The 45,119-nt window shown below is 70.6% G+C and carries 49 protein-coding genes; 18 read left to right on the top strand and 31 right to left on the bottom strand.

Features of this window, described 5'->3' with window-relative positions; all coding sequences use genetic code 11:
* Nucleotides 1-137: 137 nt before the first annotated feature.
* The 5 genes from ACWGO0_RS10915 to afsQ1 form a co-directional block, all read right to left on the bottom strand.
* The gene (locus ACWGO0_RS10915; protein ID WP_453531301.1) at nt 138-353 is read right to left on the bottom strand and encodes a PspC domain-containing protein; all 216 of its coding nucleotides are present in this window, start codon (nt 351-353) and stop codon (nt 138-140) included.
* A gap of 91 nt (nt 354-444) precedes the next feature.
* The gene (locus ACWGO0_RS10910; protein WP_453531298.1) at nt 445-1,002 is read right to left on the bottom strand and encodes a VanZ family protein; all 558 of its coding nucleotides are present in this window, start codon (nt 1,000-1,002) and stop codon (nt 445-447) included.
* A 72-nt stretch (nt 1,003-1,074) separates the two neighbouring features.
* Nucleotides 1,075-1,653: a hypothetical protein gene (locus ACWGO0_RS10905; protein ID WP_453531604.1), complete on the bottom strand. Its 579-nt coding sequence runs from the start codon at nt 1,651-1,653 to the stop codon at nt 1,075-1,077.
* 77 nt (nt 1,654-1,730) lie between these two features.
* Nucleotides 1,731-3,266: an ATP-binding protein gene (locus ACWGO0_RS10900; protein ID WP_453531295.1), complete on the bottom strand. Its 1,536-nt coding sequence runs from the start codon at nt 3,264-3,266 to the stop codon at nt 1,731-1,733.
* Complete coding sequence (gene afsQ1, locus ACWGO0_RS10895; RefSeq protein ID WP_453531292.1) at nt 3,263-3,940, bottom strand: two-component system response regulator AfsQ1; 678 nt, start codon at nt 3,938-3,940, stop codon at nt 3,263-3,265. Before afsQ1 ends, ACWGO0_RS10900 begins: the two co-directional genes overlap by 4 nt.
* 180 nt (nt 3,941-4,120) lie before the next feature.
* Between afsQ1 and ACWGO0_RS10890 the strand changes: the two genes are divergently transcribed.
* Nucleotides 4,121-4,855, top strand: coding sequence for a SigE family RNA polymerase sigma factor (locus tag ACWGO0_RS10890; protein WP_453531289.1), 735 nt, complete (start codon nt 4,121-4,123; stop codon nt 4,853-4,855).
* A gap of 147 nt (nt 4,856-5,002) precedes the next feature.
* Here ACWGO0_RS10890 and ACWGO0_RS10885 read toward each other — a convergent pair whose 3' ends face one another.
* A complete protein-coding gene (locus ACWGO0_RS10885; protein WP_453531286.1) occupies nt 5,003-5,710 on the bottom strand; it encodes a uridine kinase in 708 nt (235 codons plus the stop codon).
* A 64-nt stretch (nt 5,711-5,774) separates the two neighbouring features.
* Between ACWGO0_RS10885 and ACWGO0_RS10880 the strand changes: the two genes are divergently transcribed.
* A complete protein-coding gene (locus ACWGO0_RS10880; RefSeq protein ID WP_453531283.1) occupies nt 5,775-6,200 on the top strand; it encodes a hypothetical protein in 426 nt (141 codons plus the stop codon).
* 67 nt (nt 6,201-6,267) lie between these two features.
* Here the strand turns inward: ACWGO0_RS10880 and ACWGO0_RS10875 are convergent, their stop codons facing one another.
* From ACWGO0_RS10875 to deoC, 3 genes are read right to left on the bottom strand one after another with little or no spacing between them, the layout of a single operon-like run.
* Nucleotides 6,268-7,179, bottom strand: a complete 912-nt coding sequence (locus tag ACWGO0_RS10875) for an aldehyde dehydrogenase family protein (RefSeq protein ID WP_453531280.1) — start codon at nt 7,177-7,179, stop codon at nt 6,268-6,270.
* Nucleotides 7,172-8,608, bottom strand: a complete 1,437-nt coding sequence (locus tag ACWGO0_RS10870) for an aldehyde dehydrogenase family protein (protein WP_453531277.1) — start codon at nt 8,606-8,608, stop codon at nt 7,172-7,174. Before ACWGO0_RS10870 ends, ACWGO0_RS10875 begins: the two co-directional genes overlap by 8 nt.
* A gap of 5 nt (nt 8,609-8,613) precedes the next feature.
* Nucleotides 8,614-9,561, bottom strand: a complete 948-nt coding sequence (gene deoC, locus ACWGO0_RS10865; RefSeq protein ID WP_453531274.1) for a deoxyribose-phosphate aldolase — start codon at nt 9,559-9,561, stop codon at nt 8,614-8,616.
* A 135-nt stretch (nt 9,562-9,696) separates the two neighbouring features.
* On the opposite strand from deoC, the gene ACWGO0_RS10860 reads away from it, so the two are divergent.
* On the top strand, nt 9,697-10,341 hold the full coding sequence (locus ACWGO0_RS10860; RefSeq protein WP_453531271.1) for a PH domain-containing protein: 645 nt from the start codon (nt 9,697-9,699) through the stop codon (nt 10,339-10,341).
* Between the two features lie 81 nt (nt 10,342-10,422).
* Here the strand turns inward: ACWGO0_RS10860 and ACWGO0_RS10855 are convergent, their stop codons facing one another.
* The 3 genes from ACWGO0_RS10855 to ACWGO0_RS10845 all read right to left on the bottom strand — a co-directional run bounded on the left by ACWGO0_RS10855 (nt 10,423) and on the right by ACWGO0_RS10845 (nt 13,501).
* Complete coding sequence (locus ACWGO0_RS10855; RefSeq protein ID WP_453531268.1) at nt 10,423-12,063, bottom strand: phospho-sugar mutase; 1,641 nt, start codon at nt 12,061-12,063, stop codon at nt 10,423-10,425.
* A 71-nt stretch (nt 12,064-12,134) separates the two neighbouring features.
* On the bottom strand, nt 12,135-12,959 hold the full coding sequence (locus tag ACWGO0_RS10850; RefSeq protein WP_453531266.1) for a purine-nucleoside phosphorylase: 825 nt from the start codon (nt 12,957-12,959) through the stop codon (nt 12,135-12,137).
* Nucleotides 12,960-13,063: 104 nt separating this feature from the next.
* Nucleotides 13,064-13,501, bottom strand: a complete 438-nt coding sequence (locus ACWGO0_RS10845; RefSeq protein WP_328905483.1) for a gamma-glutamylcyclotransferase — start codon at nt 13,499-13,501, stop codon at nt 13,064-13,066.
* 250 nt (nt 13,502-13,751) lie between these two features.
* On the opposite strand from ACWGO0_RS10845, the gene ACWGO0_RS10840 reads away from it, so the two are divergent.
* A complete protein-coding gene (locus ACWGO0_RS10840; RefSeq protein ID WP_453531262.1) occupies nt 13,752-15,191 on the top strand; it encodes an NAD(P)H-quinone dehydrogenase in 1,440 nt (479 codons plus the stop codon).
* Nucleotides 15,192-15,399: 208 nt separating this feature from the next.
* Entirely contained in the window at nt 15,400-16,374 is a 975-nt protein-coding gene (locus ACWGO0_RS10835) for a DeoR/GlpR family DNA-binding transcription regulator (protein WP_453531259.1), read from the top strand.
* 19 nt (nt 16,375-16,393) lie between these two features.
* Here the strand turns inward: ACWGO0_RS10835 and ACWGO0_RS10830 are convergent, their stop codons facing one another.
* Both ACWGO0_RS10830 and ACWGO0_RS10825 read right to left on the bottom strand, forming a co-directional pair.
* On the bottom strand, nt 16,394-16,999 hold the full coding sequence (locus ACWGO0_RS10830) for a TetR/AcrR family transcriptional regulator (RefSeq protein WP_453531256.1): 606 nt from the start codon (nt 16,997-16,999) through the stop codon (nt 16,394-16,396).
* A 136-nt stretch (nt 17,000-17,135) separates the two neighbouring features.
* Nucleotides 17,136-18,890 (bottom strand): acetyl/propionyl/methylcrotonyl-CoA carboxylase subunit alpha, encoded by a 1,755-nt coding sequence (locus tag ACWGO0_RS10825; RefSeq protein ID WP_453531253.1) that lies wholly within the window; start codon nt 18,888-18,890, stop codon nt 17,136-17,138.
* Between the two features lie 369 nt (nt 18,891-19,259).
* Here ACWGO0_RS10825 and ACWGO0_RS10820 point away from each other — a divergent pair, with 369 nt between their 5' ends.
* Nucleotides 19,260-19,697 carry a hypothetical protein gene (locus tag ACWGO0_RS10820; protein ID WP_453531601.1) on the top strand — a complete coding sequence of 146 codons (438 nt, stop codon included), beginning with the start codon at nt 19,260-19,262 and terminating at the stop codon, nt 19,695-19,697.
* A 13-nt stretch (nt 19,698-19,710) separates the two neighbouring features.
* Here ACWGO0_RS10820 and ACWGO0_RS10815 read toward each other — a convergent pair whose 3' ends face one another.
* The 4 genes from ACWGO0_RS10815 to ACWGO0_RS10800 all read right to left on the bottom strand — a co-directional run bounded on the left by ACWGO0_RS10815 (nt 19,711) and on the right by ACWGO0_RS10800 (nt 22,371).
* A complete protein-coding gene (locus ACWGO0_RS10815) occupies nt 19,711-20,322 on the bottom strand; it encodes a Maf family protein (RefSeq protein WP_453531250.1) in 612 nt (203 codons plus the stop codon).
* A 26-nt stretch (nt 20,323-20,348) separates the two neighbouring features.
* Nucleotides 20,349-20,477: a morphogenic membrane protein MmpB gene (gene mmpB, locus ACWGO0_RS10810; protein WP_453531247.1), complete on the bottom strand. Its 129-nt coding sequence runs from the start codon at nt 20,475-20,477 to the stop codon at nt 20,349-20,351.
* Between the two features lie 92 nt (nt 20,478-20,569).
* Entirely contained in the window at nt 20,570-20,776 is a 207-nt protein-coding gene (locus ACWGO0_RS10805) for an acyl-CoA carboxylase epsilon subunit (RefSeq protein WP_453531244.1), read from the bottom strand.
* 14 nt (nt 20,777-20,790) lie between these two features.
* Complete coding sequence (locus ACWGO0_RS10800; RefSeq protein ID WP_453531241.1) at nt 20,791-22,371, bottom strand: acyl-CoA carboxylase subunit beta; 1,581 nt, start codon at nt 22,369-22,371, stop codon at nt 20,791-20,793.
* Between the two features lie 194 nt (nt 22,372-22,565).
* Between ACWGO0_RS10800 and ACWGO0_RS10795 the strand changes: the two genes are divergently transcribed.
* The 5 genes from ACWGO0_RS10795 to hutH all read left to right on the top strand — a co-directional run bounded on the left by ACWGO0_RS10795 (nt 22,566) and on the right by hutH (nt 28,651).
* Nucleotides 22,566-23,426, top strand: a complete 861-nt coding sequence (locus ACWGO0_RS10795; RefSeq protein ID WP_453531238.1) for a biotin--[acetyl-CoA-carboxylase] ligase — start codon at nt 22,566-22,568, stop codon at nt 23,424-23,426.
* Between the two features lie 146 nt (nt 23,427-23,572).
* A complete protein-coding gene (locus tag ACWGO0_RS10790; RefSeq protein WP_453531235.1) occupies nt 23,573-24,775 on the top strand; it encodes an adenylate/guanylate cyclase domain-containing protein in 1,203 nt (400 codons plus the stop codon).
* A gap of 129 nt (nt 24,776-24,904) precedes the next feature.
* Complete coding sequence (locus tag ACWGO0_RS10785) at nt 24,905-25,717, top strand: enoyl-CoA hydratase/isomerase family protein (protein ID WP_453531232.1); 813 nt, start codon at nt 24,905-24,907, stop codon at nt 25,715-25,717.
* 120 nt (nt 25,718-25,837) lie between these two features.
* On the top strand, nt 25,838-26,992 hold the full coding sequence (locus ACWGO0_RS10780; RefSeq protein WP_453531229.1) for a diguanylate cyclase domain-containing protein: 1,155 nt from the start codon (nt 25,838-25,840) through the stop codon (nt 26,990-26,992).
* 99 nt (nt 26,993-27,091) lie between these two features.
* Nucleotides 27,092-28,651, top strand: coding sequence for a histidine ammonia-lyase (gene hutH / locus ACWGO0_RS10775; RefSeq protein WP_453531226.1), 1,560 nt, complete (start codon nt 27,092-27,094; stop codon nt 28,649-28,651).
* On the opposite strand, the gene ACWGO0_RS10770 is transcribed toward hutH, so the two are convergent.
* Nucleotides 28,648-28,968, bottom strand: a complete 321-nt coding sequence (locus ACWGO0_RS10770) for a hypothetical protein (protein ID WP_453531223.1) — start codon at nt 28,966-28,968, stop codon at nt 28,648-28,650. The two genes, hutH and ACWGO0_RS10770, sit on opposite strands and share 4 nt — an antisense overlap.
* A 153-nt stretch (nt 28,969-29,121) precedes the next feature.
* Here ACWGO0_RS10770 and ACWGO0_RS10765 point away from each other — a divergent pair, with 153 nt between their 5' ends.
* From ACWGO0_RS10765 to ACWGO0_RS10750, 4 genes are all read left to right on the top strand, one after another.
* Nucleotides 29,122-29,520 carry a hypothetical protein gene (locus ACWGO0_RS10765; RefSeq protein WP_453531598.1) on the top strand — a complete coding sequence of 133 codons (399 nt, stop codon included), beginning with the start codon at nt 29,122-29,124 and terminating at the stop codon, nt 29,518-29,520.
* Between the two features lie 242 nt (nt 29,521-29,762).
* The gene (locus tag ACWGO0_RS10760; RefSeq protein WP_453531220.1) at nt 29,763-31,034 is read left to right on the top strand and encodes a L,D-transpeptidase; all 1,272 of its coding nucleotides are present in this window, start codon (nt 29,763-29,765) and stop codon (nt 31,032-31,034) included.
* A gap of 135 nt (nt 31,035-31,169) precedes the next feature.
* Nucleotides 31,170-32,621, top strand: coding sequence for an ABC transporter permease (locus ACWGO0_RS10755; protein WP_453531217.1), 1,452 nt, complete (start codon nt 31,170-31,172; stop codon nt 32,619-32,621).
* Between the two features lie 47 nt (nt 32,622-32,668).
* The gene (locus tag ACWGO0_RS10750; RefSeq protein ID WP_453531215.1) at nt 32,669-33,352 is read left to right on the top strand and encodes an ABC transporter ATP-binding protein; all 684 of its coding nucleotides are present in this window, start codon (nt 32,669-32,671) and stop codon (nt 33,350-33,352) included.
* A 36-nt stretch (nt 33,353-33,388) separates the two neighbouring features.
* On the opposite strand, the gene ACWGO0_RS10745 is transcribed toward ACWGO0_RS10750, so the two are convergent.
* The 3 genes from ACWGO0_RS10745 to ACWGO0_RS10735 all read right to left on the bottom strand — a co-directional run bounded on the left by ACWGO0_RS10745 (nt 33,389) and on the right by ACWGO0_RS10735 (nt 34,896).
* Nucleotides 33,389-33,850 carry an RDD family protein gene (locus ACWGO0_RS10745; RefSeq protein WP_453531213.1) on the bottom strand — a complete coding sequence of 154 codons (462 nt, stop codon included), beginning with the start codon at nt 33,848-33,850 and terminating at the stop codon, nt 33,389-33,391.
* Nucleotides 33,851-34,004: 154 nt separating this feature from the next.
* The gene (locus tag ACWGO0_RS10740) at nt 34,005-34,493 is read right to left on the bottom strand and encodes an N-acetyltransferase family protein (RefSeq protein WP_453531210.1); all 489 of its coding nucleotides are present in this window, start codon (nt 34,491-34,493) and stop codon (nt 34,005-34,007) included.
* A 4-nt stretch (nt 34,494-34,497) separates the two neighbouring features.
* Nucleotides 34,498-34,896 carry a YrdB family protein gene (locus ACWGO0_RS10735; protein ID WP_453531595.1) on the bottom strand — a complete coding sequence of 133 codons (399 nt, stop codon included), beginning with the start codon at nt 34,894-34,896 and terminating at the stop codon, nt 34,498-34,500.
* 162 nt (nt 34,897-35,058) lie between these two features.
* Between ACWGO0_RS10735 and ACWGO0_RS10730 the strand changes: the two genes are divergently transcribed.
* Nucleotides 35,059-35,424: a helix-turn-helix domain-containing protein gene (locus ACWGO0_RS10730; RefSeq protein ID WP_453531208.1), complete on the top strand. Its 366-nt coding sequence runs from the start codon at nt 35,059-35,061 to the stop codon at nt 35,422-35,424.
* 4 nt (nt 35,425-35,428) lie between these two features.
* Here ACWGO0_RS10730 and ACWGO0_RS10725 read toward each other — a convergent pair whose 3' ends face one another.
* The 5 genes from ACWGO0_RS10725 to ACWGO0_RS10705 form a co-directional block, all read right to left on the bottom strand.
* The gene (locus tag ACWGO0_RS10725) at nt 35,429-36,091 is read right to left on the bottom strand and encodes a hypothetical protein (protein WP_453531205.1); all 663 of its coding nucleotides are present in this window, start codon (nt 36,089-36,091) and stop codon (nt 35,429-35,431) included.
* Between the two features lie 34 nt (nt 36,092-36,125).
* Complete coding sequence (locus ACWGO0_RS10720; RefSeq protein ID WP_453531202.1) at nt 36,126-38,267, bottom strand: hypothetical protein; 2,142 nt, start codon at nt 38,265-38,267, stop codon at nt 36,126-36,128.
* 8 nt (nt 38,268-38,275) lie between these two features.
* A complete protein-coding gene (locus ACWGO0_RS10715) occupies nt 38,276-38,716 on the bottom strand; it encodes a hypothetical protein (protein ID WP_453531199.1) in 441 nt (146 codons plus the stop codon).
* Nucleotides 38,717-38,849: 133 nt separating this feature from the next.
* On the bottom strand, nt 38,850-39,560 hold the full coding sequence (msrA, locus tag ACWGO0_RS10710; RefSeq protein WP_453531196.1) for a peptide-methionine (S)-S-oxide reductase MsrA: 711 nt from the start codon (nt 39,558-39,560) through the stop codon (nt 38,850-38,852).
* Between the two features lie 76 nt (nt 39,561-39,636).
* Nucleotides 39,637-40,740 carry a hypothetical protein gene (locus tag ACWGO0_RS10705; RefSeq protein WP_453531193.1) on the bottom strand — a complete coding sequence of 368 codons (1,104 nt, stop codon included), beginning with the start codon at nt 40,738-40,740 and terminating at the stop codon, nt 39,637-39,639.
* Between the two features lie 67 nt (nt 40,741-40,807).
* Between ACWGO0_RS10705 and ACWGO0_RS10700 the strand changes: the two genes are divergently transcribed.
* Complete coding sequence (locus ACWGO0_RS10700; RefSeq protein WP_453531190.1) at nt 40,808-41,953, top strand: cystathionine gamma-synthase; 1,146 nt, start codon at nt 40,808-40,810, stop codon at nt 41,951-41,953.
* Nucleotides 41,954-42,021: 68 nt separating this feature from the next.
* On the opposite strand, the gene ACWGO0_RS10695 is transcribed toward ACWGO0_RS10700, so the two are convergent.
* From ACWGO0_RS10695 to ACWGO0_RS10680, 4 genes are all read right to left on the bottom strand, one after another.
* On the bottom strand, nt 42,022-42,213 hold the full coding sequence (locus ACWGO0_RS10695) for a DUF1059 domain-containing protein (protein ID WP_453531188.1): 192 nt from the start codon (nt 42,211-42,213) through the stop codon (nt 42,022-42,024).
* A 73-nt stretch (nt 42,214-42,286) separates the two neighbouring features.
* Nucleotides 42,287-42,532: a hypothetical protein gene (locus ACWGO0_RS10690; protein WP_453531185.1), complete on the bottom strand. Its 246-nt coding sequence runs from the start codon at nt 42,530-42,532 to the stop codon at nt 42,287-42,289.
* Nucleotides 42,529-43,032 carry a sigma factor-like helix-turn-helix DNA-binding protein gene (locus tag ACWGO0_RS10685; RefSeq protein WP_453531182.1) on the bottom strand — a complete coding sequence of 168 codons (504 nt, stop codon included), beginning with the start codon at nt 43,030-43,032 and terminating at the stop codon, nt 42,529-42,531. The genes ACWGO0_RS10690 and ACWGO0_RS10685 overlap by 4 nt, the downstream gene beginning before the upstream one ends.
* 59 nt (nt 43,033-43,091) lie before the next feature.
* On the bottom strand, nt 43,092-43,622 hold the full coding sequence (locus tag ACWGO0_RS10680) for a MarR family winged helix-turn-helix transcriptional regulator (RefSeq protein ID WP_453531180.1): 531 nt from the start codon (nt 43,620-43,622) through the stop codon (nt 43,092-43,094).
* Between the two features lie 156 nt (nt 43,623-43,778).
* Between ACWGO0_RS10680 and ilvA the strand changes: the two genes are divergently transcribed.
* Complete coding sequence (ilvA, locus tag ACWGO0_RS10675; protein WP_453531178.1) at nt 43,779-45,023, top strand: threonine ammonia-lyase; 1,245 nt, start codon at nt 43,779-43,781, stop codon at nt 45,021-45,023.
* Nucleotides 45,024-45,119 lie beyond the last annotated feature (96 nt).

The raw sequence follows: 45,119 nt of genomic DNA, 5'->3' as shown, positions 1-45,119 counted from the left end.
CCCTGGGGGTGGGGGCCCCCGGCCGGCCGGCGGGGGGCCCCACCCCCCCCCCCCCCCCCGGGGGGGCGCCCCCCCGGGCGGGGGCCCCCCCCCCACTCGTGTTCTCTCCGTGGTCCTTCTCCCCGTGGTCCCGCCGGTCACCAGGCCGTCGCGGTCGACGACTTCTCCGCCGACTTCTCCGAAGGCAGCAGCACCCACAGCGCCAGGTAGAGCAGGAACTGGGGGCCGGGAAGCAGACACGAGGCGAGGAAGATCACGCGCATCGTCGTCGCGGAGGTACCGAAGCGCCGTGCCAGCGCTGCGCACACTCCGCCGATCATGCGTCCGTCACGCGGGCGGACAATTGCGGCCATGGTGGGCTCCTTCGCGAACCGGTGGGAAGCAGCTCCTGTTGTGCTCCCGATGCATCCATGGTCCCTCCGCGAAGGGGTGCAAAGCGTCGCTCTACGGGGCGATACCGACCCTGGAAATCGTCGGGGTCGAGCCCTGAGACGCCTCGTCCCGAAGTCGGGCGGCCTCCCGTCCGGCCCCGGCTCGCTGCCCGCGCCGCAGCCGCGCCCGGCAGACCGGCACGACCAGCAGATGCGCGATCGCCACGCCCGTGGTGTTCAGCAGCAGCGAGTCGACGTCGACGACCTGGCCCGGCACCCCGGTCTGCGCCAGCTCGATGGCCAGCGAGATCAGCGCCCCGGCCGCGACGGTACGGGCCAGCGAGGCCCACGGGGAGACGAACAGCCGGCCCCCGGCCATCGGCAGCAGCACCCCGAGCGGCGCCAGCAGCAGTAGCCCCGAACCGAACCGGTGCGCGGCCTCGACCGGGCCGAGAGCCAGGTCTGCCTTGATGCCTGCCAAGGGCTGGAAGTTCGCCGCGGTCACCCACGCCACATCCAGGGGGCGCAGGGTCAGCCACCCGACAATCAGCAGATGCGCGAGGAGGAGGAGTACCCCCGCCGCGCGGAAGCGGATGACGGCCTGGCCGTCCGAACCTTGACGCACGTCCACCAAGACGCCACGACCGGCAGGATCGGTTCCGCGCAGTTCCAGGAAGTGCTGAGGAATACGGCACGGCCGGTTTCAGGGCAGCTGGAGCGCCCTGGGCGTGGTCACATCACCGGGCCGGGTCTTCGTCTGTGACGTACACAGATAGCCCCGTGGCTCGTAGTTCCCGGGGCCGCCGAGGACGACCGTGCCCCCGGTCACGAGCATCTCGCTGTCCGTGTACGAACAGACGAGCTGCGCCAGCGCCTCGGCCGGCAGGTCCTCGGGCTGCTCGTTCAGACGCAGCGCACCCGCCGGATCGCCCTCGCGGCCCTCGGTGACCCGCAGATCCACCGGCACGCCCGTGGAGAACCCGGCCTGCCGCTCGTCGGATACCGGCTCCTGCTGGAGCTCGTCCAGGAGCACCCGCGCGACGCGGATACGGTCGGGCTCCACGGCGTCCAGCCGCACCGAACGGCTCACCGTCACCAGCCGGGAGGCGCAGACCAGATAGATCTGGACCTGGATCTCCTCCAGGGACTGCGCGGTCACGTCCTGGGCGGGGGTGCGGCACGGCACCCGGGACGGCGCGGCGCCCGCGTCCACCGGCACCGAGGTCGACCTGATCCCGCACCCGGCCGCCAGTGCCGCACCCACCAGGACAGCGGCCAGCACCCGGCCGGTGCGAAACGCCCGCCCGGTGCTCCGCGCCCGCCCGGTGCGATGTGCGCCCTGCGCACGGTCGCCGCTCGTCACGTGGCGCCGCCCCCCTCGTTCCCGTCCTCCGCGCCGTGCTCCCCGGCCTCGGAGGTCAGCCGCTCGGCATCGCGGGGCAGCCGCAGTACGAACACGGCCCCGTCGCCGTCAGGCGAGTTGGCGGCCGTGATGTCACCGCCGTGGATGTGCGCGTTCTCCATGGCGATCGAAAGTCCGAGGCCACTGCCCTCGGACCGGGGCCTGGAAGCACTCGCCTTGTAGAAGCGGTCGAACACATGCGGCAGGACGTCCTCGGGGATACCCGGACCGTGATCCCGTACCTCGATGACCAGCTCCTCGCCGACGGTCCGCACCGCCACGCGCACCGGCGAACCGCCGTGTTTGAGCGCGTTGCCGATCAGATTCGCCAGGATCACATCGAGCCGGCGCGGATCGAGCCGCACCATCATGCCGCGCTCGGCGTCCAGATCCACCGCGTCCAGCCAGGCCCGGGCGTCGATGCAGGCGGTGACCTGGTCGGCCACATCGACCGTGTCGAGGACGAGCCGGGCCGTACCCGCGTCGAAGCGGGTCACCTCCATCAGGTTCTCCACCAGGTCGTTGAGCCGACGGGTCTCGCTGACCACGAGATGCACGGCGGGCGCGATCATCGGGTCGAGACTGTCCGCCTCGTCCTCCAGCACCTCCGCGACGGCCGTGATCGCGGTCAGCGGGGTCCGCAGCTCGTGCGACATGTCGGCGACGAACCGGCGGCTGGACTCCTCCCGCGCGCTCATGTCCGCGACCTTCTTCTCCAGCGAGCTGGCGGTCCTGTTGAACGTACGGGAGAGATCGGCCAGTTCATCGGTCCCGGACACCACGAGCCGGGTGTCGAGTTTGCCCTCGCCGAGCTTGCGGGCCGCGTCGCCGAGCCGCTGCACCGGGCGCAGCACGGTCGTCGCCGCACCCTGGGCGAGCAGCGCGGAGCCGACGAGGGCCAGGGCGGTGGCGATGCCCAGCGACCAGGCGAGCGAGTTGAGATCCTGGCGCTCCTGATCGAGCGACTTCAGCATGTACCCGGTGGGCCCGCCGCCGATGATCTTCGTCCCGGCCACCAGATAGGGCCTGCCGCCGATGGTCGTGCGCTGCCAGAACAGGTGGTACTCAAAGGTGTTGCCCGAGGTCATGGGCTGCTTCTTGCCCACCTGCTTCTGCAACGAGGCGGGCACGTCCTGCCGGGTGAAGGAGTCCAGGTCGGAGTAGCCGACGATCGGCTTGCCCTCGGCCCGGTCCACCAGCAGCACGTTGTAACCAGGGCTGCTGCTCGCCATCTGCACGGCGGCGTTCTGCAGATCGTCCCTGGTGGGAGGCGACGGCAGGGTGGCGGCCCGGTTCTGCATCTGGCGACGGAAGTCACCGAGCGCGGAATCCTGCGTACGCGTCAGCACGGCCTCGCGGTTCAGCCAGTACGCGATCCCCGACGCGGACACCGCCGCCGTCAGCGCCACCAGTCCGAACACGACGACGAGCCGCAGTCGCAGACTGGTCCAGCGCAGACCGGTGAGCACGGTCCGCTTCGCGGGTTCACTCACTGAGGCGAGTCCAGCCGGTAGCCCACGCCACGCACGGTACGGATCAGGGTCGGCGAGGACGGCACGTCCTCCACCTTCGCGCGCAGCCGCTGGACACAGGCGTCCACGAGCCGCGAGTCGCCGAGGTAGTCGTGCTCCCACACCAGGCGCAGCAGCTGCTGCCTGGAGAGCGCCTGTCCGGGCCTGCGGCTCAGCTCCAGCAGCAGCCGCAGCTCGGTGGGGGTGAGCTGAAGGTCCTCACCGTCCTTGGTGACGGTCATCGCGGAGCGGTCGATGATCACGTTCCCGAACGTCGCGGAGTCCGTGGACTCGCGCTCGCCCCGGCGCAGCACCGCGCGGATACGGGCATCGAGCACCCGGCCCTGCACGGGCTTCACCACATAGTCGTCCGCGCCGGACTCCAGTCCCACCACGACGTCGATGTCGTCGCTGCGCGCGGTCAGCAGAATGATCGGCAGCTGGTCGGTGCGGCGGATGCGCCGGCACACCTCGAAACCGTCGATCCCGGGCAGCATCACATCCAGCACGACCAGGTCCGGCCGCTGCTCTCGCAGCAGGTTCAGGCCGTCCTCTCCCGTCGCCGCAGTGGCCACTCGGTGGCCCTGGCGTGACAACGAGAGTTCGAGAGCCGTGCGGATGGCGTCGTCGTCCTCGATCAGCAACAGGAAAGGCACGGGGTCATTCTGGCCCATGGTGGTGCCTCAGTTCGACAGTTGGACGGCTCTCACAGTTCCGGCACGCCCGGGAGGGGCCCTGTGACACGGCTGTGACAGTCGGGGGACAGCGTCATGAAACTGCCCGGGCAAGCTCGTTGACACATGGAACCAACCGACTCCACCGACGGGGGGCGCGAGATGAACGCAACGCACAGCACCGGCTCGAGCGCAGTTGTCACGCGTCTCCACGACGTCGGCCGGGGTCCGGAGAAGTCCGGGGCGGTGAACGGACGGGGGTGCGTTCGCAGCGCCGGGCGTCAGCATCCGTCGTACATGACGGTGGTTGACAACGGGGGAACCGCGTACGGGGAGGTCACGGGGGAGCGGAAGCCCGCGACGCAGACCGAGGACGCCGAAGCGGTGTTCACGGCCTACGTCCAGGAGCGCCGCGCCTCCCTGTACGCGACCGCCTATCACCTGACCGGCGACCGGTTCGAGGCGGAGGACCTGCTGCAGAGCGCCCTCTTCTCGACGTACCGGGCGTGGGACAGGATCAGTGACAAGGCGGCGGTCGGCGGATATCTGCGCCGCACCATGACCAATCTGCACATCAGCGCCTGGCGCAGGCGCAAGCTCAACGAATACCCGACCGAGGAGCTGCCGGAGACGGTGGGCGACACGGACGCGATGCGCGGCACGGAGCTGCGTGCGGTGCTCTGGCAGGCGCTCGCGCGGCTGCCCGAACTCCAGCGCACGATGCTGGTCCTGCGGTACTACGAGGGCCGCACCGACCCGGAGATCGCGTCCATCCTCGACATCAGTGTCGGCACGGTGAAGTCGAGCATCTGGCGGTCGCTCCGCCGGCTGCGCGAGGACGAGGTCCTCAGCTTCGGCCGTGACGAGGAGGAGTCCTTCGGCGAGCTGGTGGCCTGAGGCGACGGGGGGAAACGGGGACGGGGGAACGGGCCGCTGCTTCGGGGGAGGCGGCGGTACGGGGGAGACGCAGCGGGGTCGGACGGGCCGGGGGGTCCTGTCCGGCCCCGTTTCGCATGCGTTGCCCACATAGCCGCAACGACCGCGCTACGCGGTCCCGCGCCCCGCGGTCGCCCGGCGGCACCGGCCCGCCGCAGCCGCGGCCAGCCGGCCCAGCGCCTCCTCCTTGCCGCACGGATACGCGCCCAGCGCCGTCTGCCGGGCCACGATCCGCCGCTCGGCCCGCATCAGCCGCCAGCCGCGCCGCAGCAGGAACGGCACCGACTTGCGGCCCTCGCGCAGATCCCGCAGCAGCCGCCGGCGGAACGTCGTCGAGGGGCGCCCGCGCAGGCACAGAGCGTCCGCCAGGAGGTCCAGTTCCTGGCAGCGTTCCACGATGTCCGCCGCGAAGATGCCCTCGGCCACGAACAGGGGAGTGCGTTCGATGTGGAACGCCTCGTGGCCTACGCGCGCGCTCGTGGCGAGGTCGTACACCGGTACATCCGTACGCCCCGTCCGGCAGAGCTCCGAGACGGCCGCGACCGCCGCGTCCGCGTCCCAGGACCGGGCGGAGTCCCAATCGATGTCCGTGCTGCCCGTGACCAGCGGCAGCGTCGGGTCGTCGCCCTCCTTGTAGAAGTCGTCCAGGCGCAGCACCGGCAGACCGGTACGGGCGGCCAGGGAGGACTTGCCTGAGCCGGAGGGCCCCGCGAGCAGTACGACGCGGGTCGGGATCGGTTGGGAATTCACAGAACAGAAGTGTGAGGCATTGACCCGCGCAGGGGACCCCCCGGAGGTCCTGTTGGTATCGAGCATCACACCTCAACTACTCTGCGCGCACAGACGATTACCGAAACAGGCTCGATCAGGTGGGAAAACCATGGCTCGTCATGCACTGTCTGCACCTTCACGCACCCGGCGCCGCATTCTGCTGCGCGCGGGCCTGACCGTCACCGCGGTGGGCGCGGCGCTCGGTGCGGGAGGTGCGGTCGCCCAGGCCGCGCCGCTGCCCGCGGCCCCGGCCACCGAGGCCGACAGCACCCTCGGTGCGGTCACCGACACCGCGGGCCCCGCGCTGACCGGGGCGCTCGGCTACTCCCTCGCGGGCGGCATCGCGCCCATCACCGATCTTCAGCTCGACCCGCTGGCCGGGACGGGCGTCGACCCGCTGGACAACGCGGTGGGCACGCAGATCGCCGACTTCAAGCCGCTGACCACGGCCGTCGTGACCGACCCGGTGACCAACGGTGGCGCGCTGAACGACCTGCCCGTGGTCGGGCAGGCGACGGAGTTCCTGACCGGCTGAGGCGAACGGCAGCGGGCCGCCTCCGTCCCCGAAGGGCGAGGAGGCGGCCCGGTGGGCCCGCAGAGGGTCAGTACGAGGAGCCTGCGGCTCCCAGGGCGCCCGTCGGGTGCCAGACCGTCTTGGTCTCCAGGAAGGCCGTCAGGCGGCGCGTGCCGGGGTCGGCCGACCAGTCGGCCTCATTGCCGTCTCCGTCCACAGGCTGTGGGCGCAGGACGCGCTTCATGTTGTCCGCCGCAGCGATCTCCAGCTCCTTCGCCAGAACGGCGTCGGCGCCCGTCAGGTCGATCGCGTTGACGTCCTGGTGGGAGGCGAGCGGGGCCGCGAGCTCCGCCGTCCTCCCGGACAGGATGTTCACCACGCCGCCCGGGAGGTCGGAGGTGGCCAGCACCTCGCCCAGGGAGAGCGCGGGCAGCGGGGAGTCCGCCGAGGTGATGACCACGGCCGTGTTGCCGGTGGCGATCACCGGGGCGATCACCGAGACCAGGCCCAGGAACGAGGACTTCTGGGGGGCCAGGACCGTGACGACACCGGTCGGCTCGGGGGTGGAGAGGTTGAAGAACGGGCCCGCGACCGGGTTCGCCCCGCCGACGATCTGGCCGATCTTGTCGGTCCAGCCCGCGTACCAGACCCAGCGGTCGATCGCCGCGTCGACGACGGCCGCCGCCTTGGACTTCGAGAGGCCCTCGGCGTCCGCCACCTCCCGTACGAACTGGTCCTTGCGGCCTTCCAGCATCTCCGCGACGCGGTAGAGGATCTGCCCGCGGTTGTACGCGGTCGCGCCCGACCAGCCGCCGAACGCCTTGCGGGCGGCCACGACCGCGTCGCGCGCGTCCTTGCGGGAGGACTGCGGCGCGTTCGCCAGCCACCTGCCCTTGGAGTCCGTCACCTCGTACACCCGGCCGCTCTCGGAGCGGGGGAACTTGCCCCCGACGTACAGCTTGTAGGTCTTGAAGACACTGAGACGCGTCGCATCAGACATCGAGGTATGCCTCCAGGCCGTGACGGCCGCCTTCGCGGCCGAAGCCCGATTCCTTGTAGCCGCCGAAGGGCGACGTCGGGTCGAACTTGTTGAACGTGTTGGCCCAGACGACGCCCGCCCGGAGCTTGCCGGCCACCGCGAGGATGCGGGAGCCCTTCTCCGTCCAGATGCCGGCCGAGAGGCCGTACTGGCTGTTGTTGGCCTTGGCGACCGCCTCGTCCGGCGTACGGAAGGTGAGGACGGACAGCACGGGGCCGAAGATCTCGTCGCGGGCGACGGTGTGCGCCTGGGTGACGTTGGTGAACAGCGTCGGGGCGAACCAGTAGCCGGACGAGGGGAGTTCGCAGGGCGCGGACCAGCGCTCGGCGCCCTCCGCCTCGCCGGTCTCGACGAGGGAGGTGATCCGGGAGAGCTGCTCCTCGGAGTTGATCGCGCCGATGTCGGTGTTCTTGTCCAGCGGGTCGCCGAGGCGCAGCGTGGACAGACGGCGCTTGAGGGCGTCCAGCACCTCGTCCTGGACCGACTCCTGTACGAGCAGCCGGGAGCCCGCGCAGCAGACCTGGCCCTGGTTGAAGAAGATGCCGTTGACGATGCCCTCGACGGCCTGGTCGACGGGCGCGTCGTCGAAGACGATGTTGGCGCCCTTGCCGCCCAGTTCCAGGGTGACCTTCTTGTCCGTACCGGCGATCTGGCGGGCGATGGCCTTGCCGACCGCGGTCGAGCCGGTGAAGGCGACCTTGTTCACGTCGGGGTGGCCGACGAGGGCGGCGCCCGCGTCGCCGTAACCCGTGAGGATGTTGACGACACCCTTGGGCAGGCCCGCCTGGCGGCAGATGTCCGCGAAGAAGAGGGCGGAGAGCGGAGTCGTCTCGGCGGGCTTCAGGACCACCGTGTTGCCGGTGGCGAGCGCCGGGGCGATCTTCCACGCCAGCATCAGGAGCGGGAAGTTCCACGGGATGACCTGGCCGGCCACGCCCAGGGGGCGCGGGTTCGCGCCGTACCCCGCGTGGTCCAGCTTGTCGGCCCAGCCCGCGTAGTAGAAGAAGTGCGCGGCGACGAGGGGGAGGTCCGCGTCGCGGGTCTCCTTGATCGGCTTGCCGTTGTCCAGGGTCTCCAGGACGGCGAGCTCGCGGCTGCGCTCCTGGATGATCCGGGCGATGCGGAAGAGATACTTCGCGCGCTCGGAGCCGGGCAGCGCCGACCACTTCTCGAACGCCCTGCGGGCCGCCTTGACGGCCCGGTCGACGTCGTCGGCGCCTGCCTGCGCGACCTCGGCGAGGACCTCCTCGGAGGACGGGCTGACCGTCTTGAAGACCTTGCCGTCGGCGGCGTCGGTGAACTCGCCGTCGATGAACAGCCCGTACGAAGGGGCGATGTCGACGACGGAGCGGGACTCCGGAGCCGGTGCGTACTCGAATACAGATGCCATGGGGATCAGTCCACCGTCACGTAATCGGGGCCGGAGTAACGGCCGGTGCTGAGCTTCTGGCGCTGCATCAGCAGGTCGTTCAGCAGGCTGGAGGCGCCGAAGCGGAACCAGTGGTTGTCCAGCCAGTCCTCGCCCGCGGTCTCGTTGACCAGCACGAGGAACTTGATCGCGTCCTTGCTGGTGCGGATTCCGCCGGCCGGCTTCACACCGACCTGTACTCCAGTCTGCTCCCGGAAGTCGCGCACGGCCTCCAGCATCAGCAGGGTGTTCGGAGGCGTCGCGTTGACCGCGACCTTCCCGGTCGACGTCTTGATGAAGTCGGCGCCCGCCAGCATCCCGAGCCAGGAGGCGCGGCGGATGTTGTCGTACGTGGACAGCTCGCCGGTCTCGAAGATCACCTTCAGCCGTGCGGAGCCGCACTCGGCCTTCACGGCGACGATCTCCTCGTACACCTTCAGGTAGTGGCCGGAGAGGAAGGCACCGCGGTCGATCACCATGTCGATCTCGTCGGCCCCCGCCGCCACGGCGTCGCGGACGTCCGCGAGCTTGACGGCCAGCGCGGCACGGCCCGCGGGGAAGGCCGTCGCCACGGACGCCACCTTCACTCCGGAGCCGGCCACGGCGGCGACGGCGGTCGCCGCCATGTCGGGGTAGACGCAGACCGCGGCGGTGCGCGGGGTCGTGCGGTCGGTGGGGTCGGGGTTGACGGCCTTGGCGGCGAGAGCCCGGACCTTGCCCGGGGTGTCCGCGCCTTCGAGCGTCGTCAGGTCGATCATCGAGATGGCGAGATCGATGGCGTACGCCTTGGCAGTCGTCTTGATCGATCGGGTACCGAGAGAGGCGGCGCGCGCTTCGAGGCCGACAGGGTCGACGCCGGGCAGCCCGTGCAGGAAGCGGCGCAGTGCACTGTCGGACGCCGTCGCGTCGGCGAATGCGGGTGCAGTGGTGGGCATGGTCACCACATGAGCATATCTACGCGCGTAGCGACCTGTACAGGGCCCCCTCCGCTTCCCGCGCCGCACGGGCGCCGCACCCGCGGGGCACGGCCGCCCGGCCGTCCCGGACGGCCGTCAGGCAGAATCGGGCCCATGACGAGCCCCACGCCCACGCCTGACCCCGAGCCGGTCTACGCCGACCGGACCTTCCGTTCGGTCGCCGGTCTGGTCTGCGGTGTGCTGTTGATCGTGCTGACCGCCTGGATCGGCGGCGACGCCCTGTTCCGCGGCGAGGGACGGACCCCGTGGACGGCCCTCGCGGGCATGCTCGCCGTGATTCCGCTGATCGTGGCGTTCACGGTGCGGCCCGCGGTGTTCGCGAACGAGCAGCGGATCCGTATCCGCAACCCGTTCCGGACGATCGTGCTGCCCTGGTCCGAGGTTGCCGACGTGCGCGCCGGGTATTCGACCGAGCTGTTCACCCAGGCGGGCACCAAGTACCAGCTCTGGGCCGTTCCCGTCTCGCTGCGCGAGCGCAAGCGGGCGGCCAGGAAGGCGTCGCGGCAGTCGCAGGACGACCCGTACGGCAGGTCGTCCGTCAACGCCGACGTCCGAGACACCGCGTCGCGCATCGCCGCCGCCGACCAGACCGTGGTCGATCTGCGCGAGCTGGCGGAGGGGGCAGCGCACCGCAAGGACCAGGGCGATGCGGTGTCCTCGGTCCGGTGGGCGTACGAGGTGATCGCGCCGGCCGTCGCGGGCGTGGTGCTGCTCGTGGTGCTGCTGTCCATGGGCTGAGGGGCGCGCACCGGTGTACAGCCGGTGCCCCACGAGTGGCGCACCGAGGGGGCCGCGGCTTCGGCCCGATTGCGATCGGGCTCAGATCCCCGCAGCCGCCGACAGGTCGCGCTTGATCCCGGCCAGCAGTTCCGCACCCCTGGCGCGCGCCGCGGGCAGTTCGTCCGCCGAAGCGACCGGCACCACGACCTCCAGGTAGCACTTGAGCTTCGGCTCGGTGCCGCTCGGGCGGACGATCACCCGTGCGCCCGTCAGGTGGTAGCGCAGTCCGTCGGTCGGCGGCAGCAGTTCCGTGCCCTCCGACAGATCCTCGGCCGAGGTCACGGCGAGGCCCGCCAGCGTGGTCGGCGGCTGCTCCCGCAGGCGGCGCATGGCGTTCGCGATGACCGTCAGGTCCTCCACGCGGACCGACAGCTGGTCGGTGGCGTGCAGACCGTGCTCGACCGCGAGGTCGTCCAGGAGGTCGAGGAGGGTACGGCCGCGCTCCTTGAGTACGGAGGCCAGCTCGGCGACGAGCAGGGCGGCCGTGATGCCGTCCTTGTCGCGTACGCCCTCGGGGTCGACGCAGTAGCCGAGCGCCTCCTCGTAGCCGTACCGAAGCCCCTCGACACGGGCGATCCACTTGAAGCCGGTCAGCGTCTCCTCGTATCCGAGGCCCGCCTTCCCGGCGATCCGGCCGAGCAGCGACGACGACACGATCGACTCGGCGAAGGTGCCGGTGACGCCGCGGTCGACGAGATGGGCGGCGAGGAGCGTGCCGACCTCGTCGCCGCGCAGCATCCGCCAGCCGCCGTCGGCCGCCGGGTCGGGGACGGCGACGGCGCAGCGGTCGGCGTCGGGGTCGTTGGCGATGACGATGTCGGGCCCGGCGCGGCGCGCGGTCGCGAAGGCGAGATCCATGGCGCCGGGCTCTTCCGGGTTGGGGAAGGCGACGGTGGGGAACGCGGGGTCGGGCTCGGCCTGCTCGGCGACGAGGACGGGCTCCGGGAACCCGGCCCGTGCGAACGCTGCGGTGAGCACGGACGTGCCGACGCCGTGCATTGCTGTGTACACGACGCGGGCGGTACGCGGCGAGCCGGTGCTGAGCACCGCGTCCGTACGGGCGAGATAGGCGTCCAGGACCTCGTCGCCGAGGACCTGCCAGCCCTCGATGGGGCGTGGCACCGTGTCGAGCGGGCCGACCGCCTCGATCGCGGAGGCGATCTCGCCGTCGGCCGGGGGCACGATCTGCGAGCCGTCGCCGAGGTAGACCTTGTATCCGTTGTCGCGCGGCGGGTTGTGGCTCGCGGTGACCTCGATGCCCGCGACGGCACCCAGATGCCTTATGGCGTACGCCAGTACGGGGGTGGGGAGCGGGCGGGGGAGCACCGCCGCCCGCAGCCCGGCGCCGGTCATCACGGCCGCGGTGTCGCGCGCGAACTCGGTGGACTTGTACCGGGCGTCGTACCCGATCACGACGAGACCACCGCCAAGTCCCCGCGCGGTCAGATACGCGGCGAGCCCGGCGGCGGCCCGGATGACCACGGACCTGTTCATCCGCATGGGCCCCGCCCCGATCTCCCCGCGCAGCCCGGCCGTGCCGAACTGCAGCGTGCCGGCGAAGCGCACGGCGAGCTCGTCGAGATCCTCGGAGTCGATGAGCTTGCCGAGCTCGTCACGGGTCTCGGGGTCCGGGTCCTCGGCCAGCCACGTCCTGGCCTGCGCGATGAGGTCCTGCTGCACGGGGTCCGCCTCTCTGCGGGTAACGGGGGCTCGGTATGGGGACTGCGCAGGGGCTCCGCCCCGGGGGAACGTCAGATCCGGTCCAGCACCCGCGCCAGCAGTGCGCCCATCCGGGTGGCCGAGTCGCGGCCGGCCTGGAGTACCTCTTCGTGGTTGAGCGGTTCGCCGGACAGCCCTGCGGCCAGGTTCGTCACGAGTGAGATGCCCAGTACCTCAGCCCCCGCCTCACGCGCGGCGATGGCCTCCAGGACCGTGGACATGCCGACCAGGTCGCCGCCCATGACGCGGACCATGTTGATCTCGGCCGGGGTCTCGTAGTGCGGGCCGGGGAACTGCACGTACACGCCCTCTTCGAGCGTCTCGTCGATCTCCTTGCACAGTGCGCGCAGCCGCGGCGAGTACAGGTCGGTCAGGTCGACGAAGTTGGCGCCGATGATCGGGGACGCCGCCGTCAGGTTGATGTGGTCACTGATCAGCACCGGCTGCCCGGGGCGCATGCCCTCGCGCAGACCGCCGCAGCCGTTCGTCAGCACGACGGTCTTGCAGCCCGCGGCGACCGCCGTACGGACTCCGTGCGAGACGGCGGCGACGCCGCGGCCCTCGTAGAAGTGCGTGCGGCCGAGGAAGACCAGGACGCGCTTGCCGCCGATCAGGTACGAGCGGATCGTGCCGCCGTGCCCCTCCACCGCGGGCGCCGGGAACCCGGGCAGTTCGGTCACAGGGAACTCGGCTTCCGGAGCGCCGAGCGCATCGCCCGCGGGGGCCCACCCGGAGCCCATCACGAGAGCGACGTCGTGGGTCTCGGCGCCGGTCAGCTCGCGGAGGCGGGCGGCGGCGTCGGCGGCGGCGGCGTGCGGGTCGCCCTGGATGTTGTCCGGAATAACAGATGCGTTCACGCGGATGAGGGTAGCCGGTGAATCCCTACGCGCGTAGATGACCATGCGCAGAAGCCGGCGGGACCTGTTCGTACGTTCGTACAGGAGTGAGGCGCGGGAGGCGCTCAGCAGGGGCGCTTGCGCAGTTCCATCACGTAGTCGTGCGGGGCTCCCGCGGACTCCGCGGCGTCCGCCACCTCGCCCAGGTAGCGGGCGGACGGCAGCCCGCCCTCGTACCCGTTCAGCACATACATCCAGGCCGGCTCCTCGCCGTCCAGGGTGTGCACGCGCACGCGCATCCGCCGGTAGATGTCGAGACCGACGCCTTCCCAGCGGTCCATGGAGTCCTCGTCCATCGGCGCGATGTCGTACAGCGCGACGAAGACCTGGGAGCGGGGCGCCTCGACCACCGTGGCCAGCGCGCCCTCCCAGCCCATCTGCTCCCCGCCGAACGTCAGCCGCCAGCCGTTCAGCCAGCCGGTGCCGCGCAGCGGGGAATGCGGAGCGCGGCGCGTCATCAGCCGCGCGTCGAGGTTGCCGGCGTACGCGGCGTAGAGCGACATGTGGTCGAGGGTACGGGAGGTGGCCGCGGGAGTGCCGGTTCCCGTGTGCGGGGCCCCGCCGGAAAGCCCCGTCCGTGCCGGACGCGGGCCTGCCCCGGCGGGCCCCGCCCACGTATGGAGGGCCCCGGGGCGAAGCACTTTGGCGCGTGCGGGACAATGGCGTACGTACTGCATTCCCCGGGCTCATCCCCCGGACCCCGGCCGCGGCGGCATACGGCCGCGGGATGACACCACGCGAGGCGGACTTTTCGTGACCCGGATCGTGATCATCGGCGGCGGCCCCGGCGGCTACGAGGCAGCACTGGTGGGCGCCCAGCTCGGCGCGGAGGTGACCGTCGTCGACTGCGACGGCCTCGGCGGCGCGTCGGTACTCACCGACTGCGTGCCCTCCAAGACCCTGATCGCGACGGCAGAGGTGATGACCACCTTCGACTCTTCGTACGAGGAGTTGGGCATCATCGTCGCGGACGACACGCCCCATATGGAGCAGGCGGCGCGTGTGGTCGGCGTCGACCTCGGCAAGGTCAACCGACGAGTCAAGCGCCTCGCACTGGCCCAGTCCCACGACATCACCGCGTCCGTCACCCGCGCGGGAGCCCGCGTGATGCGCGGACGCGGCCGGCTGGAGGGCCTCCAGGCCGCTGACGGCTCCCGCCAGGTCGTCGTCACCGCCGCCGACGGTACGGAGGAGTCGCTGACCGCCGACGCCGTGCTGGTCGCGACCGGCGGACACCCCCGGGAGATCCCGGACGCGCTCCCCGACGGCGAGCGCATCCTGAACTGGACCCAGGTCTACGACCTCGACGAGCTCCCCGACGAGCTCATCGTCGTCGGCTCCGGTGTCACAGGCGCGGAGTTCGCCGGCGCCTACCAGGCGCTCGGCTCGCGCGTCACGCTCGTCTCCTCGCGCGACCGCGTGCTGCCCGGCGAGGACCCGGACGCCGCCGCGGTCCTGGAGGACGTCTTCCGCCGCCGCGGCATGAACGTCATGGCGCGCTCCCGCGCCCAGTCCGCCAAGCGCGTGGGCGACCGGGTCGAGGTCACCCTCGCCGACGGCCGTGTCATCTCCGGCTCGCACTGCCTGATGGCGGTCGGCGCGATCCCGAACACCGCGGGCATGGGCCTGGAGGAGGCCGGGGTCAGGCTCAAGGAGTCGGGCCACATCCTGACCGACCGGGTCTCCCGCACCAGCGCCCCCGGCGTGTACGCGGCCGGTGACGTCACCGGGATCTTCGCGCTGGCCTCGGTCGCCGCGATGCAGGGCCGGATCGCGATGTACCACTTCCTCGGTGACGCGGTGGCCCCGCTGAACCTCAAGACGGTCTCGTCGAACGTGTTCACCGACCCCGAGATCGCGACGGTCGGCTACAGCCAGGCCGATGTCGACGCGGGCAAGATCGACGCCCGGGTCGTGAAGCTGCCGCTGCTGCGCAACCCGCGCGCCAAGATGCAGGGCATCCGGGACGGCTTCGTCAAGATCTTCTGCCGGCCCGGCACCGGCATCGTGGTGGGCGGCTGTGTCGTCGCCCCGCGCGCCAGCGAGCTGATCCACCCGATCTCGATCGCGGTCGACAACAACCTGACGGTGGAACAGATCGCAAACGCTTTCACCGTGTACCCGTCGCTGTCCGGATCGATCGCGGAAGTGGCCCGGCAGTTGCACACCCGGAAGCTCACGGGCGAGTCGTAGGACCCGCCGGAAGCCCGGCATTCCCCGGCAACCCCCGGCAACCCGGACGGGGCGGCGGAGCGTTTGTGACCGCTCCCGCCCGGGTCCTTCCGACTCCGTCACAACAACGGGGCCGCCTATACCACTTGGCGGCCCCATTCATGTGCAACTTCTGTTATTCGGCGCAAACTGCTGAAAACCAACAGACGGCCAGGTTACTGTCAGTTTCGTGTTCGCTGCAGAACGTCGTCAGTTGATCCTCGAAATGGTGCGCGCCAACGGGGCGGTATCGCTCCGTGAGCTCGCCCGCGTCGTCCAGACCTCCGAAGTGACCGTACGGCGGGACGTGCGGGCACTGGAGGCAGAAGGACTCCTCGACCGCCGGCACGGCGGTGCGGTTTTGCCGGGCGGCTTCACGCGGGAGTCCGGCTTTCCGCAAAAATCCCATCTCTCCACCGCGGAGAAGACGGCCATCGCCGACCTGGCCGCCGGACTGGTCGGTGAGGGCGAGGCCATCGTGGTCGGCGCCGGAACGACCACGCAGGAGCTGGCCCGCCGGCTCGCGCGGGTTCCCGGTCTGACCGTCGTCACCAACTCACTGCTGGTAGCCCAGGCGTTGGCGCATGCCAACCGGGTCGAAGTGGTGATGACCGGCGGCACGCTGCGCGGGAGCAACTACGCGCTCGTGGGCAGCGGGGCCGAACAGTCCCTCCAGGGGCTGCGGGTCTCGCGGGCGTTCCTCTCCGGGAGCGGCCTCACCGCGGAACGCGGTCTTTCCACGTCCAACATGCTCTCGGCGAGCGTGGACCGGGCGCTGGTGCAGGCGGCCGCCGAGGTGGTGGTCCTCGCGGACCACACCAAGCTCGGCTCCGACACCATGTTCCAGACGGTGCCCACCGACCTCATCACCCGGCTCGTCACGGACGAACCGCCGGTCCACGACGAGCGGGCCGCGACCGAGCTCCAGGCCCTGGCCGACCAGGGCGTGGAGATCACGATCGCCGGTCCCGACGCGGAGTCGTCCGGCCCCGGGGACGGGGTCCCGCCCGGCCGCCAGGCCAGACGCGACATGCCGCTGCCGGGACAGCGCCGTACACAGGCGGGCGGTTCCGGGGCCCTGGGCCAGCAGTTGCGGAGCGCAGCGGCGCTCGCCGACCAGGGGTCGGGGGACCGGGCCCGGGTGGCCGATCTGCGACGCCGCTAGGGCCTGAACCCGACGGGCCCTAGGGCCTGTCCGGGCCCTTCAGCCCCCGGAGTGTCAGCGTCAGCAGACGGTCCGCGAGGCCGGGGTCGTCGGGGGACTGCTCGGCGGCCAGCGCGATGGCATTCGTCAGCTGCATCAGGTCGTCGATCGACACGTCCGCCCGCACGGCGCCGCTCTCCTGCGCCCGGGCGAGCAGGCGTGCGCCCGCCTGACGCAACGGCACATTGCACTGCGCCAGGGCCGAAGTCTCGTCCCGCGAAGCCGACATGAGCGCCTGGGCCACCCCCCGGTACTCACCCGCGTGCGTGACGATCGCGCCCAGCCACTCCACGAGAGCCCGGCACGGGTGCTCCGCCTCCGCCAGCTCGCGGGAGCGGGTGAGCAGCGCGGTCAGGGCCTCCTGGAAGACCGCGTTCATCAGGGCCTGGCGGTTCGGGAAGTGCCGGTACAGCGTGCCGATGCCCACCCCCGCGTGGCGCGCGATGTCCTCCAGCGAGGCATCGGTGCCGTGCTCCGCGAAGGAGGTGCGGGCCTCGCCCAGCAGCCGGTCGTAGTTGCGGCGCGCGTCGGCGCGCATCGGCCGTCCCGGGCTCTGTGCCGGCGTCTGTGCCGTGCTCGTCGCCATCGCGCAGTCCTCCGCATCTCCCGGCCGTACACCCCTGTGTGCGTACGCCCACGGGTCCAGGATGCCACCCACTCCGTGAACGCCGGAGGGCCCCGCAGGAGTCGCACGACTCCTGCGGGGCCCTCGGAAGGAGGGTTCAGTCCTTGATCTCGCAGATCATGGCGCCGGAGGAGACCGAGCCGCCGACCTCGGCGGCCAGGCCCTTGACGGTGCCGGAGCGGTGGGCGTTGAGAGGCTGCTCCATCTTCATGGCCTCCAGGACGACGACGAGGTCGCCCTCCTTGACCTCCTGGCCCTCCTCGACCGCGACCTTGACGATCGTGCCCTGCATCGGCGAGGCGAGCGTGTCGCCGGAGGCCGCGGAGCCGGCCTTCTTCGCCGCGCGGCGCTTGGGCTTCGCACCGGCCGCCAGGCCCGTACGGGCCAGGCTCATACCGAGCGAGACGGGCAGCGAGACTTCAAGGCGCTTGCCGCCGACCTCGACGACGATCGTCTCGCGGCTGCCGTCCTCGTCCTCCGCGTCCGCGCCTGCGGGAGCGAAGGGCTTGATCTCGTTGACGAACTCCGTCTCGATCCACCGCGTGTGGACCCGGAACGGGTCGGCGGTGAAGGCGGGGTCGACCACGACGGCCTGGTGGAAGGGGATGGCCGTGGCCATGCCCTCGACCTTGAACTCCGCCAGCGCGCGAGCGGCCCGCTGGAGCGCCTGCGCACGCGTCGCACCGGTCACGATCAGCTTCGCCAGCAGCGAGTCCCAGGCGGGGCCGATGACGCTGCCGGACTCCACGCCCGCGTCCAGGCGCACGCCCGGACCCGAGGGCGCGTTGAAGGTGGTCACGGTGCCCGGGGCGGGCAGGAAGCCGCGGCCCGGGTCCTCGCCGTTGATCCGGAACTCGAAGGAGTGCCCGCGCACGGCGGGGTCGCCGTAACCGAGCTCCTCGCCGTCGGCGATACGGAACATCTCGCGTACGAGGTCGATGCCGGTGACCTCCTCGGTGACCGGGTGCTCGACCTGGAGTCGGGTGTTGACCTCCAGGAAGGAGATCGTGCCGTCGGTGCCGACGAGGAACTCGACGGTGCCCGCGCCGACGTAACCGGCCTCCTTGAGGATGGCCTTCGACGCGGCGTACAGCTCGGCGTTCTGCGCCTCGCTCAGGAACGGCGCGGGGGCCTCCTCCACCAGCTTCTGGTGGCGGCGCTGGAGCGAGCAGTCACGGGTGGAGACGACGACCACGTTGCCGTGGGTGTCGGCCAGGCACTGGGTCTCGACGTGGCGCGGCTTGTCGAGGTAGCGCTCGACGAAGCACTCGCCGCGCCCGAAGGCGGCGACGGCCTCGCGGACCGCGGAGTCGTACAGCTCCGGGACCTCTTCGAGGGTGCGGGCGACCTTCAGGCCACGCCCGCCACCGCCGAAGGCGGCCTTGATCGCGATCGGCAGGCCGTTCTCGCGGGCGAAGGCGACGACCTCGTCCGAGCCGGTGACCGGGTCGGGCGTGCCGGCCACCAGCGGCGCACCGGCGCGCTGGGCGATGTGGCGAGCGGCGACCTTGTCGCCGAGGTCACGGATGGCCTGCGGCGGCGGGCCGATCCAGGTCAGACCGGCGTCGAGCACGGCCTGGGCGAACTCGGCGTTCTCCGACAGGAAGCCGTAACCCGGGTGGATCGCGTCCGCCCCGGAGTCCTTGGCAGCCTGGAGCACCTTGGCCATGTCCAGATAGCTGGCGGCCGGGGTGTCACCGCCCAGAGCGAACGCCTCGTCGGCCGCGCGGACATGCAGAGCGTCCCGGTCCGGATCGGCGTAGACGGCTACGCTCGCGATTCCGGCATCCCGGCAAGCCCGAGCAACGCGGACAGCGATTTCGCCACGGTTGGCGATGAGCACCTTGCGCACGATGACTCCCTCCTTGAAAAACAAGCTGAGTTTAGGGACTACCGACACGGCCGTACGACCCGTCCCCACTGGTGAGCTTGCCCACACGGAGTGTGATTCGAGGGTTGCTGGAGTCGTGAAATCCCTTGTCGCACCACGTTACGCCGGGTTCCTTAACCGCACAGTAGCCACGAGGTGTGGTCCAGGTCTCTGTTCGTTAGGTCAACGACCCCAGGTGTTTCTTTGTGGGGTCCCTACCAACGGCCGGGCGTTTCTTTGCGGTCGCGCGAGGGCCGCCAAACCTCCGCCAGACCTCTTGTCCCAACCATTACCCGTTAGTAGGGTCCGCGATATCGCAGGTACTGCAGGTAACAGGGGGTGGGCGCGGTGATACGCAGACCGGTGGCCGTGGTGACCGGGGTCGTGCTGTTCGGGGAAGCCGTGGGGATCGTGCTCATCAACGCCGTACTCGCGACGGTCGTCGACAACCAGCAGATGTCCCTCGCCGGAATGGACCCCGGGGCCATGTCCACGGGCACGTGGGTGCTGGGCTGGGGCTCCGGCCTCCTGCTGGTGCTCTGCGGTCTCGTCGCGCTGGTGGCCGGAGTCCGCGACCGGGCGCCGGGCCGCGCCGGGCGGATCGCCCTGATCGGCTGCGCCGTCGTGCACGGGGTGCTGGGCGCCCTCACGGTGGGCCTGGTCGGCTGGTCCGCGTTCGCCGTGATGATGGCCGTGCTCGCCCTGCTCGTGCTGACACTGCTGGGGTACGGCCGGGAGGACGCCATGGAGGGTGACGGCGCCGAAGCGGGAGCTCCGGCGCCCGTCTGAGCCAGGCGGCGTCTCAGACCCACAAGTCGGTGACGGAGAAGCCCAGTTCGCCGAGCAGGCGGCGCAGCGTCGGCAGCGAGAGCCCGATGACGTTGCCGTGGTCGCCCTCGATGGAGTCGACGAACGGCGCCGAGCGGCCGTCCAGTGTGAACGCGCCCGCCACATGGAGCGGTTCGCCGGAGGCGACGTAGGCGGCGATCTCGGCGTCGGTCGGCTCGCCGAACCGTACGACGGTGGACGCCGTCACGGAGGCCGTACGGCCGGTCGCGGTGTCGATCACGCTGTGCCCGGTCTGCAGCACACCGGCCCGGCCGCGCATGGACTTCCAGCGGGCGGTGGCCTCCTCGCTGTCGGCGGGCTTGCCCAGCGCCTCACCGTCCAGTTCGAGCACCGAGTCGCAGCCGATCACCAGTGCGCCGGCCGCCTCCGGGCGGGCCGCGACCGCCGCGGCCTTGGCCTCGGCCAGGACGAGCGCCAGCTCGCCGGGCGTGGGCGCGGACAGCGCGTCCTCGTCCACACCGCTGACGATCACCTCGGGGGCGAAACCGGCCTGGCGCAGGAGGCCGAGGCGGGCGGGAGACGCGGAGGCGAGGACGAGGCGGCGCTGATCAGTCATAGCGGCCATCGTAGAAGGGCGCGGGGCCCGCGTGCTCAGCGGATACCGAGGACGAACATGGCGATCACCATGGCGAGCGCCAGCAGCAGACCCGCGCGGCGCAGCATCGCCTGGGCTTCGCGGAGCTCTTTCGGCGGTTTGTTCTCGGGATCGGACCACAGCATGGAAACGATCCTGCTGCGGTGACTGCTGTGACGCCTGAGTACGGGTACTCAGCCGTCACAGCAGTACGCGAGGGCCCTCGGTGCGCGCGTGCTCAGACGGGCCAGTACGTCCGCGCCCAGGAGCGCGGGCCCGGCCGGAGAGCGCCGCGGCGCGCGATGCGGCCCGGGTCGGACCACTGCTCGGGCGGTACCGGCGCGCCGGACGGCAGTGCGGCGGTGGCCGCGGCGCGCGCCTGGACCACCGCGAGTGCGGCGGCCAGCTCCTCCGGGGTCGGATTGCCCCGTACGACCTTGATCATGGCCTGGGTCCTCTCTAGAGGGGGATGTTGCCGTGCTTCTTCGGGGGAAGGGATTCCCGCTTGGTACGGAGCTGGCGCAGGCCCTTGACGATGTGGGCGCGGGTGTCGGAGGGCATGATCACCGCGTCGACGTAGCCGCGCTCGGCCGCGACGTACGGGTTGAGGAGCGCGTCCTCGTAGTCGGCGATCAGTTCCGCGCGGGTCGCTTCCTGGTCCTCGGCAGCCGCGATGGTGCGGCGGTGCAGGATGTTCACCGCTCCCTGGGCGCCCATGACCGCGATCTGAGCGGTCGGCCAGGCCAGGTTGAGGTCGGCGCCCAGGTGCTTGGAGCCCATGACGTCGTACGCGCCGCCGAACGCCTTGCGGGTGATGACCGTGATCAGCGGAACGGTCGCCTCGGCGTAGGCGTAGATCAGCTTGGCGCCGCGGCGGATGATCCCGCCGTACTCCTGGTCGACACCCGGCAGGAAGCCGGGGACGTCGACGAAGGTCAGCACGGGGACGTTGAACGCGTCGCAGGTCCGCACGAAGCGCGCGGCCTTCTCGCTCGCGTTGATGTCCAGGCAACCGGCGAACTGCATCGGCTGGTTGGCGACGATTCCGACCGGGTGACCCTCGACGCGGCCGAAGCCGGTGATGATGTTCGGCGCGAACAGGGCCTGGGTCTCCAGGAACTCGCCCTCGTCCAGCACGTGCTCGATCGCGGTGTGCATGTCGTAGGGCTGGTTCGCGGAGTCCGGGATGAGCGTGTCGAGCTCGCGGTCCTCGTCCGTCGCCTCCAGGTCCGCCTCCTCCGGGAACGCGGGCGCCTCGGAGAGGTTGTTGGAAGGGAGGTAGGACAGCAGGGACTTGACGTACTCGATGGCGTCCTTCTCGTCACCCGCCATGTGGTGCGCCACACCGGAGGTGGTGTTGTGCGTGCGGGCGCCGCCCAGTTCCTCGAAGCCGACGTCCTCGCCCGTGACGGTCTTGATGACGTCGGGACCGGTGATGAACATGTGCGAGGTCTGGTCGACCATGACCGTGAAGTCGGTGATGGCGGGGGAGTACACCGCACCGCCCGCGCACGGTCCGACGATCAGCGAGATCTGCGGGATCACACCGGAGGCGTGCACGTTGCGGCGGAAGATCTCCGCGAACAGACCGAGAGCGGCCACGCCCTCCTGAATGCGGGCGCCACCACCGTCGTTGATGCCGATGACCGGGCAGCCGGTCTTCATCGCGAAGTCCATCACCTTGACGATTTTCTCGCCGTAGACCTCGCCGAGCGAGCCGCCGAAGATCGTGAAATCCTGTGAGTACAGGCATACGGGCCGGCCGTCGACCGTGCCGTAGCCGGTGACGACCCCGTCTCCGTACGGGCGGTTCTTCTCGATGCCGAAGTTGGTGGACCGGTGGCGGGCGAACTCGTCGAGCTCGACGAAGGAGCCCTCGTCGAGGAGGAGGTCGATCCGCTCACGGGCGGTCAGCTTGCCCTTGGCGTGCTGCTTCTCAACGGCGCGTGCGGAGCCCGCGTGCGTGGCTTCGTCGATACGGCGCTGCAGGTCCGCGATCTTGCCCGCGGTGGTGTGGATGTCGCTCTGCGGCTCGGACATCGGGTGGCGGCTCCCTGCCTGGTCACGGGGACGGCTAGAACGTTCAGCAGCGGTGCTCGGCCGGGACGTGCGACTGCGTGGGGGACGCGAGGTCGACAGGCCACGGCTCGACGGCCGGGCAGCTACTGACTCGTAGCGTATCGGCGCGGCTACCGTTCGGCAGTGCGTCGTTCCCCACACCTAGGGTGGCTTGCATGACTCCCTCCGATGCGTCACACAACCGCTGGTCGGACCTGGACCGGCCGCCCCTGAACGTCGCCGCGCTGCGCCGCGGACTGCTCCGGCCGGACTCGCTGTGGAGCTCGGTCGACGTGGTGGAGACGACCGGCTCGACCAACTCCGATCTCGCCGCGCGCGCGGACGGACTGGCCGAGGGGACCGTGCTGGTCGCCGAGGAGCAGACCGCGGGGCGCGGCAGGCTCGACCGGACCTGGACGGCGCCGCCGCGATCGGGACTGTTCTTCTCCGTCTATCTGACCCCCGGCGACGTGCCCGTGCACCGCTGGGGATGGCTGCCCCTGCTCGCCGGAGTCGCGACGGCGACCGCCCTCGCGCAGTCGGCGGGCGTGGACACGGCACTGAAATGGCCCAACGACCTGCTGGTCCCGGTCGAAGGCGCGGAACGCAAGGCCGGCGGCATCCTCGCCGAGCGCGCGGGGGAGGGCGTCGTCATCGGTATCGGGCTCAACGTCTCGCTGCGCGCGGACGAGCTGCCCGTCCCCGCGGCCGGTTCGCTCGCCCTGGCCGGGGCGGTCTCCACCGACCGGGAGACGCTGCTGCGGGCGGTCCTGCGAAGCCTGGAGGACTGGTACGTGAAGTGGCGCGCGGCGAACGGCGACGCCGCGGCGAGCGGGCTCCAGACGGCGTACGCGGCGGGCTGCGCGACGCTGGACCGGACCGTACGGGCGGAGCTGCCCGGCGACCGTTCCGTCGTCGGGGAGGCCGTCGCGATCGACGGGGACGGACGTCTCGTCCTGTCCACCGGCGACGGGCTCCAGGAGCCGGTGTCGGCGGGCGACATCGTGCACCTCTTTTCGAGCCCGTCGGGCGAGTGAGGACAAACGGCCACCGGACGGACCTCGGTGAACATTTCGTGGTCACGGCCCTACCGACGTGAGGTAGGGCACACCTGCCGTATCGTTGAGGCGATCCAGCGACAGATCGGCAGGGCAGTGCGCAGGGAACGGGCAGGAGGCGGCTGGTGACCGTCGACGACACGACGTCCGGCGCGGGCGAGGAGCCCCCGTCGGACTCCTCGGTCCACGCGACACCGCATCACGAAGTCGATCACACGGCGGAGCCGACCGACGACCCGCTCGCGATCCGGCTGGAACAGCTGATCCTGGGGGCCGACCGCCGCTACACGCCGTTCCAGGCGGCCCGTACCGCGGGCGTATCCATGGACCTGGCGTCCCGGTTCTGGCGCGCCATGGGATTCGCCGACATCGGACAGGCCAAGGCGCTCACCGAGGCCGACGTGCTGGCCCTGCGCCGCCTCGCGGGACTCGTCGAGGCGGGGCTGCTCAGCGAGCCGATGGCGATCCAGGTGGCGCGCTCCACCGGGCAGACCACCGCCCGGCTGGCGGAATGGCAGATCGATTCCTTCCTGGAGGGTCTCACCGAGCCCCCCGAGCCCGGCATGACCCGTACCGAAGTCACGTATCCGCTGGTCGAGCTGCTCCTGCCCGAGCTGGAGGAGTTCCTCGTGTACGTGTGGCGGCGGCAGCTCGCCGCCGCGACGGGCCGGGTCGTGCAGGCCGCCGACGACGAGGAGATGGTCGACCGCCGGCTGGCCGTCGGCTTCGCGGACCTGGTCGGCTTCACCCGGCTGACCCGGCGGCTGGAGGAGGAGGCGCTCGGCGAGCTGGTCGAGTCGTTCGAGACGACCGCCGCCGACCTGGTCGCCGCCCACGGCGGGCGGCTCATCAAGACACTCGGCGACGAAGTGCTCTTCGCCGCCGACGACGCGGGCACGGCTGCCGAGATAGCGCTTCGGCTGGTCGAGGCGATGGCCCAGAACGAGACCATGCCCTCGCTGCGCGTCGGCATCGCCTTCGGCACGGTCACCACCCGGATGGGCGATGTCTTCGGGACCACGGTGAATCTCGCCAGCCGGCTCACCTCGATAGCGCCGAAGGACGCCGTTCTGGTCGACGGGGCGCTCGCCAAGGAGCTCACGCGGACCGGTGACGCCCCGGAATCCGAGGCGCAGGCGGCCGAGGAGGCGGCGGCTGCCGCCGAGCGGGTGCGGCTGGCCGAGAAGGAGGGCCGCGAGTCCGAGGAGCCGGCCCCGCCGCGCTACCGCTTCGGTCTCCAGCCGATGTGGCAGCGGCCGGTGCGTGGGCTCGGGGTCGTGGAGCCCTGGCTGCTGGCGCGGCGCGGCACGGCGGGTTCCTCGTCCTGACGTTCGCCGTTCTGACGTTCCCCGTTCTGACGGATGCGCCTGCTCCCCTTCGCCCTTGCCCGGACGCGCTCTAGGATCCCCCGGTAACGCTCGTTAACTGTCGAGCTCGTTTACCGGAGGGGTGCAGCCATGACCGTCACGTCCGAGCAGCGGTTCGGGGAATTCGTCGTCGTGCGGCGCCATGCGGGCCAGGAACACGTGGCCGAGCTGGTGCTCGACCGGCCCAAGGCGATGAACGCCGTGTCCACGGACATGGCCCGTTCGATCGGGGACGCCTGCGCGGCGCTCGGCGCGGACAGCGGGGTACGGGTTACCGTGCTGACCTCCAGTCACGAGCGGGCCTTCTGCGTGGGCGCGGACCTCAAGGAGCGCAACTCCTTCACCGACGCCGAGCTGGTGCGGCAGCGGCCCACCGCCCGCGCCGCCTACACCGGCGTACTCGAACTGCCGATGCCGACGATCGCCGCGGTGCACGGCTTCGCGCTCGGCGGCGGCTTCGAGCTGGCGCTCGCCTGCGATCTGATCGTGGCCGACCGCACGGCCGTCGTCGGCCTGCCCGAGGTGTCCGTCGGTGTCATTCCGGGCGGCGGCGGTACGCAGCTGCTGCCCCGCCGCGTCGGCGCTGCCCGCGCCGCCGAGCTGGTCTTCACCGCACGGCGGGTGGAGGCGGCCGAGGCGCGCGAGCTGGGGCTCGTCGACGAGCTGGTCGAGGCGGGGCGGGACCGGGACGAGGCGCTGGCGCTCGGCGGGCGGATCGCCGCCAACTCCCCGGTGGGGCTGCGCGCGGCCAAGCGTGCGCTGCGACTGGGGCACGGGCTGGATCTGCGGGCGGGCCTGGAGGTGGAGGACTCGGCCTGGCGGTCGGTGGCCTTCTCCGGGGACCGCGCGGAGGGTGTGGCCGCGTTCAACGAGAAGCGGAAGCCGAACTGGCCCGGCGAGTGAGCGGCGGTCGCCGGGCTGTCGGTGACTTTGAGTGACGGTGGGCCGCTTCCTGGGGGCGCACCGAAGATCATTCAAGGCTCAAGCTGATCAAATCACCACAAATCTACATAAGCTGTAGCGATGGGTGGTGATGATGCACGGCTACGGGCCGTGGTTTCGCTTGCGCAGTCGATGGCCGCGGCGTACACGCCGCGGGAGTCGTGGCGTGCGGCGGCACTGAGGGCGTGCGAGGCACTGGACGGCAGTTTCGCCGCGCTCTCCGTGTGGGAGCGCGATCAGGGGCGGCTGCGGGTGCTGGTGAACGCGGGCGAACGGGCCGACGGGGAGGAGGAGTTCCCCGAGGAGGAGGCGTATCCCGTACACCAGTTCCCGGAGATCACCGAGTTCCTCCATGAGCGCTGGGCGGGGGGCGGTGAGCCGGACGCCTGGGTGGAGACCACCGAAGGCACCACGGCCGAAGGCGCTCCGGCGCGGGGTGCGCGGCCGTTCTGCCACCAGCGGGTGGCCGCGCTTCGCCGGCGCGGGCGCGGCTGCTGCGTGGTGGCGCCGATCGTGCTGCACGGGCGGGCCTGGGGCGAGCTGTACGTGGCGCGGTCGGCGGGGCGGCCGGTTTTCGGCCGGGACGACGCCGACTTCGCGACCGTGCTGGCCGCCGTCGTCGCGGCCGGGATCGCCCAGACCGAACGGCTGGAGGAGGTCCGCAAGCTGGCCTTCAGTGACCCGCTGACCGGCCTCGCCAACCGTCGTGCCGTCGATATCCGGCTCGACGAGGCGGTGGAGCGGCACCGGGCCGACGGCACCGTGGTCAGCCTGGTCGTCTGCGATCTGAACGGTCTGAAGGCGGTCAACGACACGCACGGGCACGCCGTCGGCGACCGTCTGCTGGAACGTTTCGGCTCAGTGCTGTCCCTGTGCGGGGCGATGCTGCCCGGCGCTCTGGCCGCACGCCTGGGCGGTGACGAGTTCTGCCTGCTGACGCTCGGGCCCGAGGCGGACGACGTCGTCCGGGTGGCCACGGAGCTCTGCGAGCGGGCGTCCGTGCTCGAACTCGGCGACGGGGTCGCCTGCGGGGTCGCTTCGACCGGTGACCCCATCGGACCGGTGCGCTCGGCGCGCAGGCTCTTCCGGCTGGCGGACGCGGCCCAGTACCGGGCGAAGGCGGCACGCTCCGCGAGGCCGGTGGTGGCCGGGCGCGACGGCGAGGTGATCCGGCTCGCCGACTCCCCGCCGAAGTCGGCGCACGACCGGCGCAGGCTGCGCGGCAACCGTCCCTGAGCATGGGGGCGGTAAGGGGTGAACCGAATAACCGCTCGTGACTGTCACTGGGGGCCTTCCCTAGTGACATGAAGGGATTCAGTCCGTAGGCTTCTGAATATGGATATGCATACAGTCGTGGTGGGGACGTCCGGTACCACCGCCGAGGACGTCATCGCCGTGGCCCGCGCGGGCGCACGCGTCGAACTCTCCGCAGATGCCGTGGAGGCCCTGGCCGCCGCCCGCCGGATCGTGGACGCGCTCGCCGCGAAGCCCGAACCGGTCTACGGGGTCTCCACCGGCTTCGGAGCCCTCGCCAGCCGCCACATCAGCCCCGACCTCCGGGCCCAGCTCCAGCGCAACATCGTGCGCTCGCACGCCGCGGGCATGGGCCCCCGCGTCGAGCGCGAGGTCGTCCGCGCCCTGATGTTCCTGCGGCTCAAGACGGTGGCCTCCGGCCACACCGGCGTACGCCCCGAGGTCGCGCAGACCATGGCCGACGTCCTGAACGCGGGCATCACCCCCGTCGTCCACGAGTACGGCTCGCTCGGCTGCTCCGGCGACCTCGCCCCGCTCTCCCACTGCGCCCTTACCCTGATGGGCGAGGGCGACGCGGAGGGCCCCGACGGCGCCGTGCGCCCCGCGGGCGAGCTCCTCGCCGCCCACGGCATCACCCCCGTCGAACTGCGCGAGAAGGAGGGCCTGGCCCTTCTGAACGGCACCGACGGCATGCTCGGCATGCTCGTGATGGCCCTGGCCGACCTGAAGAACCTCTACACCTCGGCCGACATCACCGCCGCCCTCTCCCTGGAGGCGCTGCTCGGCACGGACAAGGTCCTCGCCCCGGAACTGCACGCCATCCGCCCGCACCCCGGCCAGGGCGCCAGCGCCGACAACATGCTGCGGGTCCTCGCGGGCTCGGGCCTCACGGGGCGGCACGCCGAGAACACAGGCGACGCGCCCCGCGTGCAGGACGCCTACTCCGTGCGCTGCGCGCCCCAGGTCAACGGCGCGGGACGCGACACCCTCGCGTACGCCGCCGTGGTCGCCGAGCGCGAGCTGGCCGCCGCCGTCGACAACCCCGTCGTACTTCCGGACGGCCGGGTCGAGTCAAACGGGAACTTCCACGGTGCCCCCGTCGCGTACGTACTCGACTTCCTGGCGATCGTCGCCGCCGACCTCGGCTCGATCTCCGAGCGCCGCACCGACCGGCTCCTGGACAAGAACCGTTCGCACGGACTGCCGGCGTTCCTGGCCGACGACGCCGGGGTCGACTCCGGCCTGATGATCGCCCAGTACACGCAGGCCGCCCTCGTCAGCGAGATGAAGCGGCTCGCGGTCCCCGCGTCCGCCGACTCGATCCCGTCCTCCGCGATGCAGGAGGACCACGTCTCCATGGGCTGGTCGGCGGCGCGCAAGCTCCGTACCGCGGTCGCCAACCTGGCCAGGATCGTCGCCGTCGAGATGTACGCGGCGACCCGCGCCGTCGAGCTGCGCGCCGCCCAGGGGCTGACCCCCGCGCCCGCCTCGCTGGCCGCGATCGAGGCGCTGCGCGCGGCCGGAGTCGAGGGCCCGGGGCCGGACCGGTTCCTCGCCCCCGACCTGGCCGGCGCCGACCTCTTCGTACGCGAAGGGAAGCTGGTCGCGGCCGTGGAGCCGGTGACCGGCCCGCTCGCCTAGGAACCCAGCGGCCCGGACGGACCCCTGACCGGGCCCGTCCGGGCCGAGTAGGTGACGAAACCCGCGCCGATCAGCAGGAACGCCGTACCGCCGATCAGATACGGGGTGGTGTCGACCCCCACCCCGGTCTCGGCGAGTGAGGTGTCCGCGCCGGTCTCCCTGGCAGGGGCGGCCGGCCGGCTTCGTTCGGAGGCGGCGGAGGCGGCGTCGGGGGCGTGGCCCCCGCCGGTCGCGTTGGCGGAGGGGACGAACCACAGAGCGCAGAGCAGGGTGCCCGCGGCGGTGGTGGTCAGCAGCGTGCGACGAGCGATGGACACAGAATCGATCCCCTTGCGACAACCATCAGTTAGCCCCGTGCGCCGATGCTAAGCAAAGCAGCGGGTCGTGGGAAAGCCGCGGACTCCAGGAGCCTTACGCTCCCGCGTATGACCACTTCAGAGACATCCAGGTATGTTCGGCTTCGCGTGGAGATGGTGTTGGAGATCACCGACGCCGAAGCCCTGACCGGCAGCGCCCTGGCGGGCATCGCCGCCGAGTACGCGGCAGCGGGCATCGACCCCGCCGCGGTCGGATCCGCCGAGGAGCGCACGCATGCCGAGGCCACTGTCCGGGAAGACGGTGCGGAGGCCCTCGCTTCACTTGTCGACCCTTTCGACCTGGTCAGCGAGGTGCCGGGCATCGAGCTCGCCCAGGCGTCCTGGAGCAGTGAGACGGTCGAGTACGACCCCGACGCCGAGGACTGGTCCGAGGACTGGGACGGCGGCGAGGACGACGACGGGAGCGACTACGGATTCGAGGGCGCCGAGGAGGGCGTCGAGGTCGAGGACAATGGGAAGGGCTATGGCGAGCGCGCCGGTGCGGAACGGTAGGTCAGAGGTGTGAGCACCCCGGCCCCGGCCCGCATCCGACGGCGGACCGGGGCCGGTCGCATGCCGATCGCCTATTGATGGTCCGGCGGCGGGAACCGGCGCCGACGTCACCGCGTCGGTGAGTGGTGTTCCCCACATCTTCGGCGGATGAGGAACCGACCACCCGTAAAGGGTGTTCTGGAACATTGACGGGGTAATGCCGTCCGGCAGCCCTGTTCGGGGATTTTGGGGAATCGGCAACGATGGAGAAGCGTGTGATGACGGACAGCAAGCGGCGCAGGGGCCTCATGGCCGCGTCCGCACTGCTCGGCGGCGTACTGGTCCTCTCTGCCTGTAGCGACGATGGCGGCAAGAGCGCCTCGCCGACTGCGGAGAGCTCGAAGAAGTCGCAGGCACAGGTGGACGAGGCCGCGGCGAAGGAAGCCTCGGAGGCGCAGATAACGATCGCGCCGAAGAACGGCGCCACCAACGCGAGCATCAACAAGGACGCCAAGGTCACCGTCACCAAGGGCAAGCTGACCGAGGTCACCATGACCACGACGGCCGGCCAGAGCGTCGAGGGCACCCTCGCCGCCGACGGCATGAGCTGGGTACCCAACGGCCAGCTCGAGCGCTCCACCACGTACAAGATCAATGCGACGGCGACCGACGCCAAGGGCCGCGAGGCCCACGAGAACAGCTCCTTCACCACCGTCTCGCCCGACAACAGCTTCATCGGGAACTTCACCCCCGAGGACGGCTCCACCGTCGGCGTCGGCATGCCGGTCTCGATCAACTTCAACAAGGCGATCACGAACCAGAAGGCGGTCCAGGACGGCATCACCGTCACGACCAGCAGCGGCCAGCCGGTCGTCGGCCACTGGTTCAACTCGCAGCGGCTCGACCTGCGCCCCGAGGACTACTGGCAGGGCGGTTCCACCGTCACGCTGAAGCTGGAGCTCGACGGCGTCGAGGGCGCGGACGGCGTCTTCGGTGTGCAGCAGAAGTCGGTCACCTTCAAGGTCGGCCGCAACCAGGTCTCGACGGTCGACGTGCAGACGAAGACGATGACCGTCACCCAGGACGGCAAGACCATCAAGACCATCCCGATCTCCGCCGGTTCCTCGGACAACCCGACGTACAACGGCGAGATGGTGATCTCCGAGAAGTTCAAGGAGACCCGGATGGACGGTGCGACCGTCGGCTTCACCGACGACGACGGCAAGGGCGAGTACGACATCAAGGACGTGCCGCACGCCATGCGGCTGTCCACCTCGGGCACCTTCATCCACGGCAACTACTGGGGCGCCAAGTCGATGTTCGGCAGCGCCAACACCAGCCACGGCTGTGTGGGCCTCGCCGACGTGAAGGGTGCGGACGACCCGAACGCACCGGGCGCCTGGTTCTTCAACAACTCCATGGTCGGCGACGTGGTCATCGTCAAGAACTCCCCGGACAAGACCATCAAGCCCGACAACGGACTCAACGGCTGGAACATGAGCTGGGCCGAGTGGACGGCCGGCTCCGAGGCCTGATCCAACGGTTCGACCCCATTCCCCCGTACGAAGGCGGCGGCACCCGGAACTCCCGGTGCCGCCGCCTTCGGCGTTCTCATGCGGCTCTCATCGCGGCCTTAACTCCCCATCACACCCGCTCCATAACGTCGCGCCATGTTCTTCACCTACCTCCGGCGCGAGCTGCGCCGCCGCAGAAAGGCGGCGCTGGTCGTCGCCTCGGGGCTCGCCCTGGGAATCGCGCTGGTCATCATCGTCAGCTCGGTGTCATCCGGCATGACCAAAGCCCAGGACAAGGTCCTGGAATCGCTGTACGGCCTGGGCACGGACATGACCGTCACCAAGGCCGCCGCAGCCCCGGGCGCCACGGCGCAGCGTCCGAGGTTCGAGTTCGACGCCAAGGACGACGACTCGACCCAGAGCACCGACCGGGTCATGGTCCAGGGCTTCCAGACCCTGGCCTCCACCACCGTCGACAAGGTCGCGGGACAGAGCGGCGTCGCCGACGCGGTCGGCGGACTGAGCCTCACCGTCATGAAGGTCGACGGGCAGTTCAAGCGCGGCGAGTTCAAGCAGGAGGAGGGAGCCCCGCAGGACAGCAGGACCGGACCCGGCGGTGGCACGGGACAGCCGCAGGGCGAGGTCCAGGGCGGCGGAGCCTCCTTCGACGTCAACTCCTTCACCGTGTACGGAACCGACGTCACCCAGCAGGACCTCGGCCCGCTGACCTCCTCCAAGATCACCGCGGGCCGTACGTTCCAGGCCGCCGAGACGGACGCGAAGGTCGCGGTCGTCGACGCCGCGTACGCCAAGGAGAAGAAGCTCGCGGTCGACAAGACCGTGACGGTCTCCGGCACCAAGTACACGATCATCGGCGTCTCGACGGCGGACAGCGGTGACGCCGCCGCCAATGTCTACGTACCGCTGAAGCAGGCGCAGACGCTGGCCGACTCCAAGGACAAGGTCACCACCGTCTATGTGAAGGCCGCCGACTCCCAGCAGATCGACACCGTCAAGGCCGCCATCCAGAAGAACATCTCCGGCACCACGGTCACCACGTCCGCGGACCTCGCCGACACGGTGTCCGGCTCCCTCTCCACCGCATCCGACCTGGCTTCCAGCGTCGGCAAATGGCTCTCGATCGCCGTACTGATCGCCGCGTTCCTCGTCGCGGGGCTGCTCACGTCCTCGGCGGTCAGCCGTCGCGTACGGGAGTTCGGCACCCTCAAGGCGCTCGGCTGGAAGAGCGGCCGTGTCACCCGCCAGGTGGTCGGCGAGGCCCTCGTCAACGGCCTCATGGGCGGGGTCCTCGGTATCGCCGTCGGGCTCGGCGGCGCATACGTCGTGACCGCCATCAGCCCCACCCTCACCGCCCAGCTCGGCTCCTCGGGCGGCGGCATGGGCGGCGGCGGTCCGATGGGCGGCGGCGGACCCGGCCGTCAGACGGCCTCCCGGACCCTCGACATCGCGCTGACCGCGCCGGTCTCCCTCTCCATCATCCTGATCGCCGTCGGACTGGCCGTGGCGGGCGGACTCATCGCGGGCGCCTTCGGCGGCTGGCGCGCCTCCCGGCTGCGTCCGGCCGACGCCCTGCGCCGCGTCGAGTAGCGCCGGCTCCCGAATCCAACTTCCGTACGTACAGCAGGAGTCCATACGTGTACCAGCTCAAGGGCGTCACCAAGCGCTACCGGCGCGGCAAGACCACCGTCAACGCGCTCGACGGGGTCGACCTGACCATCGAGGACGGCGGCAGGCTCGTCATCCAGGGCCCGACCGGCGGCGGCAAGTCCACCCTCCTCCAGATGCTCGGCGGTCTGGACCGGCCGACCGAGGGCAGCATCGAGCTCGACGGGGTCGACCTGGCCAAGCTGCCCGAGGCGCGGCTCACCAAGGTGCGGGCGGAGTCCATCGGCTTCGTCTTCCAGAGCTTCAACCTGATCCCCACGCTCACCGCGCAGGAGAACGTCGAGACGGCGCTCGTGCCGCTGGGGCTCGGTGCGAGGTCCCGCCGGGAGCGGGCGGCCGAGGCGCTCGAATCCGTGGGCCTCGGCGACCGACCCACCCATCTGCCGGGTGAGATGTCCGGTGGTCAGCAGCAGCGCGTCGCGATCGCGCGGGCGCTGGTGAAGCGGCCCAAGGTGCTGCTCGCCGACGAGCCCACCGGCAATCTCGACGAGTCCATGCGCGACGAGATCATGGAGGTGCTCGACGGGCTGTGGAAGGAGCACGGTCTGACGTTCATCATGGTCACCCACGACAGTTCCCTGGCCCGCAAGGCGCCGCGTCTCGCGACCATCCGCAAGGGCCGTGTCACGGTGACGGAGAACGCCGCCGCCTGAACCCGCGTGTTCTCTCGCCGGGCGGGCTGTCCGGTCTCAGACCGCCCGCCCGGCGAGGGCCGCCCGGTAGGCCGCCAGGTCGGCGCGGCGCACCTGGCGGAGGCCCGACAGGGTCTCGTACGGATCGCCGTCCTCGTTGGCGAGGAGCGGGCAGTCGCCGCCGTCCCGGGCGGGGCCGGACGAGGAGCGCAGCCATAACCAGGGCTGCAACGGCACCCAGCACAGTCCGTGGACCCAGCGCCGTACCAGTCGGCCGAGGCCGGGCCGGCCGACACCGGGCATCCCGACGACCCGCACCCCCATGACCAGCTTGCCCGCGCTGGCCCGGACCGCGACGGTCAGGAGCACCTGATTGACGAACGAGAGCACGAGCGCGATACCGAGGAGCAGCGGGAGCGCCCGGCCCGCGTCGGACGTGCCCAGGTGGGGCCGGGTCAGCAGCCCGGCCGTCAGCAGACAGAGATAGCAGTCGACCGCGACCGCGAGATACCGGCGCATGTCACCGGCGCCCGAGGGGATGCGCGGCGGGGGACGTAACGCTCCGTGGACCCCGTTTTCCGGAGGGATTCCGGACCTTCGCTTCCCGTGCAACATCCGTTTTTCGTAGGGCAGTTGACTACTGCTGTTCCCCCGTGGCGAGCTCATGACGGCATCATGGCCGATCGTCCGCTGTCGCGTCTCCCTTCCACGCATAGCGGATGTCCGGTTCCCGCTCCTCGTTGTCCGAACCGTCCGTCGTCCCGGCCGCCACGAAACCGTGCCGCTCGTAGAAGCGGTGCGCGGCGGTGTTGACCTGGAAGGTCCACAACTCCAGCCCCTGCGGGCTGCGTTCCTTGGCCAGCTGTACGAAGCGGTCGCCGATCCCGTGTCCCCGGCTGTCGGGGGCCAGGTAGAGCTGCTCGATCCGGTTCTCTCCCAGCACCATCATTCCGACCACGGCACCGCCCTCGTCGGCCACCCAGGTCTCGTGGTGCACCACGACGACATCGCGGAAGAACGCCCGTACGCCGTCGTCGTCATGGGCGCGGCGCACGGTCGGCAGCGCGGCGTCGAAGGACCGCAGATAGACCTCCGCCACCGCCGCCCCGTCCTCGGTGCGGGCGCGGCGCAGCGCGATGCGTTGAGATCCTTGCTTGTTCATCCGGTCAATCTCGCACATCTGTCCGGTCGTCGGCGTTGTCGGGTCCGGCGGGCAGCGGCCGGCGCCGGGAGAACTCCGCCAGGCCGGTGTTCGCCACCAGCACCACCGCGAACGCGAGGGCCGCCGAAGGGTGCCCCAGCCCGAGGACCGCCAGCGCGCCGCCCCCGAGCACCACGGCCTTGACCAGCAGGACACCCGCGAGAGGAAGGCGGACCCGGGCACGCGGGGCGGCGAACGCACCCCACAGCACGATGGCCGCCGCGGGCGTTCCCACCCCCAGCAGCAGGCGGGCGACGGTGTCGTCCGGTACGGCGAAGCCCCACCAGCCCAGACAGAACAGGGCGGCCAACTCCAGCAGGAAGGCCAGGACTTCATTGGCCGCGAACCAGGGGCCGCGCGCCATGGACAGGCCGGGCCCCGTCTCGTGCTCGTTCATCTGTTCGTTCGTCGTCACGACGGCGAGTCTTTCAGCCGCGTCCGGAAAGCGACGCCCGGATAGGGGATTTCGCCGGAGGCGGAACGCACACGCAGACGTGCCGGGCCCGGTGCTCCTAGGCTGAGCAGGGTGAGCAGCCACGAGTCGGACCACGCCCGCGTCATCCCCCTGCGCCCGGTCGCCCGGGAGCCGCTTCTGCGGCATGTCGTCGGCGACGTACTGCGCCGTGAGCGGCGGGCCCAGGAGCGCACGCTGAAGGACGTCGCCGAAGCGGCGCGGATCTCGATGCCGTACCTCTCCGAGCTGGAACGGGGCCTGAAGGAACCGTCGTCCGAGGTACTGGCAGCAGCCGCCCACGCCCTCGGCCTCCGCCTCGCGGACCTCCTGGCCCTGAGCCACCGCGAACTGATCCGCGTCGCGCGCACGGACAGCGTTGCCACGCGCGGCGCGTCGCGGCCGGGCCCGCGCCAGGGCGAGGTGCGACTCGCGGCCTGACGGCCTACCGCCCGGCCTGAGCCGCCTCCTCGGGAGTCTTGTATCCCTTGACGACGGGGTCCTTCTTCAGCGGTTCGTTCTCGCAGCCGAGGGCGTCCGTGGCCTGCCGTGCCATGAGGTACAGGAAGTGGATCTGGCGATCCCTTGCTTCCTGGCTCACCGCGGTGCCGACGTAGGCGGTGTTCGAGACGTCCGCGACCAGCAGGCTCTGCTGGGACGGCTTGCTCAGCTTGCCGGGCAGGTCGCATTGCATGCGGAGCGTGGAGAGCGTTTCGTCGGACTCTCCGTGGAGGCCGTTGACGTTGTAGTAGGTGTGGGTATTCGCGGGACGGCCCGAGCCTTTCGGGTCTTCCCGGGTCGTCCAGTGGAAATCGACGCTCAGGGTGTCGCTGCCGGCCCCCCTCGGGCGCTCCAGGGAGAACGAGCACATCGGCGTCCGGTACTCGGTGCGTCCCGACTCCTCGCGCGCCTGCAACTCCTCCTTCAGCCCTTCCGCGAGGGCGGAGGTGCTCTTCTCGACCCTGGTCCGGTATTCGTCCGTATCGAGCAACTGCCGGATGAGCTTGCCCTCGCTGGTGCTGGGACCGTACTCGCAGGCTTGGCTGACCGGCGGTTCGGGGGTTTCCGACGTGCAGGCGACCGCCGTCAGGGCGAGTGCGGCGAACACGGCAGATGCCTTGAGCGGGAGACGGACATTCGGATCACAGGTGCGTGAGGGCAGCATTCCGTCCGGCGTCGTGGCCGTCGCGCGCGTTGTCCCTCGCCGACTTGAAGGCTCCCGATCCCGAAATGTCATTGTCTTCGCCCCACTTGTCGATGATCTTGTTGGTGCCGTCCATGCCCACGGCGAAGTTGTCGCTCGCATCCTTCTTGCCCTGGGCCTCCGCCGCGTCGACGACATCCTTGGTCCAGTCGTATGCGACCGCGTCGATGATCGAACCGCCCACCGTGCCCAGGACCGGGACCTCACCGATCAGACCGTTTGCCCCGGCGGCCGAATACGCGGCGGTGTCCTCGGCCCACTCCGCCTTGTCCTTCTCCTTGTCGTCGTACACGTCGGCGCCGATACCGTTGAGCGCGCCCATCGCGCCACCGATCTGATTGCCGCGGTGGTCCCAGTCCGCGCTCGCACCATGAGTCTTGTCACCGGTGTACGCGGGAGCCGTGGCGAGTTCATCAGCGACGTACGCCCGCTCGGTCTCGTACAGCAGAGCGAAAGAGGGCGCGTCTTCCGCGATGCCACGCATGACACGGACAAGGCTTGCCTGCCCCACGGCGATATGTGACTTGTCGTCCGAACCCTTGATGGAGTCCTGGCCCGCGATCCCGCCGTACGCCGACTCCTGACCGTTCAGGATGATGTGCGTGTCGTGCACATAGTCGGTGAGCGCCCTCGCCATCGGCTGGCGGATGTTCTCCAGGTCCTTCGGGAATTCGTCCCCGCCCTGGTCCTTGTCCAGGTGCCGGATGGTGTCGTGCAGCACGCGCGCCTGGCCCTCGGAGTGCGGACCGGGCTCGCCCGGCTTGCCTCCCGGCTCGTGGCCGGTCGAGGCGGCTTCGATGGCTGCGCCCAGTCCCGCGGCCTTCTCGGGGTCGTTGATTTCCAGGGTCGCCCCGTTGGGGCCGATGATGTCGTCGTACGGCCACTTGCGCTCGGTCATCATGTACTTCAGGTGGTCGTTCTTGTTCCCCTCCGCCTCGGGGTCGAGGAAGTACTCCGCCGACGCCGGGTCCTTGCTCATGATGCCGAGCAGGCTGTCCAGCGGGTCGGTGGCGAGACCGGGGCGGGTCGCGTCGAAGGCGTGCGAGCGTCGGTCCGGGTCCTCGTTCTTGATGATGTCGTTGCCGACGTCATTGAGGAATTCCTTGCCGTATCCATCGCCATGCTCCATCAGCGTCACGAACGCCTGGTATCCGGAGGTGACCGATACGCCCTTGTCGATCCGGTCGGGGCCGACGCCCTTCAGACTGTCGAGGAACGGCTTGTACGCGTAACTGTTGGGGTCCTTGGTGCCGGTGGCGACGGTGTTCGCGAGGCTTTCGGAGATCGAGTTGTAGAGCTTCTTGTCGCTCGCCGACACACCGGACTCGCTCGCCGCGAGGTGCATCCGGTCGGCCACCTGCACCGTGCCCTCCGCGCCGAGGCCGTGCAGATACGCCTCGCTGAAGTTCTTGTCCTTGGCGTTCTCGCGCATGACATCGCGATAGTGCTGGAGTTCCTTTTCCGAAGCCTTGCCGGAGTTGACCTTCTCCGTCAGGGCGAGCGCCTCCACGGCCTCGACGTCCCCGACCGGCTTGGCGTTGAATCCGAAAGGTGCCGTGCCATCGGCGCCGGACGCGTTCAGCAGGGCGACCTTCACGTCCTGATCGAAGTCGTTGACCGCCTTCACCGCAGCACCGATATTGCTGGTGTAGGACATCTCGACGTTTCTGAGATCAGGGTCGTGGCGGACACTGTTCCCCGTCTGCGTGTCCACCTTGCTGTAGTCGTAACTCGCGACACCGGTGTCGGAGACCTTCATCCCGGCCTTGACCGCGTCCGCGACAGCGGACTCCACCTTCGCCTTGAGCTCCGTGAACTGCCCATGGGCGTCCCGGAGCAGCGACTCCATGGCGAGGGCTTCCTTCTGCGCCGCGTCGTACTGGCCGCGCGTCACCGCGAAATTCGGGGCGGCGATCGATGCGCTCTCGCCGAGCCATCTGTCGCCCTTGGTGACGCTCTGCACCTCTTCCTCGTACATGTCCTCAAGCTTCTTCAGCTTGCCGGCCATGTCCTTCCAGCCGTCCGCGGCCGAAGTGAGCTCGGAGAGCTTGACGTGCAGGATCTCGTAATAGCTGGGCACTGCTCCCCCTAGATTCCGGACACCTTGGACCGCAGCGGCCCGAAATCCTGCCCGGTGGATATGTCTTGATTGTTGAACAGGATCGACGTGTTCCGAAGGCTGGACTTCTCGCTGCTCAGCCGGGCCATCAGCCGCTTCACCTGGGTGTCCCAGTGCGCGTGGGCCTTCTTCAGGCCGGCGCCGGTGTCCCAGTCACTGAATTCCGTGATGGCCTTCCGGGTGGACTCGTCGGCCGCGTCGGCGGCCGACTTGGTCCCGGGCTCGAGCTTGGTCTCGATGGCATTCGCCGCTTTCTTCTTCGCGGCGGGGGCTGTGGCGAGGTCCGGTGTGGAACCGGTGGGGCCTGTCGGTCCTGAGCCGTCGGCCGGCAGCTGGTTCAGTCGCGTGTGCGACGACTGCTGCTCCGTGACCGCCTGTTTCTGCTGAGCCCATTCCTGGTCGAACGACACGCGTTTCCCCCGTTGACGTACGTCTTTTGGGAGCCACTTTAGTCAGCGGGCGTGGGTGCGCAAACTCTCGGGTTGCACACGCAATCAGCGCTGCCCGTTCACGAATTGGGCACCGCCGCGGGTGGGGCAGCCGCTACAGGTCGGACTCGGGCGCGGGAGCGATGCCCGTCGGGCAGGAGCGGCCCCAGTTCGTCTCCGACGGGGCGCTCAGCTTCGCGCCCGTACCGCCGATGCCGCAGTAGCCGTCCGGGTTCTTGTCCAGGTACTGCTGGTGGTACGCCTCCGCTGGCCAGAACGTGCGGCCCTCCGCCGGAAGGATCTCCGTCGTGATCTCGCGGAAGCCGGCGCCGGTGAGGACCTGCTGGTACGCCTCGCGGGACGCGCTCGCCGCCTCCGCCTGCTCGGGGGAGTGGGTGTAGACCGCCGAGCGGTACTGGGTGCCCACGTCGTTGCCCTGGCGGAAGCCCTGGGTCGGGTTGTGGGACTCCCAGAAGAGCTTCAGGAGCTCCGCGTACGAAACGATCCGGGGGTCGAAGACGACGCGGACGGCCTCGGTGTGACCGGTCAGGCCCGAGCACGCCTCCTCGTACGAGGGGTTCTCCGTGTAGCCGCCCTGGTAACCCACGAGGGTCGTCCAGACACCCTCCGTCTGCCAGAACTTGCGCTCGGCCCCCCAGAAACAGCCCAGCGCGAAATCGGCGACCTCCAGGCCCTCCGGATACGGGCCCACCAAGGGGTTGCCGAGGACCGTGTGGCGGGAGGGGACCGTGAATTCCGGGGTGGGACGGCCGCGCAGGGCCTGCTCCGGGGTGGGGAGCTCGGGGGTGCGGTTGTTCAGGAACATACGGGGGCTCCTCCAGGGCTTGGTGTGCAGTCCTTACAACGCGGGAAGGGCGCCGCGGATTCCGGCGCCCCGGCGGCTAGTGGGGCAGGGTCGCCGGGTTGCCGCCGTTCGCCTCGTATCCCGCGACCGCGAGTGCCCGGTAGACCGTGTAGGAGGCGGCCGGGTCCGAGCCCTGCGTCCACGGCAGCGCGCCCACGTGGCCGTCGATGTGGACGATCTGGTTCATCGCCTCCGACCAGCGTTCCATCCGGACCAGGAACAGCACCAGCAGGTGGCGGACGTGGGCCAGCATCGGATCGTCGGCGCGGGCCGCGTGCACCGCGAACAGCGCGCCCTCCACCGCCTTCGTCACCACGACGCCCCGGTAGAAGCCCTGCACCAGATTGACCTCGGGCAGGTGCTCGTACACCGCGAACAGCGGCAGCGCCGCCAGCAGCGAACCCTGCGGGGCGCGGGCGGCGGCCGTGGTGGCGAACCGCTCGGCCTCCTCGCGCGAACCGTGCCACTTCTCGCACCAGAAGTGCAGGGCGGCGATATGCGCGCCCATATGCGCCGGGGCACGGTCGATGATCTTCGCCCAGAGCTGGTCGAACTGCTCGTGGGAGTAGCCGAGTCCACGGGCCACGGCCAGTTCGACGATGTACGGGACGGGGTCGCCCGGCGCCAGCAGCGCCGCCTCGCCCACGACCGTACGGGCCTCCTCCAGGATGATCCGGAAGTCGTCCGTGCCCGCGGCGGATGAACGCCACGCCTGCTGCACCAGGAACTCCGCGTGCACCGCGGCGCCGCCCGCGTCCTTCGGGGACTCCGCCCGCCAGTTGCGCAGCCACGCGCCGCCGACCCCCGGCTGCCGCATCAGCTCCAGCGATGCCGCACCGGCGAACGCCTGCACCCGCTGCCACCGCACCTCGCCGTCCTTGGGCGTGCCGGCCAGCAGCTGGGCCGCCGCCCGCCAGTCCTGGGTGGCCTCCACGACATCCAGGACATCGAGAAGATCCTGGTCGGGCCCCGGCATCCGGACGTCCAGCTCCTCCTCGCGGAGGAAACCGTACGACTGCGGGTCGGCGGCGTCGGGGGAGCCGGGCGCGACCTGACGGATACCGCCCCGACGGCGCAGCACGAAGGGGCCGACGACGGCGGCGATCATGCACAGCGCGAGCAGGAACCAGAGAATCTCCATACGACCATTGTCCCCGCACGGCGCAGTGACCTGTGAGCGCCCTCGTGACGAACTACGCTCGGGCCTCATGAGCGACCAGCACAGCTTCGAGACTCTCGCGATCCATGCGGGAAACACCGCCGATCCCCTGACCGGCGCCGTTGTTCCGCCCATTTACCAGGTGTCCACGTACAAGCAGGACGGCGTGGGCGGACTGCGCGGCGGCTACGAGTACAGCCGCAGCGCCAACCCGACCCGTACCGCCCTGGAGGAGAACCTGGCGGCCCTGGAAGGCGGCCGGCGCGGGCTCGCCTTCGCGTCCGGCCTCGCCGCCGAGGACTGCCTGCTCCGTACGCTGCTCACGCCCGGTGACCACGTGGTCATCCCGAACGACGCCTATGGCGGTACGTTCCGGCTGTTCGCGAAGGTCGCCTCGCGCTGGGGCGTGGAGTTCTCCGTCGCCGACACCTCGGACGTGGCGTCCGTCAGGGCGGCGATCACCCCGCGTACCAAGGCGATCTGGGTGGAGACCCCGTCCAACCCGCTCCTCGGGATCACGGACATCGCGGCCGTCGCCGGAGTCGCCCGCCAGGCGGGGGCGCGGCTGGTCGTCGACAACACCTTCGCGAGCCCCTACCTCCAGCAGCCGCTCGCCCTCGGCGCGGACGTCGTGGTGCACTCCACCACCAAGTACATGGGCGGCCACTCCGACGTCGTCGGCGGCGCGCTGATCGCCAACGACCCGACCCTGGCCGACGAGTTGGCCTACCACCAGAACGCGATGGGCGCGGTCGCCGGGCCGTTCGACGCCTGGCTGGTGCTGCGCGGCATCAAGACCCTCGCGGTCCGCATGGACCGGCACGACGAGAACGCCACGAAGGTCGCCGACCTGCTGACCCGCCACCCCAAGGTGGACAGCGTCCTGTACCCGGGGCTCCCCGAGCACCCCGGGCACGAGATCGCCGCCAAGCAGATGAAGGCGTTCGGCGGCATGGTGTCGTTCCGGGTCGCGGGCGGTGAGGCGGCGGCGGTCGAGGTCTGCAACCGCGCCAAGCTGTTCACGCTCGGTGAGTCGCTCGGCGGCGTCGAGTCGCTCATCGAGCACCCGGGCCGGATGACGCACGCGTCGGCCGCGGGCTCTCCGCTGGAGGTCCCGGCCGACCTGGTCCGTCTCTCCGTCGGCATCGAGAACGCGGACGACCTGCTGGCGGACCTGACGCAGGCACTCGGCTAGCAGTCAGGGCAGGTGAGGTGTCCGTCCGGCGGTGCGCGTGACGCGGTCGCCGGACGGGGCCGGCCTTCTCAGACGCCGGCCTTCTCGTCCTCCAGGGAGGCGCGGACCTCCGCGCGCAGCTCCGGGCTGTCCGTGTGCTCGTGGACCGATACGGCGTGCTCGGTGGCGGCCCGCACGACTTCTTCCTCCTCACCGGTGATGGTGAGAGTGCAGTTCGAGACGCTCGGGTACTTGCGGCAGTCGGCGGTCTTCCTGGTCACGACGGCCTCCTCGGCTCGTACGGCATGACTCATCCAGGATAGATCCGGCGGGTCACGCCCGCCGGAGCCCGCGTCACCAGCCCTCCAGTGGCGGTGTCGTCCCGGCCGGCGGGACCACCCACGGCCGGGTGACTCCCGCCCACACCACGAACACGACCACCGCCGCACACAGCAGGCAGAACGCCACCCGGCGCACGGCACGGTGGCGCCGCAGGAGCCGGGCACCGCGTTCCGCCGCCCGCAGCGCCAGATCGGCGGGCACCTGCGGACGCGGAACCTCCAGCATCCGGCGGACCTCGTCCACCTTCCGGTCGCTCATCGCGCACCCCGCAGCAGCCGTGCGACCGGACGTCCCCGGCGCTCCGGCGGCTCCGGGACCGCCGCGGACATCCTGACGACGGCCCTGGCACAGATCGCCCGCACCCGTTCCGCCGGCAGCCCGAGCAGCGCCGCCGCCTGTTCCTCGGCGACTCCTTCGTACAGACGCAGGACGAGCACCAGGCGCTCCTGCGGGGTCAGCCGTTCCAGCAGACCGCCGCGCGGCCGGTGGTGACGCCACGCCTCCCGCGCGAAACGGCTGACCAGCTCCTGGCGGGTGCGGTCGTACGGGTCCTCGCCGTGCAGCCGGTCCCACTGTGCGTACGTGTGCGCCAGCGCCCCGGTCAGCAGCCGCAGGGCCCGGAGGTTGGCCCCCGGCGGTTCGGCGGGCTCGGCCGTGCAGAGGGTGGCGGTGTGCAGCAGACGGCCTGCCGCGCCCGCGACGAAGTCCTCGAACTCCTGGGCACGGCGGCGCTGTTGGTCGGCCTGCCGCTCTCGCATACCCCATCGGAGACCCGGCGGGACCCCCGGGTCAAGAGGTGTGCGCGACCGGCCGGCGGTCAGTCCTCCTGCGGGGCCTGGTGCGCCGCCTGGCGCGCGGCCAGTGCCGCGTTGAACCGGGTGAGCAGGGTGCAGAACGTGTCGCGCTCCTCCGTGCTCCAGTCGTCCGTCACCTGCGACATCAGCTCGCGCCGCGAGGAGCGGACCTCGTCCAGGCGGGCCTGCCCGCGCGGGGACAGCTGGAGCACCACGGCGCGGCCGTCCTCCGGATGCGAGGTGCGCTTGACCAGACCGGTGTCGACGAGGGGCGCGACCTGGCGGGTCACCGTCGAGGAGTCGATCCCCATACCGGCGGCCAGCGCCTTGACGCCCATCGGGCCTTCCTTGTCCAGCCGGTTCAGGAGCAGATAGGCGGCCCGGTCCATGGAGTTGCGGACCTGGCCGACGCCCCCGAGGCGGGTCTGTTCGGCACGGCGGGCGAAGACGGCCACCTGGTGCTGGAGCGCGTCGAGCAGGTGGTCGGTACCCGGGTTGCCGGGGGCGGTGCCCCCGGAAGGAGACGCAGCAGTCGTCATGTCCTGAGGGGGCATGGCCGGGCTCTCTTCGTGCGGTGTCGGATGAAGTGGGGGACAGAGTACGCGGCCACGGGGCAACGCGTACCAGCGCTGCACAAACCTGTGGACACCACCGCAGTCCGCCATGAGACGAGTCTGCCGCGACCGGCCCGAGCTGCAAGACTTGCCGTCATGAGCTTCCGTACGTCAGGCCCCTTTCCTCCTGTGATCCTCGACGATGTCCGCGGGGCCAGGAAGATGCTGTCGGGCGTGGCCAGAGTGACCGCGATGGAGGGCAGCCGGTATCTGACGGAGCTGGTCGGCGCCCCGGTCCACTTCAAGTGCGAGAACCTCCAGCGCACCGGATCGTTCAAGCTGCGCGGGGCGTACGTACGTATCTCCGGGCTCACACCGGTGGAGCGGGCGGCCGGAGTGGTCGCGGCGAGTGCCGGAAACCATGCGCAGGGTGTCGCACTCGCCTCTTCGCTGCTCGGCGTACGGTCCACGGTCTTCATGCCGGTCGGCGCACCCCTGCCCAAGGTCTCCGCGACCCGCGAGTACGGCGCGCAGGTCCGGATGCACGGCCATGTCGTCGACGAGACGCTCGCCGCCGCCGAGGAGTACGCGGAGCGGACCGGCGCCGTCTTCATCCACCCCTTCGACCACCCGGACATCATCGCGGGGCAGGGCACCGTCGGCCTGGAGATCCTCGAACAGTGCCCGGAGGTCCGCACCATCGTCGTCGGCATCGGCGGCGGCGGCCTCGCCGCGGGCATCGCGGTCGCCGTGAAGGCGCTGCGCCCCGACGTCAGGATCGTCGGTGTGCAGGCCGCGGGCGCGGCCGGTTATCCGCCGTCGCTGGCCGCCGGTCACCCCGTCGCGGTCCCCTCGCCCCAGACGATGGCCGACGGGATCAAGGTGGGGCGCCCCGGCGACATCCCCTTCCACCTCGTCCGGGAGCTGGTCGACGAAGTCCGTACGGTCTCCGAGGACGAGCTCTCCAGCGCGCTGCTGCTCTGCCTGGAGCGGGCCAAGATGGTCGTCGAGCCGGCCGGGGCCAGCCCCGTGGCCGCGCTGCTCAGCGACCCGAAGGCGTTCACCGGACCCGTCGTCGCGGTGCTGTCCGGCGGCAACGTCGACCCCCTCCTGATGCAGCGCATCCTGACCCACGGCATGGCGGCGGCGGGCCGCTATCTGAGCCTGCGGCTCAGGCTGACCGACCGCCCCGGTGCGCTGGCCACCCTCCTCGCCGCGCTCTCCGTGGCCGACGCCAACGTCCTCGACATCAGCCATGTGCGGACCGACCCGCGCCTGGGCCTCAGCGAGGCGGAGGTCGAACTGCACCTGGAGACCAAGGGCCCCGCGCACTGCGACGAGGTGTCAGCTGCACTGCGGGACGCGGGCTACCTGGTGATGAGGTCAACGACCCGGGACTGAGGTCTCGGGCTTGCTGCTCGTGACCATCGCTGGCTGCGATGGACCCGGCTGCGTCCTGCGCTCGACTGCACCGGTTACGCGGTGAAGGTGAGAGCT

The organism is Streptomyces sp. NPDC055749 (assembly GCF_053617235.1).
This window is presented reverse-complemented; position numbering and strand designations above follow the sequence as displayed.

What these genes read in the sequence shown, in the direction of transcription:
- ACWGO0_RS10915 (WP_453531301.1), bottom strand. Translation starts at nt 353, where the DNA reads ATGGCCGCAATTGTCCGCCCGCGTGACGGACGCATGATCGGCGGAGTG.
- ACWGO0_RS10765 (WP_453531598.1), top strand. Translation starts at nt 29,122, where the DNA reads ATGGTGTTGGAGATCACCGACGCCGAAGCCCTGACCGGCAGCGCCCTG.
- ACWGO0_RS10815 (WP_453531250.1), bottom strand. Translation starts at nt 20,322, where the DNA reads ATGGCCGCTATGACTGATCAGCGCCGCCTCGTCCTCGCCTCCGCGTCT.
- msrA (WP_453531196.1), bottom strand. Translation starts at nt 39,560, where the DNA reads ATGTTCCTGAACAACCGCACCCCCGAGCTCCCCACCCCGGAGCAGGCC.
- mmpB (WP_453531247.1), bottom strand. Translation starts at nt 20,477, where the DNA reads ATGCTGTGGTCCGATCCCGAGAACAAACCGCCGAAAGAGCTCCGCGAA.
- hutH (WP_453531226.1), top strand. Translation starts at nt 27,092, where the DNA reads ATGGATATGCATACAGTCGTGGTGGGGACGTCCGGTACCACCGCCGAG.
- ACWGO0_RS10685 (WP_453531182.1), bottom strand. Translation starts at nt 43,032, where the DNA reads ATGCGAGAGCGGCAGGCCGACCAACAGCGCCGCCGTGCCCAGGAGTTC.
- ACWGO0_RS10760 (WP_453531220.1), top strand. Translation starts at nt 29,763, where the DNA reads ATGGAGAAGCGTGTGATGACGGACAGCAAGCGGCGCAGGGGCCTCATG.
- ACWGO0_RS10885 (WP_453531286.1), bottom strand. Translation starts at nt 5,710, where the DNA reads ATGCTCGATACCAACAGGACCTCCGGGGGGTCCCCTGCGCGGGTCAAT.
- deoC (WP_453531274.1), bottom strand. Translation starts at nt 9,561, where the DNA reads ATGCCCACCACTGCACCCGCATTCGCCGACGCGACGGCGTCCGACAGT.
- ACWGO0_RS10795 (WP_453531238.1), top strand. Translation starts at nt 22,566, where the DNA reads ATGACTCCCTCCGATGCGTCACACAACCGCTGGTCGGACCTGGACCGG.
- ACWGO0_RS10845 (WP_328905483.1), bottom strand. Translation starts at nt 13,501, where the DNA reads ATGTCGCTCTACGCCGCGTACGCCGGCAACCTCGACGCGCGGCTGATG.
- ACWGO0_RS10860 (WP_453531271.1), top strand. Translation starts at nt 9,697, where the DNA reads ATGACGAGCCCCACGCCCACGCCTGACCCCGAGCCGGTCTACGCCGAC.
- ACWGO0_RS10780 (WP_453531229.1), top strand. Translation starts at nt 25,838, where the DNA reads ATGGGTGGTGATGATGCACGGCTACGGGCCGTGGTTTCGCTTGCGCAG.
- ACWGO0_RS10705 (WP_453531193.1), bottom strand. Translation starts at nt 40,740, where the DNA reads ATGGAGATTCTCTGGTTCCTGCTCGCGCTGTGCATGATCGCCGCCGTC.
- ACWGO0_RS10880 (WP_453531283.1), top strand. Translation starts at nt 5,775, where the DNA reads ATGGCTCGTCATGCACTGTCTGCACCTTCACGCACCCGGCGCCGCATT.
- ACWGO0_RS10745 (WP_453531213.1), bottom strand. Translation starts at nt 33,850, where the DNA reads ATGCGCCGGTATCTCGCGGTCGCGGTCGACTGCTATCTCTGTCTGCTG.
- ACWGO0_RS10755 (WP_453531217.1), top strand. Translation starts at nt 31,170, where the DNA reads ATGTTCTTCACCTACCTCCGGCGCGAGCTGCGCCGCCGCAGAAAGGCG.
- ACWGO0_RS10830 (WP_453531256.1), bottom strand. Translation starts at nt 16,999, where the DNA reads ATGGCGACGAGCACGGCACAGACGCCGGCACAGAGCCCGGGACGGCCG.
- ACWGO0_RS10875 (WP_453531280.1), bottom strand. Translation starts at nt 7,179, where the DNA reads ATGTCTGATGCGACGCGTCTCAGTGTCTTCAAGACCTACAAGCTGTAC.
- ACWGO0_RS10870 (WP_453531277.1), bottom strand. Translation starts at nt 8,608, where the DNA reads ATGGCATCTGTATTCGAGTACGCACCGGCTCCGGAGTCCCGCTCCGTC.
- ilvA (WP_453531178.1), top strand. Translation starts at nt 43,779, where the DNA reads ATGAGCTTCCGTACGTCAGGCCCCTTTCCTCCTGTGATCCTCGACGAT.
- ACWGO0_RS10805 (WP_453531244.1), bottom strand. Translation starts at nt 20,776, where the DNA reads ATGATCAAGGTCGTACGGGGCAATCCGACCCCGGAGGAGCTGGCCGCC.
- ACWGO0_RS10700 (WP_453531190.1), top strand. Translation starts at nt 40,808, where the DNA reads ATGAGCGACCAGCACAGCTTCGAGACTCTCGCGATCCATGCGGGAAAC.
- ACWGO0_RS10785 (WP_453531232.1), top strand. Translation starts at nt 24,905, where the DNA reads ATGACCGTCACGTCCGAGCAGCGGTTCGGGGAATTCGTCGTCGTGCGG.
- ACWGO0_RS10890 (WP_453531289.1), top strand. Translation starts at nt 4,121, where the DNA reads ATGAACGCAACGCACAGCACCGGCTCGAGCGCAGTTGTCACGCGTCTC.
- ACWGO0_RS10680 (WP_453531180.1), bottom strand. Translation starts at nt 43,622, where the DNA reads ATGCCCCCTCAGGACATGACGACTGCTGCGTCTCCTTCCGGGGGCACC.
- ACWGO0_RS10690 (WP_453531185.1), bottom strand. Translation starts at nt 42,532, where the DNA reads ATGAGCGACCGGAAGGTGGACGAGGTCCGCCGGATGCTGGAGGTTCCG.
- ACWGO0_RS10740 (WP_453531210.1), bottom strand. Translation starts at nt 34,493, where the DNA reads ATGAACAAGCAAGGATCTCAACGCATCGCGCTGCGCCGCGCCCGCACC.
- ACWGO0_RS10735 (WP_453531595.1), bottom strand. Translation starts at nt 34,896, where the DNA reads ATGGCGCGCGGCCCCTGGTTCGCGGCCAATGAAGTCCTGGCCTTCCTG.
- ACWGO0_RS10800 (WP_453531241.1), bottom strand. Translation starts at nt 22,371, where the DNA reads ATGTCCGAGCCGCAGAGCGACATCCACACCACCGCGGGCAAGATCGCG.